Below are 42025 nucleotides of genomic sequence, written 5' to 3'. Positions count from 1 at the left end.
CGAAGCGCTTGTCCAGGTAGGCAATGATGTCCTTGGACTCATACATCCAGGTCACCTTGTCGCCTTCTTCGATGCGCAGGCATGGCACCTTCACCCGGCCACCGCCTTCGAGCAGCGCCTGGCGGTGCTGGGCATCGTTCTTGGCGTCACGCAGCGCCACCGGCACGTTGAGGCGGTGCAGGGTGCGGCGGGTTTTCACGCAGAACGGGCAGGCGTGGAACTGGTACAGGGCAAGGCCCTTGGCGTCCTGTTCAACGCGCACCTGGGCCGAGGCATCACGCTTCTTCTTGGCCGGGCGGCTGATCCAGTCGCCGAACACGATGAGCTGGCCGAGGCCGACCCGCAGGGCTTTGACGATCATGACTGACTCCTGATCTGGTTGAGGCGCACAAAACAAAAAGCCGACCCCTGGGGGTCGGCTGCGGATCATAGGCCGATCACTTGATCAGGCTGAGGAACTCGCTACGGGTGGCGGCGTTATCACGGAACTCGCCGAGCATCACCGAGGTGAGCATGGTGGAGTTCTGCTTCTCGACACCGCGCATCATCATGCACATGTGCTTGGCTTCGATGACCACGGCCACGCCAGCGGCACCGGTGACCTGTTGCACGGCTTCGGCGATCTGGCGGCTGAGGTTTTCCTGGATCTGCAGGCGACGGGCGAACATGTCGACGATGCGCGCCACTTTCGACAGGCCCAGTACCTTGCCCTTGGGCAGGTAGGCGACATGAGCCTTGCCGATGAACGGCAGCATGTGGTGTTCGCACATCGAATACAGCTCGATGTCCCGGACCAGCACCATTTCGCTGTTGTCGGAGCTGAACAGCGCGTTGTTGGTGACTTCTTCCAGGGTCTGCTCATAACCGCGGCAAAGGTACTTCATGGCCTTTGCAGCCCGCTTGGGCGTGTCGAGCAGGCCCTCGCGGGAGACGTCCTCACCCAGTTGGCTGAGGATCTCGGTGTAGTTCTGTTCCAGGGACATGGATCTACCTGTGGAAAATTTCGCAAAGGCGAAGGGTACGGCGGCGGCGGCGGCGCTGCAAGCGCGATGTCACTCGTCGCGGCCTTCGAGCATGGTTCGCTTGAGCATGACATACACCGCGCCAGTACCACCGTGGCGGGCCTGGCACGAGGCGAAGCCGAGCACCTGCGGGTGCTGGCGCAGCCAGGTGTTGACGTGGCTCTTGATCATCGGGCGCTTGCCGTCGATACGCGCGGCCTTGCCGTGGGTGACGCGCACGCAGCGTACTTCGAGCTTGGTGGCCTCGGCGATGAAGTCCCAGAGGATCTCGCGGGCTTTCTCCACACTCATGCCGTGCAGGTCGAGGCTGCCCTCGAAGGCGATCTGGCCGAGCTTGAGCTTGCGGATCTGGCCTTCCTGCACGCCGTCGCGGCGCCACATCAGCTCGTCTTCGGCGCCGACGTCGATGACGAACTGGTCGGACAGGCCGTCGACCACCAGTGGCTGGTCGCTGCGGATGGTCGCCGCCTGGCGCAGGCCGGCCAGCTGCTTGCGATCAGCCTTGGCTTTGCCGACTTCGGCGCGGTCGTGCTTGATCTGCTTGACCCCGCGCACTTCGCTGCGGAAGAGGGAAAAATCGTCGTCTTGCATGGTGCCTCCACGTGGGCGGCGTAGTTTACGCGAGTGTGGGCCTTAGTGAAGTCTTGAGTTAATGGTGCGGGCCTCATCGCCGGCAAGCCGGCTCCCACAGGATGACACTGGGTTCAGGATTGACACGGTCGCTGTGGGAGCCGGCTTGCCGGCGATGAAGCCGGTACTGACGAACGGGATATCAGTCGTGTTTTTTCATCAAATGCGGCGACAGGTTCAGCTCGCGCCCGCGGCGCAGGCGAATACGGCTGCGGCGCCAGAAGCGCACGCCGACATACAGCAGCAACAGCCCGACCACCGTCAGTGTGGCCGCGAGCGGGCGGTTGGCATTGAGTTCGGCGAGGGCGGGGTAGTTGCCCAGCAGGCCGGCGATGCCGGCCATGGCGAGCAGGATGCCCAGGGTGGCCAGCAGGACGGAGAAGGCGGCGGCCAGGCGCGCGCCCCAGTTGCGCGGCTCGCGCTGGCGTAGGCGTCTGGCATCGAAACTGCCTTTGAGCTTCATTCGAATTCCTCGGGATCTGGTGTCGCTGATCCGGGTTTCGACCTGCTGCCCGCCCTCGGGTTCCGCCCGTCCGCCGGGCGGTGCCTGGCTCAGACCAGGCTGGCGGTGGGGGCCACGCAGGCGAAGTTGTCGGCCATCACGGCCATCTCGCACTGATGGATCTGTGCGGCCGGGATGACCCCGTCCTTGAAGGCCAGGTCACGGGTCGCCGAGGCATCCTCCACCAGGGTGCAACGATAACCATAGTCCTTGGCGCGGCGTACGGTGGTGCTGACGCTGGAGTGGCTCATGAAGCCGCAGACGATCAGGTCCAGGTGGCCGAGCTCCTGCAGCGTTTCGTGCAGCTTGGTGTTCTTGAAGGCGTTGGGCATGCGCTTTTCGATGATGGTTTCACCGGCCAGCGGCTCCAGGCCGGGGATGAACTCGCCGCGCGCGCCCTGCGGGTCGAACAGGCCGCCGACAGTGCCCAGGTGGCGAACATGGATGATCGGGCGCCCGGCCTTGCGGGCAGCGTCGAGCAACCGGGCGATGTTGGCCACGGCCTCGTCCATGCCCGACAGCGCCAACGGACCGCTCAGGTACTCCTTTTGCGCGTCGATGACGATCAGGCTGGCTTGGCCCAGCTTGGCCGGCGGGTAGTCGCGGCCGCTGAGGCGGAACATCGTGGTTGGAACGGACATCAAGGGCTCCTTGGGTAGGGCTTTTGTGCCCCTATTCTCCCTTGCCTTGGCGCCAATGTGAATGGTTGACATTGCAGGCGGCATGGTTACTGGCCTGTGGCTATCCATTCGGCTATCGGAGAGAGCATTTGTGTGGTGTGGGCTGTTAGACTTTTGGCCTGTCTGAAAAGGAGTCTTCCGTGATCACATCCCGCCTGCGCACCCTGCGCGACCATATCCGCTGGGCGGTCAGCCGCTTCCATGAGCATGAGCTGTTCTTCGGCCACGGTGCCGACAATGCCTGGGACGAGGCCCGTCTGCTGGTGCTCGGCGCCGTGCACCTGCCGTGGGAGGTGGCCGACAGCTACCTGGACTGCCAACTGGAGGACGACGAGCGGGTGCGCCTGATGCACTTGCTCAAGCGCCGCATCGAGGAGCGGGTACCGACCGCCTACCTGCTGGGCGAGGCGTGGTTCTGCGGTATGTCGTTCATCGTCGATGAGCGTGTGCTGGTGCCGCGCTCACCGATTGGCGAGTTGATCGAAAAACGCTTTGAGCCGTGGCTGGCGGCGGAACCTGCGCGCATCCTCGACCTGTGCACCGGCTCCGGTTGCATCGGCATCGTCGCTGCCGAGGTGTTCCAGGAGGCTGAGGTGGTGCTGGGCGATCTGTCCTTCGACGCCCTGGAAGTGGCCAACCAGAACATCGAGCGACACGGGCTGGATACGCGGGTCTACACCGTGCAGGGTGATGGCTTCGCCGGCCTGCCGGGGCAGCGCTTCGACCTGATCCTGTCGAACCCGCCATATGTCGATTCGGAAGACTTCGCCGACATGCCGGCCGAATACCACCACGAGCCCGAACTGGGCCTGGCCTGCGGCAACGACGGCCTGGACCTGGTGCGGCGCATGCTCGCCGAGGCGGCTGACCACCTGACCGAGAAAGGTTTGCTGATTGTCGAAGTGGGCAACAGCCAGGTGCATGTCGAGGCGTTGTACCCCGAGGTGGATTTTGCCTGGCTGGAGTTCGAGCGCGGCGGGCACGGGGTGTTCATGCTGACTGCCGAGCAGTGCCGGCAGCATCAGGAACTGTTCGCTTCGCGGGTTTGATCGGCATTCGCTGATCTGGGGCTGCTGTGCAGCCCATCGCCAGCAAGCCGGCTCCCACACCGATCGCATAAACCCAAGCTATGCGTAATTCCTGTGGGAGCCGGCTTGCCGGCGATGAGGTCAGTGCAAGCTATACAAGGCAATTGCTCCCACCCCGACCGCTGGCTTGCTGGCTGTGTCAGCGGGTGGCAATCCAGATCAGCAGTCCGGCCTGGAACACCGCAAAGGCCACCAGGCAGGTGATGGTGAAGCGCAGCCCGTTGTCCTCGCGGCGATACTTGGCCACACGCTCGTCACGCTCGCGCAGCTGCGCTTCCTTTTCCATCAGGTTCTGCTCGGCCTGCTGCAGCATGCCGGCGGCGTCGAGGATGTCGACCCGCTGCACCTTCTCGGTATTCCAGCCGCCCTTGAGCTGGCCCACTGTGGTTTCCACCACGGCGCCCTTGAGGATCTGGCCTTCGCTGTACTCCACGGCCAGGCCGACGCTGGTCAGCACATGGTCGCGGCGCAGGCGCGTGTCTTCGTTCAGCGCGTCCTTGTTCGGCAGGCTCATGCCTTCGATGCGGTAGCCCGAGCAGCGCTGTTGCAGCCATTGCACCGCCTGGGCCAGCAGATAGCGGCCAAGCCCACGATTGAGTGGCTCCAGCTGCAGGCCGGCGTCGCTGCCGATGCGCACCAGGCGCTGTTCGTGATCGACGCGAATATCCAGCTGGTTCTGTTCCTTGCGCACTTTCTGCCCGGGCAGGCGGATTTCCATGCGCAGCAGGCTATGGGCCTTGTCATGCCGCTCGGCGTAACCGAACTGGACGAAGCGCAGCGGGCGGGTGCCGCTGTTGCGATCGGTCGGCAGGGCGGCCAGGCGCAGCAGCTGGAAGTGTTCGGCAGCCAGGTCCGCCCACGGCTGCGGGGCGCTTTCCGGGGCTTGTTCTTCGGTCGCCTCGGCGGCGGCGGGAGCATCGGTCATCAGGGCAATCCTCAGGTGCGCGGCGGCCGGGTGCTGGTGGACATCGCACGCGCAGTCACCGCCTTCTCATGCCGCGTTATCGGCAGCCATCGCCAAGACCTGAGCCTGCGGCGGCAGGAAAGCTCAGGCCGGCGGCAGGCCATGGATGAAGGCGATGATCCGTTCGCCCAGTTCGCGGGCCAGCGGCAGTTCGGGATTGCTGTAGCTGTCGCGTTGCTGGCGCATGTCCCGGGGGCTGATGCGCAACATGTGGTTCATGCCGTCGATCAGTGCCAGTTGCGCGTCGGGCTTGGCGGCCTTGAGCCGTTCGGCGTCGGCAACCTCTACCTGCACGTCGTTGCGCCCCTGAATGATCAGCGCCGGCACCTGGAGCCTGGCGAACGCCGTCGCCGGGTCCTGGCGCAGCAGTGAGATCAGGTACGGCTGCACACTGGGGCGGAACACCTGGCGCAGCGGGGCCGGTACATCCAGGCTGGTCTGCCCGGCCTGCAGGCGGTCGATCAGCGCCACGCCGCCGGCCAGTTGCGCCGCCGGCAGGCGCTGGGCCAACTGCTCGCGCAGCACATCGGCCACCGGGCGGCCGCTGCCGGCCAGGGTGATGACCGCGCTGGCGCCGGCCTGCTCGGCGGCCAGGCTGGCAATCAGTGCCCCCTCGCTGTGGCCGACCAGGATCAACGGGCCGAAACGCGGGTCGTGGCGCAGTTTCTGGCCCCAGGCCACGGCGTCGGCGACGTAGCGCTCGACGCTCAGATCGCGCTCGTCCGGGGTGGCCGGCTGGCTGGCGGCCACCCCGCGCTTGTCGTAGCGCACGCTGGCGATGTGTTCGCCGGCCAGTAGCAAGGCCAGGCGCTTGAGGTTGTCGATACGCCCGGAGGCCGGGTTGTTGCCGTCGCGGTCGGTGGGGCCGGAGCCGGCGATGATCAGCACCACCGGCGGCGGGGTGTCCTGCTGCGGCAACAGCAGGCTGCCGTGCAGCACGCCCTGGCCGGTGTCCAGGTCGATCGGGCGTTGCAGCACGGTAGGGGCGGCCGCGTGGGCCAGGCCGGTGCACAGCAGTAGGAGCAGGGTGATGAGGCGCAACTTCATGGACGGGGGACTGCTTGGGGAGGTGAGGGTAAGACAGAGCCGGAAGGGGAAGGTTCGTGCGGCGCGTCGAGTTGACCTGTGCCGGCCCCTTCGCGGGTAAACCCGCTCCCACAGGGCCAGCGCCGGTTTCGAACACACAGTAGCAGCTGTGGGAGCGGGTTTACCCGCGAAGAGGCCGGCATGGGCAACCCATCCTGTGGCGTTTTCCGTATACTGCTGCTTTCGTCCCACTCAGGCTGATTTCGCGGAGCGTCCATGTCCGGCAATACCTACGGCAAGCTGTTCACTGTCACCACCGCTGGCGAAAGCCATGGCCCGGCGTTGGTCGCCATTGTCGATGGGTGCCCGCCCGGCCTGGAAATCTCCCTGGCCGACCTGCAGCATGACCTTGACCGGCGCAAGCCCGGCACCAGCCGGCACACCACCCAGCGCCAGGAAGCCGATGAAGTGGAGATCCTCTCCGGCGTGTTCGAAGGCCGCACCACCGGTTGCTCGATCGGCCTGCTGATCCGCAACACCGACCAGAAGTCCAAGGACTACTCGGCGATCAAGGACCTGTTCCGCCCGGCCCACGCCGACTACACCTACCACCACAAGTATGGCGAGCGCGACTACCGCGGCGGCGGGCGCAGTTCGGCGCGCGAGACCGCCATGCGCGTGGCCGCCGGCGCCATCGCCAAGAAGTACCTGGCCACCCAGGGCATCCGCGTGCGCGGCTACATGAGCCAGCTCGGCCCGATCGAGATCCCGTTCAAGACCTGGGACTCGGTGGAAGACAACGCCTTCTTCAGCCCCGACCCGGCCAAGGTGCCGGAGCTCGAGGCCTACATGGACCAGCTGCGCCGTGACCAGGACTCGGTCGGGGCGAAGATCACCGTGGTGGCCGAGGGCGTGATGCCGGGCCTGGGCGAGCCGATCTTCGACCGCCTCGACGCCGAGCTGGCCCATGCGCTGATGAGCATCAACGCCGTCAAGGGCGTGGAGATCGGCGCCGGTTTCGCCAGTGTCGCCCAGCGCGGCACTGAACACCGCGACGAAATGACGCCGGAAGGCTTCCTCAGCAACAACGCCGGCGGCATTCTCGGTGGCATTTCCTCCGGCCAGCCGATCGTCGCCCACCTGGCGCTCAAACCGACCTCCAGCATCACCACGCCGGGTCGCTCGATCGACATCGACGGCAACCCGGTGGAAGTGATCACCAAGGGCCGTCACGATCCTTGCGTCGGTATCCGCGCCACGCCGATCGCCGAGGCGATGATGGCCATCGTGCTGATGGACCACCTGCTGCGCCACCGCGGGCAGAATGCCGATGTGAAGGTGAATACCCCGGTGCTGGGCCAGCTCTGAGTATTCAGCCGACTGTGCCGGCGCTATCGCCGGCAAGCCGGCTCCCACAGGTCATGGGTTGTCGCTGAGGCCTGCGCATAACCTGTGGGAGCTGGCTTGCCAGCGATAGGCCCGGTCAGACACCACCGAACCCGCGGTCTGCCCCATGCCCCCCATCCCCTACTGGCGCCTGTCCAGCTTTTACCTCTTCTACTTCGCCCTGCTCGGCTCCACGGCGCCGTTCCTGGCCCTGTACTTCGATCACCTGGGCTTTTCCCCGGCACGCATCGGCGAGCTGGTGGCCATCCCCATGCTGATGCGGTGCATCGCCCCCAACCTGTGGGGCTGGCTGGGTGACCGCAGCGGCCAGCGCCTGTTGATCGTGCGATTGGGGGCTTTGTCGACCCTGGCGACCTTCTCGCTGATCTTCTTCGGCAAGAGCTACGCCTGGCTGGCGTTGGTGATGGCCCTGCACGCGTTCTTCTGGCATGCGGTACTGCCGCAGTTCGAGGTGATCACCCTGGCCCACCTGCACGGCCAGACCGCGCGCTACAGCCAGGTGCGGCTATGGGGCTCGATCGGCTTCATCCTCACCGTGGTCGGCCTGGGGCGCCTGTTCGAACAGTTGAGCCTGGACATCTACCCGGTGGCCCTGGTGACCATCATGGCCGGCATCGTCGCCGCCAGCCTGTGGGTGCCCAACGCCCAGCCGCCGGAGCATGCCGAGCGGCGTGGGGCAGGGGGCTTCCTCAAGCAGGTGCTGGCCCCGGGCGTGCTGGCGTTCTACCTGTGCGTGGGGCTGATGCAACTCAGCCACGGCCCGTACTACACCTTCCTCACCCTGCACCTGGAGTCGCTGGGCTACAGCCGCGGTGCGATCGGCCTGCTGTGGGCGCTGGGGGTGGTGGCCGAGGTGCTGGTGTTCATGGCCATGAGCCGCATCTTTGCGCGTTTTTCGGTACGCCGGGTGCTGCTGGCGAGCTTCCTGCTGGCCGCCGTGCGCTGGCTGCTGCTGGGCAACCTGGCGGATATCCCGGCGCTGCTGGTGCTTGCCCAGGTGTTGCACGCCGCCACCTTCGGTTGCTTCCACGCCGCCAGCATCGCCTTCGTGCAGTCCAGCTTCGGTGCCCGCCAGCAGGGCCAGGGCCAGGCGTTGTACGCCGCCCTGTCCGGCACCGGCGGTGCGCTGGGCGCGTTGTATTCGGGCTACAGCTGGAAACTGCTGGGCCCGCACTTCACCTTTGGTATGGCCAGCGTCGCGGCACTGGCGGCAGCCGTTATCATTGCCCTCCGTTTGAAAGACAGCAGGAACGACCCCTGATGAGCATCCTCAGCGTTTTCCACCGCAGCAGCCCAGAGCTTGCGAACAAGGTACTGACCCACCACGACGACATCGTCGCCACCCTGGCCGAGCAGGGTGTACGCCTGGCGCGCTGGGAGTCCGGCGCGCGCCTGCGTCCGGGCAGCAGCCTGGCGGAGGTGCTGGACGCGTGCCGCGCACCGCTCGACCGGCTGATGAGCGAGCATGGCAGCGCAACCTTCAGCCTGCTCAGCCGCGATGGCGACGACCCCGCCGAGGTCGACTTGCGCGACGAGCATGTGCATGACGACGAGCAAGTGTTCGCGTTGATCAGCGGGCGTGCGCAGCTGAGCCTGCGCCTGGGCGATTTCGTCTATGCCGTGCTGTGTGAAAAAGATGATGTGCTGGTGGTGCCGGCTGGCACCCGGCGCTGGCTTGACCTGGGGGACACGCCGTTCTGCCTGGCGTTGCGGCTGCACGCCAGCGAGCAGGGCGTGCAGCCGCGTTTCACCGGTGATGCCGGTGCCCGGCAGTTCCCGGGGTTTGGCGAGCTCTGAAACAGCCGCTTAGCGGTAGGTTGGCAGCGCGAAGCGCTGCTGGCTCTGCAGCCTGGAGATCACTGGCAGTTCGCTGGCTTGTTCGGCCAGGTCACGGCGCAGCGCACTGATCGCCCATGACAGCTGTTCGGCACTGTGCAGTTGCGCGTAGCTCAGCACTCGGCGTGTGACCACGCCGTCGGCGGCGCGCAAGGTCAGCAGCACACCGCCGTCCGGGCGGGCCTTAGTGTCCACCTGATAAGCGGAAAACACCGAGACGAACTTTTGCTGGATGAGGTCCATATCAACTCCTGACTGATGTGTGGGCAGACATGAGTTGGGTTTTGCAGTGATCGTGCCACTCTTTTTATTGTAAAAAATCCTTTAAAAACAATTACTTAGATGTTGTTGCGAGGCGCCGGGCATTGCATTCTGCAAGGTCGTGCAATTTGCACAGTGCAATTTGCACGGTCATAGCTTCTGTCTTTGCCCCCCATAGAATCTGAACCTTTGACCCGCTGGCGGTGCCTGACCAACACTTGGGCCCATTCAATTGCCAGGAGGTTCCAGATGTCCGACCAACAGCCCGCGCCCATGACCGCCGAAGAAACCGCCGCATTCGCCGAAGAAGTCTTCGAGCGTGCCCGCCGCGGCGATGCGCCGATGCTCGGGCGCCTGCTCGACAGCGGCTTGCCGGTCGATTTACGCAACCACAAGGGCGATACCCTGCTGATGCTGGCCAGCTACCACGGCCACCATGAGGCGGTGCAGGTGCTGCTCGGCCACGGTGCCGACCCACTGATCGCCAACGACAACGGCCAGTTGCCCATCGCCGGCGCGGCATTCAAGGGCGACCTGGCGATGATTCGCCTGCTACTGGAGCAGGGCGTGCCCGTGGACGCCGCCGCAGCGGACGGTCGTACCGCACTGATGCTGGCGGCGATGTTCAATCGCCTGGAGATCATCGACTACCTGCTGGCCCAGGGCGCCGACCCGACACACCGCGATGCCGGGGGCGCCACCGCACTGATGGCGGCGCGCACCATGGGCGCGACGGACGCTGCAGCGCGCCTCGAAGCACTCGCCGGCTAACGGCCCGGGGGCGTTTGCGGCTATCCTTGGCGCCTTTTCACGCCAACCCGCAGGGCCCCCCCATGAAAGACCAGTTGCTCGAACTCATCCGCCTCATCGCTGCCGGCTGCATGCGCGATGAAGATATCGAGCGCATCGCCGACGAGGCCGCCCAGGCCTACGCCGACCCCGCCGCCTTCCTTGCCGCCAACCCGGACATCAACTACGACGATACCTTCCCGTTCCCACTGGGCGAATGGGTGGTGGTTGGCAGCCTGCCCGACACCGTGCTGTTCCAGGCCGACAGCTACCAGGACCTGTTCCAGCAGATCAGCGATTCGTTCGACAAGAGCGTGCCGTTCACCCTCAAGCCCAAGCAACTGGCACGTACCGAGCCGTTGACCGCGCTCAATCGCATCCAGGTGCAGATGGGTGCGCTGAACAAGGAAGCCGGCGGTTATGTGCTGCTGAACTTCAGCCAGTTGCTCGACGACGAGCTGCAGGTGGTGATGGTGGGGCAGAACGACCTGGCGCGGGTGCTGGAGCTGGGCGCTGCGGTGGGGATCAAGGTCGAGCCGGCGCTGGAAGCGTTGAAGGTGGCTGTGCACGTCTGAAATCTGCGCCGCTCTTTTCGCGGGTAAACCCGCTCCCACAGGTACAGTGCAATCCTGGGAAATGCACGGACCCTGTGGGAGCGGGTTTACCCGCGAAATGGCCCTGAAGGCTGTTGTCAGTTTCAACCCAACGCGGTATCGAGAAACATCATCACCGCAAACCCGCCCATCAACCCCAGTGTCGCCGCGGTCTGGTGGCCGTTGCGGTGGGTTTCCGGAATGACCTCGTGGGACACCACGAAGATCATCGCCCCCGCCGCCAGGCCCATGCTGATCGGGTAGGCCAGGGCGAAGCCGGTGGAGATGCCCAGGCCGATCACCGCACCCAACGGCTCCATCAGGCCGGAACCGATCGCCACCAGCGCCGCCTTGAAGTTGGACAGCCCCGTGGCGCGCAGGGCCAGGGCGACAGCCAGACCTTCCGGAATGTCCTGGATGGCGATGGCGCTGGTCAGTGGCAGGCCGATGCTCATGTCGCCGTTGGCGAAACTCACACCGATGGCCATGCCTTCAGGCAGGTTGTGCAGGGTGATGGCCAGCACGAACAGCCACACCCGGCTCACCCGCTCGGCTTGCGGGCCACAGGGGCCCGTGCTTTCGTGCTCGTGCGGGGTGAAACGGTCGAGGCCTAGCATCAGCAGCACGCCCAGGCCCATGCCCAGCACCACGGTGAAGGCTGCGGCCGGGCCGTTGCCGGTGATCTCGCGGGCAGCGTCGAGGCCGGGAAGAATCAGGGAGAAGGAACTGGCGGCGAGCATCATGCCGGCGGCAAAGCCGAGCATCACGTCCTGGCTGCGCGCGCTGACGTCGCGCAGCACCACCGCCAGCACCGCGCCCAGCGCGGTGGCCGCAAAGCCGGACAGGCCGCCGAGAGTGGCCAGGGGCAGGTGGTCGGCATGATCGCCGTTGAGCGCATTCCAGATGCTCGCCAGCAGCAGGGCGATGATGGCCAGCAGGCTCAAGCCCAGGCCGGCGCTGAGCCAGGGTGTGGTGCGGGCCTGTTGCCGCCAGGCGCTGAAAGGCGAGAAGGGGACGGCGTTGTGGGTGTGGGCTGGGGGCATGCGGACCTCGAAGCGATGAATGCTGACAGTCTATCCACTGACTGGCCCGTGGGACCAAGGATTCCCCTCTATCGAGGCCATAGCCAGCTATGCTCTGGCTCACATTCACCACACGGGAGCGGCAGCATGGGCTCTACTTTCAACGGACTGGTCGGCCTGGTCATTCTCGCCCTGGACATCTGGGCGGTGCTCAACGTACTCAAAAGCAGCGCCGAAGTCGGCATCAAGGTGCTGTGGATCCTGCTGATCGTGCTGCTGCCGGTGCTGGGGCTGATCATCTGGGCCATTGCCGGCCCGCGGGGCAACCTGCGGATCTGATCGCCTGCTCCGGCGAAAAACTGGCATCAGCCGTTACAATTTGCCGACGACAAGGCCTATCCTGCCATAGCTTGTGACAAGCGCTATCGACAAAATTTTCACACTCGATTTTCGAGAATCCGCGCCGCACAATGCCGCTCTGGTCCGGCGCCATGATCGATGGCAAGGCCTGGCTGTCGGCGATTTCGCCCTTTTCGCAAACCCGCAATCCTAGGACCTCTCCATTCATGGCTATCACGGACGCCCTGAAGCAAGGGGGCGCGCGAGGCTCGTTCTCGCCGACCCTGAAATCCCACCTGGCCTACACGCTGCTCAGCGGCCTGGTGATCATGCTGATGCTCAGCCTCGTGCGCCTGGCGCTGCTGGTCTACAACAGCGACATGATCGGCGACACCCCTTACTCGACCGTGGCCGAAGGCTTCCTCAATGGCCTGCGCTTCGACCTGCGGGTGGTGGTGTACATCAGCATTCCGCTGCTGCTGGCCCTGCTCAGCCCTTGGCTGATGGCCCGGCGTGGCCTGTTCCGCCTGTGGCTGACCATCGCGTCGAGCGTGGTGATGTTCCTCGGCCTGATGGAGATGGATTTCTACCGCGAGTTCCACCAGCGCCTGAACGGCCTGGTGTTCCAGTACATCAAGGAAGACCCCAAGACCGTCATGAGCATGCTCTGGTACGGTTTCCCGGTGGTGCGCTACATCCTGGCCTGGCTGGTCGGCACCTGGCTCTTGAGCCTGCTGTTCAAGGGCATCGACCGCCTGACCCGTGGCGGTAGCGCCAGCCTGCAAGGCGCAGGCACGCGTACCGTGGCGCCTTGGTATGGTCGCCTGGTGGTGTTCGTGGTGATCCTGCTGATCGCCGTGGTTGCCGCCCGTGGCACCCTGCGCCAGGGCCCGCCCATGCGTTGGGGCGATGCTTTCACCACTGACTCGAACTTCGTCAACCAGCTTGGCCTGAACGGCACCCTGACCCTGATCGATGCCGCCAAGAGCCGCTTCGGTGAAGACCGCGCCAACATCTGGAAAGCGACCCTGGACCAGAACCTGGCCACGCAGAGCGTGCGCGACCAGCTGCTGACCCCCCATGACACCCTGGTCGATGCCGACGAAGCGGCGATCCGTCGCGACTTCGTGCCGCCCCAGGAACGCACCCTGCCGATCAAGAACGTGGTGGTCATCCTGATGGAGAGCTTCGCCGGGCATTCGGTGGGCGCCCTGGGCAGCGAGACCAACATCACCCCGTATTTCGACAAGCTGGCCAAAGAGGGGCTGCTGTTCGACCGCTTCTTCTCCAACGGCACCCATACCCACCAGGGCATGTTCGCCACCATGGCCTGCTTCCCCAACCTGCCGGGCTTCGAATACCTGATGCAGACCCCGGAAGGCGGCCACAAGCTGTCCGGCCTGCCAGCGCTGCTCAGCGCCCGCGATTACGACGACGTCTACGTCTACAACGGCGACTTCGCCTGGGACAACCAGTCCGGTTTCTTCGGCAACCAGGGCATGACCACCTTCATCGGCCGCAACGACTTCGTCAATCCGGTGTTCTCCGACCCGACCTGGGGCGTTTCCGACCAGGACATGTTCGACCGCGGCAACGAAGAGCTGGCCAAGCATGACGGCAAGAAGCCGATCTATGCCCTGCTGCAGACGCTGTCCAACCACACCCCGTACGCGCTGCCCAAGGACCTGCCGGTCGAGAAGGTCACCGGTCAAGGCCGCCTGGACGAACACCTGACCGCCATGCGCTACTCCGACTGGGCGCTGGGCCAGTTCTTCGAGAAGGCGCGCAAGGAGCCGTACTTCAAGGAGACCCTGTTCGTCATCGTTGGCGACCACGGCTTCGGCAACCACCAGCAGGTCACCGAGCTGGACCTAGGCCGCTTCAACGTGCCGCTGCTGCTGATTGCCCCAGGCATCCAGGACAAGTTCGGCGCGGTCAATCACACCGTGGGCACCCAGGTCGACATCGTGCCGACCATCATGGGCCGCCTCGGTGGCCAGGCCCGCCACCAGTGCTGGGGCCGTGACCTGCTCAACCTGCCGGAAGGCGACCAGGGCGTGGGTATCATCAAGCCGTCGGGCAGCGAACAGATCGTCGGCCTGGTGCAGGGTGACCGCATCCTTATCGAGTCCAAGGACATGAGCCCGCGCATGTACCGTTACCAGCTGGGCCGTGAGTTCAAGGCCGACCTGATCGAAAGCCCGGACGAGTCGCAGTTGCAGAAAAAACTGGAAGCGTACATCCAGACCGCGACCAAGAGCCTGCTGGACAACACCGCTGGTGTGGTCCATGGCACGCCGAAGTAAGTAAGTCGCTGCATCGAAAAAGCCCGCCCTGACCCGGCGGGCTTTTTTTATCAGGTTTCATGCTTGGGGCTGAACAATTGCCCCCTTGTCAGGGTCAAGCTAGTACGCAGTTTCACTCACCGTAGTGGTAGCGAGGGCTGATCGATGAAAGAGTGGGAAGTGCGCTTTGCTGACCAGAAGGGCGAACCGCAATCGCTGTTGCTCAACGCCGAGCAGCGCCCCAGTGAGGAAGATGCCGCACGGGCGATTCGCTCCCGTCTGTTTCCGCTCATGGATGAACTGGACCTCAACGATTTTCAGGACCGCAGCTTTTCCCCGACTGCACGTTGGCTCAAGGAGCAGAACGGCGTCACCATCACCGCTATTGACGAAGCCCCCTGAATAACGGGTTTCTGGCGAGGTGCCGGCTCAGGCACTACGCTGCTTGAAGACGTGGGCCTATTCTGCGGGTCCGCGTCGTCTTCATTCTCGTTTTGCATCAGCTCTAAACGCCAGGCAGGTCTCAAGTGCCAGGTGAGTGCGTTGTGCACGGAAAGTCTATCCATTGCATTGCAGGAGGACGTTTCATGAGCAGCCTGAACGACGATATCAGCAGCAGTGTTCTTAGCCAGATGAAAGCTGGCGGTTTCGACTTCACCCGCATCCACCCCATCGAGTTCTATGCCGTTTTCCCCGACGAGGCCTGCGCGCGCCGGGCGGCGGGGCAGTTCCGTGGGGAGTCGCTCAGTGCCCAGGTGAGCGAGCGTGACGATGGCGCCTGGCATCTGGAACTGAGCAAGGTCATGTATGCCACCTACGGCGGGATTGGCGCTTTCGAGGCATCGTTCGAACGCGTCGTTTCGCCTTATGGCGGCGAGGTCGAAGGCTGGGGCGTCAAGCAGGAGCGGCCGATCGCCTGAGGCCGCTCCTACAATCAGCGCAAGATCGGCTTCACTTTTTGCGCGCCGCCATATGTTTCAGATACGCCAGCAACGCATCGAGCTCCTGCTCGTTCAGCACCTGCGTGGAAAACCCCGGCATCCTTGCCTGCGGCCACTGCCGCAGGCTCTGCGGGTCGCGGATGTACTGGCGCAGGAACGCCGGCTGGAAATACTCGGTGGGGTTGTGCGGCAGGTTCAGGTCCGGGCCGAATTGCGCGTCGCCTGCGCCATTGAGGCGGTGACAGGCCAGGCAGTTCTGCTGGAACAGCGCGAAGCCCTGGCGCACCGGGTCGTGCTCAGGCAGCGCGGGGGCGGGCAGCAGGGCAGGGAAGCGCACCTCCACCGCAGCCAGGCGGCGGATCGTGGTGATCTGGAACGGCCATTGTTCGGGGCGGATACCGCTGGCCTGCGGGTTGGTCCAAACCAGGTAGAACGGCCCGGCGCTCGGCTTGCCGGCGGCGAGCGGCGGCCAGCCATGGGCGGGGTCTTCGATGGCCAGCCAGGCCTGGGCCGGGCCGCTTTGCAGCAGCGCAGCCGCCGGCATCTCGGCGGCGAAACCATCCAGGGCCACGGCTTGCAGGTGATCGGCTGCGCTCACCCCTTCGAGCAGCGCCGCCAGCGGCACTGCCCGGTAATGCACCGTGCGTTTGTAGGCCACATCCTGTTCGATAGTGATGTCGCGGGCTTGTGGGTGGTGGAGCAGTTGCTCGCTCTGCCATTGCTGGTGCTTTTCACCCAGCTCCAGGTTCAACTGCGCTGCCGAAAGCGGCGGTGTGAGCAACAGGCAGAGCAGGGCGAGGTACAGGCGCATGGGGGTCTCCAACCATCAAGGTTGGCAGATTACCCGTGCACTGCCCGCAAAGGCCACAGCCGTCGTCAGCCAAACAGCCGGGTGAGGTTCGGCAGAATGAGTAGCAGTGTGGTGGCGAACAGAATGAGCCCGGCTTGGCGTACTTTCGATTGTCTGAACATGGCGGACCGCCTTCTTGTTGTTATTCCTGAATAACCCTTGGCTTCCCTGTCACGCGTCGGGTCGATCGCAGTGGCGTGGCAAGACGCCGTCGCTGCTTGCCTCGTGTTTTGTCGATATACAACCAACAGTAGGGCGCGCGTCAGGGATGTTTCAGAACCCTTTGTTCTATTGGATTTTGCATTGATATCCGAGGGTTTTAAGGCCACTGGCCACCTCGCTGGCACGCTCTGGCTAGACGAGTGCGCGCAGGGGGTTACCGAGGGTTACAGGGCCTACCGTTCGTCCGGACATCCTACTTGCTTGTGCTGATATTTCGCGTCAGTCTTTACAGCAAATCCCACCCACATGTCGTTCAGGACTACCGCTATGTCGTTACGCATCTGCATCCTTGAAACCGATGTCTTGCGACCGGAGCTGCGCACGCAGTACCAGGGCTACGGAAGGATGTTCGAGCAGCTGTTTTCGCGTCAGCCGATCGCTGCCGAGTTTGACGTGTTCAACGTCATGAACGGCGACTACCCCCCGGACGGCGTAGCCTTCGATGCTTACCTGGTCACAGGCAGCAAAGCCGACTCGTTCGGCGACGACCCCTGGATCCAGACCCTCAAGGCCTACCTGCTCAAGCTGTATGAGCGTGGCGAGAAGCTGCTGGGCGTGTGCTTCGGCCATCAACTGCTGGCATTGACCCTCGGTGGCAAGGCCGAGCGCGCCGACAAGGGCTGGGGTGTGGGTATTCATCGCTACAGCCTGGCGGCCCATGCCCCGTGGATGGACCCGCAAGTGTCCGAGCTGACCTTGCTGATCAGCCACCAGGACCAGGTCACCCAACTGCCCAAGGATGCAACGGTGATCGCCTCCAGCGATTTCTGCCCGAACGCCGCCTATCACATTCGCGACCAGGTGCTGTGCTTCCAGGGCCACCCGGAGTTCGTCCACGACTATTCCCGCGCATTGCTCGATGCGCGCCAGGACTACCTGGGTGATGAGGTCTATCAGAAAGCCGTGGCCAGCCTGGCCAGCGAGCACCAGGGTGACTTGGTGGGCGAGTGGATGCTGCGCTTCATCCAGCAACCGGCCAAGTCGAAGCCTGACGCTGCGTGATCGATTGCGGGGCAAGTCGCAGCGGCGGTGCGCCGCTGCGACTTGCCCCGCGACGCGTTCTACAGCCAGCCCGAACGCTTGAAGCTGTAGAACAACCCCGCACACCCCAGCCCGATCACACTGAGCACGGCAAAATAGCCGTAATGCCAGCCCAGCTCCGGCATGTTCTGGAAGTTCATCCCATAAATCCCGGCAATCGCCGTGGGGAACGCCAGGATTGCCGCCCAAGCCGCGAACTTGCGCTGGGTGATGCTCTGGCGCGATGACTCCAGCAGCATGCCGATCTCGATGGTCTGGCTGGCGATGTCGCGGATGCCGGCCAAATCCTCCATCTGCCGCGTGACGTGGATCTGTACGTCGCGAAAGTACGGGCGCATGTTCTTGTCGATGAACGGAAAGTTCAGGCGCTGCAGCTCCTCGCTCACCTCGACCATCGGCGCCACGTAGCGGCGCAGGCGCAGGATGTCGCGGCGCAGGCTGTGCAGGCGCTGGATATCCTCTTCCTTGAGCGAGTTGCTGAGCACACTTTGTTCCAGCTCTTCGATTTCGCCGTGGATGGCTTCGCTGACGGGCTGGTAGTTCTCGGTGACGAAGTCGAGCAAGGCGTACAGCACGAAATCTTCACCGTGTTCGAGCAGCAGCGGGCGCGCCTCGCAACGCTGGCGCACCAGGGCATAGGATTTCGAATGGCCGTTGCGGCAGGTGATGATGTAGCCGTTGCCGGCAAAGATGTGGGTCTCGATGAATTCCAGCCGGCCTTCGTGGCGCACCGGGGAGTAGGTGACGATGAACAGCGCGTCGCCAAAGGTTTCGAGTTTCGGCCGGCTGTGTTTTTCCAGGGCGTCTTCGATCGCCAGCTCATGCAGGCCGAACTGACGCTGCAGGTTGGCCAACTCCTCGGCATTGGGCTCTTCAAGGCCGATCCAGACGAAATGCCCGGGCTTGCGTGCCCACTCGGCGCCTTCATCGAGGTTGATGTTGGTGACTTTCCTGCCGGCGCTGTACACCGCAGACGCGACGACTCGACCCATGGTTGTCCGCTTATTCGGTTGAACACGACGGACAGCTTGGGCTGTGTGGGCGCTTGGGGCAACCCGTAGACATGAAGATTTGCGCAGGCCTATCGGCGGCAAGCCGCGGCGCCCACAGGGTGGCGCACGCGGTCGAGGTGGGAGCCGGCTTGCCGGCGATGGGCCCGAGAGCCAGGCTCAGTTACCTGGAAGCTCGTTTTCCATATGGTCGATGCAATGCTGCATCTGCGCCTGGCACTGCTCGATCAAGGCGGGCAGGTCCTGCTGGGTCAGGCCTGCGGTGGCAATCGGCGCCAGCGAGCGAATGATCACCGTGCGCCGGCGCCAGCTGTTCAGGCCCATGCGCCGCGTGTAACGGCTGACGCACACCGGCACGATCGGCACGCCGGCTTCGAGGGCCATGTGGAACGCGCCTTTCTTGAACGGCAACAGCTGTTCGCCCGGGTTGCGCGTGCCCTCGGGGAAGACCCAGATCGAGGTGTCGTGGTGCAAGGTGCGGGTAGTCGCCTGCAGGGCCTGGCGTGCCTGGAAGCTGTTTTTACGGTCTATCAGCACGTTGCCGCCCAGCCAGAACAGCTGGCCGAACAGCGGTACCCAGCCCAGGCTTTTCTTGCCGATGGCCACGGTGCGCCGCGGCACCACCTGGCCAATGATGAACAGGTCGTAGTTGGACTGATGGTTGGCAATGATCACGCAGCCCGGGGGCTGGTCCCACAACGGGCCGACCTCGGCCTTGACCTTGATGCCCATGAACCAGGCGGCGGGCACGCTGTAGAGGCGGGCGAACAGGCGGCTGTTGTCGGGGTTGAACGGGCGCAGCAGGCCGATGACCAGGCCAAGCACTCCCACGAGCAGGAAATGCAGCCCCAGCAGGAGCATGCGAAGCAGATAAAGCATGGTACGACTCACACAGAACGATCGCGGCGCAGTGTACGGACGTGCACTGTTGGCGGCAAATGCTGTGGGAGGCTGGATGTCTTGTCTGTAGGAACGGCCCGACAAGGCCGATCCCACAGGCGTTCTGGGCAGCCAATCAGCCCAGGTGGTTCTGGTCCGCCAGGATGGCCTCGTCCAGCAGTTCCAGCAGACCTTTGCGCACCTTCAGCTTGGTGTTCTTGTGCGCCAGCATGTTCAGCTTCTTCATTTCGCGGGCGACCGCGGTGGCAGTTTCCAGCAGTTGCTCGGCCGGCACCACCTTGTCGAGGAAGCCAGCGTCCACCGCGCCCTGCGGGTCGAACACCTCGGCATTGTTCACCGAGCGCTGGAAGGCTGCACGGCTCAGGCGGTCACGGGCCAGTTCGATACCGGCATGGTGCATGGTCATGCCGATCTGCACTTCGTTCAGGCAGATCTTGTAGGGGCCTTCGACACCGATGCGGTAGTCGCCCGACAGCAGCAGGAAGGCGCCCTTGGCCACGGCGTTGCCAGGGCAGGCGACGATCACCGGGAAGGGGTGCGAGAGCAGGCGGCGGGCGAGGGTGGAGCCGGCGGTGACCAGCCCGACGGCTTCTTTGGGGCCGGCGGTCATCACCTTGAGGTCGTAACCGCCGGAGAGAATGCCCGGCTGGCCGGTGATGATCACGATTGCACGTTCCTCGACGGCGCGGTCGAGCGCGGCGTTGAACGCCTTGATGACCTCCGGCGAGATCGCGTTGACCTTGCCGTTGTTCAAGGTCAGGGTGGCGATGCCGTCTTCGGCGTGGTAGGTAATCAGCTCGCTCATGGCAGAGTCCTTAGGGGGGCGTGGCGACGACGTTACCCAGCGTCGCCTGCCAGGTAAAGCACCAAGGCTGACCGGTTGGTCAGCGCCAGGCCGCTACCCCTCGCACCATCGGGCCGGCGCATCTGCGGCAGGTAAAAGCGCAGGCCACAATGGCAGCTTTGCCTTGATAACCGAGAGAATTCGGCTAATTGGCTTAAGCGCATGAAAATTCTGAAAAAAATGCTTGCCAAAGAAAGACTCTTCTACTAAATTAGCGCGCCTCGACAGGCTAAACAGCTTGAAGAGAAACGGTGAAGTGTCCGAGTGGTCGAAGGAGCACGCCTGGAAAGTGTGTATACGAGAAATCGTATCAAGGGTTCAAATCCCTTCTTCACCGCCACATTCTACGAGAAGCCCCCGAATCGAAAGGTTCGGGGGCTTTTTGTTTTGGCTGATCCGTCAGCCCCATGAAACCCTGTGGGAGCAACTGTCTTATGTTGTCAGTGCTGGCCTCATCGCTGGCAAGCCAGCTCCCACAGGTACGATGCTTGCCTCGAGGTTAGCGCGGTCCATGTGGGAGCGGGTTCACCCGCGAACACCGGCGGCGCCGGTGCCATGCTGCGCGGGTAGATTGCAGCGGCGAACCGCCGCTTGCACAGGGGGCGCTTCGAGTCAGAAGCTCACCGAAGCCGACAGCCGCGCCGTACGCGGTGAGCCCTGGAACAAGTAGTTGTCGCCCAGGTAGTCGCCCACGTCGCGCCAGTAGCGCTTGTCGAACACGTTGTCCACGGTCAGGCGCAGCACTGTGTCGTAGCCGCCGATGCGGGTGCTGTAACGGCTGCCGAGGTCGAACACGGTGTAGCCGCCGGCTTCGACGTTGCCGGCCTGGCTGGCGTATTTGCTGGCGCTGTAGCGTGCGCCGCCAAGCAGCGCCAGGCCCGGCACGGGCAGGGCGTAGTCGGCGTGCAGCGCGGCGCGCAGGCGTGGCACGTTGATCGCCTGGTGGCCTTCGTAGGCGTCGGTGCCGCTGTCCTGCACCCGGGCGCGGATCGCCGCGGCACTGGCCTGAAGCTGCAGTTTCGAGGTCACCCAGCCGCTGGCGCCCAGTTCCAGGCCGGTGTTCTTCTGCTGGCCCTGCTGCACATAGGTGAAGCTACCGTCGTCCTGCGGCTGCGCATATTGGTAGGCCTGGCGGATCTGGAACAGCGCGGCGCTGAAGCTCATGCCTTGCCAGTCGCGCTTGATACCCACTTCCAGCTGGCGCGACAGGGTGGGGGCGAGGATCTCGGCGGCGTTGCTGGCGAACCAGGGCGCGGTGCCGCCACTGGAAAGGCCTTTGGAGTAGCTGGCGTACAGCGTGGTATCCGCCTGCGGCTTGTAGATCAGCGCGGCGTTGGGCAGCAACTGGTACTGCTGGGTATGCCGGCCGGCAACGCCGTCCTGATCCCAGGTCTTCTCGTCCAGGCGCACTTCGCGAGCGCCGATCACGGTCTGCCAGTTTTCGTTGAAGGTGATGCGGTCGCTGACGAACAGGCCGTACTGGCGGCTGTCCAGGCGGCGTTCGCTGTCGCCGAGCGAATCCGTTGCCGCTGGCACGCCGGGGGCGTCGAAATTGATATTGCCCGTGCCGACGGGGATGTTGTAGGACGGTCGCTGATCTACCGTGCGCCGCTGGGCGCTGGCACCAACCGTCAGTTCGTGGTCTACGCCGAACGCATCGAAGCGGCCATCGAGCATGGCCTGGGCCTCGTCGGTGCGCCGGGTGTCGTCGGGGCTGCGAAAATCATAGATGTCGTAGTCGCCGTTGCCGGCAAAGAACGCGCCTTCACTGGAGCCCCAGGCAAACGCGCTGTAGTCATCGATCACCACCTTGCTGCGCGACGCACTCAAGGTGCCGTTCCAGTCATCGTTGAAGCGGTACTTGAAGCGCCCGCCCAGGTTCAGCGAGTCGTTCTGCACCGGCTTGGCCCACTGCTGCCAGGCCAGGTGATCCTTGGGGTCGACATTGTGTGGCAGTTGGCTGCCGCCCAACAGTTGGTAGCCCGGCACCGAGTACTGCTCGCGGTGCTGGTATTCAGCGTCCAGTTCCAGCACGGCGTCGGGGTTGATCTGCCAGTCGGCGGCCAGCGAGGCGAAGTCGCGTTTGCCGTCGGCATGGTCGACATAGCTGCGGATGTCCTCATGGGCCAGGTTGACGCGCAGGCCGAACTGGCGCTCGGCGCCGAACCAGCCGCCCAGGTCGGTGGCCAGGTAGCGTTCGCCCTGTTCGTTGCTGGAAACGCTGAGCGTGCGCACGTCTTCGGTGCGCTTGGTCACGTAGTTGACCAGCCCGCCAGGCTCCGACACGCCGCTTTGCAACCCCGACAGCCCCTTGAGCAGTTCGACCTGCTGCTTGTTCTCCAGTGCCACGTTCTGCTCACCGGCGATGGTCTGGCCGTTGATCCGGTAACTGCTGGCGGCATTGAGCTCGAAACCGCGCACGTTGAAGTTCTCGTAGTAACCGACCGGCGCATAGCTTTCACCCACCGAGGCGTCGCTCTGCAGCACTTCGCTCAATTTGCGCACCTGGCGGTCGTCGAGCAACTGGCGGCTGAACACGCTGACCGCCGCCGGGGTATCGAGCAGTGGCGCATTGTGCAGTCCGCCGACCTGCGCCTCGCGGGCCTGGTAGCCATCACTGCCGTACACCTCGGTGACCTTTACCGGCGCCAGGGTCACGCTGTCTGCTGCCAGGGCATGGGCGCCGTGTAGGGCAAGGCCAAGGCCGAGCAGGCCAAGGGGCAGGCGGGGGCGAAGCGGGGTCATGCGGGGCTCCTTGAAAATACCGACGCCGCCGTTATCGGTCGGCTGCGGTCGGCAGGGCAGGTGTCGGGCAGGGGTAGCCCGCCGGCGTTGCGCCGGTCAGGCGGATGCAAAAGGGCGCCATGTTAACAGGCGCGCACGGGCAAGTGCCTGCAAACGCAGGCACTCAGGGAGAAAACGTATGGGCCGCGGGTGAATTCAGGCGGCGACTGGCCGTTGCTGCCGGCGCCAGTTGTCGTCGATCTTCGACCAGGTCTTGCCATCGGTGATGGCCAGCAGCTTGCGCCCATCCTTGAAGGTGGCGATGAAGGTCACTTCGTCCTCCTTGCCACCCAGCAGCAGGCCGGCGAGCAGGCCGACCGGCCCGGCCACCAGCGCCCCGGCCATGCCCCAACCCAGGGCGCCGCCGAGGCTGCGGGTCGATTCCAGGTTGGCCAGTTTCAGCTCCTGGATGCGTGTGAGAGAAATGCGCTCGCCAGGCGAGGGGCTGCGCGGGGTCTTGAGTGTGAGCGCTCCGTTGCGATACTCGCCTTCACCTTGCAAGAAATCGCCGGATTGCACCGTGAGTCTTGTCATCGTGTCGTCCTGTCGGGAAAGGGCTTTTGACCAACGCCTAATGAGCGCCGTGGGCGCGGGCAAGTCAACGGCCAGGCGACGGAGGGTCGTGCGGCCGGTTGTCGCGCAGTAAAGCGCCTAAACGAAATGATGCTTCGAATGAACATCAAGTGGTCGCGTTTTCATAAGTAAACTTCGAGCGGATGAATAAAAACCACTGAGTCATTAATTGGGCTCATGGTTTTATCCAGGTTTGCCGGGGTAATAACAGTTTGCGCAAATAACGACATCGCAGTGCCGGTGTTCACAAACGAAAAAAGTCTGTCAGAAAATGCTGGACAGAAAGTTTCACTTTGTGTCAGTTTTTTTGCGCCTCATAAGGGCGAGTGACAGGATGAACTCGCCAAGTGGGAGATTCCTGTCTGACATCAACTGCTTGTTCGTAAACAAGGAAGTAACCTGCATGTCGAAAGTCCAAGTTAATGCCAGTGTTTCGGCCACTTCTGCGTTACAACCGCACGGGCCGAGTACCTCCGCCGGTTTGATCGACCGTTTCGCCCATCAGTACGATCGCGGCGGCGCCAACATCAACGGCAAAGCGTCCTACACCGTCGACCAGGCGGCCGATTTCATCCTGCGCGATGGCGCGGCCTGGAAAGACCTGAACAAGGACGGCACCATCAGCCTCACCTACACCTTCCTCAACCGCGCACCGTCGGACTTCTACAGCCGCGAACTGGGCAGCTTCAGCCAGTTCAGCAGCCTGCAGAAGGACCAGGCCAAGCTCGCCATGCAGTCCTGGGCGGACGTGGCCAAGGTGACCTTCACCGAGGCGGCGTCGGGCGGCGACGGTCACATGACCTTCGGCAACTACAGCGCAAACGACGGCGGCGCGGCCTTCGCCTACCTGCCGTTCGACCAGCCCGGCTCGCACAAGGGTGAATCCTGGTACCTGATCAACAGCGGCTACCAGGTCAACACCACCCCCGGCACCGGCAACTACGGGCGCCAGACCCTCACCCACGAAATCGGCCACGTGCTCGGGCTGTCCCACCCCGGCGACTACAACGCCGGCAATGGCAACCCGACCTACCGCGACGCCAGCTACGCCCAGGACACCCGCGGCTACAGCGTCATGAGCTACTGGAGCGAGAGCAACACCTCGCAGAACTTCGTCAAGGGCGGCGGGCAGTACTACGCCTCGGCGCCACTGCTGGACGATATCGCGGCGATCCAGAAACTCTACGGCGCCAACTACGCGACCCGCTCGGGCGACACGGTGTATGGCTTCAACGCCACGGCCGATCGCGACTTCTACTCGGCCACCTCGGCGTCGTCGAAGGTGGTGTTCGCGGTGTGGGACGGCGGCGGCAACGACACCCTCGACTTCTCCGGTTTCACCCAGAACCAGAAGATCAACCTCAACGAGGCGTCGTTCTCCGACGTGGGCGGCATGGTCGGCAACGTGTCCATCGCCAAGGGCGTCACCGTGGAGAATGCCTTCGGCGGTTCGGGCAACGACCTGCTGATCGGCAATGCCGTGGCCAACCTGCTCAAGGGCGGGGCCGGCAACGACATCATCTACGGCGGTGGCGGTGCCGATACCCTGTGGGGCGGCGCCGGCGCGGACACCTTTGTGTTCGGCGCGGTCAGTGATTCGGCCAAGGCGGCACCGGACCGGATCATGGACTTCACCAGCGGGCAGGACAAGATCGACCTGTCGGGCATGGCCGCCTTCGCCGTGGACAAGCTGCCGCTGCAGTTCGTCAACGCCTTCACCGGCCATGCCGGCGAGGCGATCCTCAGCTACGACCAGGCCACCAACCTGGGTAGCCTGACCATCGATTTCATCGGAAACGGCCTCGGCGATTTCCTGGTAACCACCGTTGGCCAGGCCGCTGTCAGCGACATCGTGGTCTGATGCACGAGGGGGCGGCGTGTGTGCGCCGCCCCTTTTTGAGCTGAGGTTGACGCATGCCTTTATGCAAACCAATGATCGCCGTGTGGGCGATCTCCCTGATGGTGATGACCGAGGTCAGTATGGCCAGCAGCCTGTTACTCCCCAACCCCGCGCAACTGGCCGGGCGTTGGCAGCTTTACCCTGAAAGCCAGCAAGCGCAGGCCTGTGAATTGCGCCTTGACGCCAACGAAGGCGCGCTGGGCGGCGATCTGGATTGTGTTGCGCAGCTGATCGGCCTGCGCCCCGGCAGTTGGCTGGTAACCCCGGACACCCTGGCTCTGGTGGGCGGGGACGGCAGCAGCGTGGTGCACTTCAGCCGCGAGGGCGCCCTGCGCTATGGCTGGACTGCTCCAGACGGCACGCCGCTGATACTCGAACGCCAGCACCCATAACCCCCGCCCGGCACTTTGCAGTGCCGGGCCAATAAGGGCGAAACATGAAACAACCGAGCCAAAAGCCCGGGGCACCCTTATGGGCGGCGCTCGGCAACTACAAGTCGACCTTGATCAGCGTTGGCTGTTTTACCGCATTGATCAATGTATTGATGCTGGTACCTTCCATTTATATGTTGCAAGTGTACGACCGTGTACTGAGTTCGCAGAACACCACAACGTTGTGGATGCTGACCTTGATGGTCGTCGGCTTCTTCATATATATCGGTGCACTCGAGGCGGTGCGCAGTTTCATTGTTATCCGCGTGGGTAACCAGTTGGAGAAAAGTTTCAACCTGAGTGTGTATCGCGCGGCCTTCGAGCGTAACTTGCGCCAGCGTGACGGCGCTGCCGGGCAAGCGTTGAACGACCTCACCCAACTGCGCCAGTTCGTCACCGGGCCTGCGTTGTTCGCCTTCTTCGATGCCCCCTGGTTCCCCCTCTACCTGGCGGTGATCTACCTGTTCAATGTATGGCTCGGGGTGATGGCCACGGTCGGCGCACTGTTGTTGGTCGGCCTGGCCGTGCTCAACGAGCGCTTGACCCATGCCACTCTGGCTGAGGCCAGCAACGTCCAGCAGCAATCGACCATGCTCGCCGCAAGCCAGCTGCAGAGCGCCGAAAGCATCCAGGCCATGGGCATGCTCGGCGCCCTGCGCCAGCGCTGGTTCGCCCTGCACGGGCGCTTCCTCGACCTGCAGAACCGCGCCAGCGACACCTCGGCGGTGATCACCGCCAGCAGCAAGGGCCTGCGCCTGTGTCTGCAATCGCTGGTACTGGGCTTGGGCGCACTGCTGGTGATCGAGGGCCAGATGACACCCGGCATGATGATCGCCGGTTCCATCCTGATGGGCCGGGTGCTCAGCCCGATCGATCAGTTGATCGCGGTGTGGAAGCAGTGGAGCGGCGCCCAGCTGGCCTACCAGCGTCTGGGCAGCTTGTTGCACGATCATCCCGAGCCGCCGGCGCCCATGCCGTTGCCGGCACCCAGCGGTGCCCTGGCGGTGGAGCAGCTCAGCGCCGGCCCGCCCGGGCGCAACCTGGCCACGCTGGCGCAGGTGAGCTTCAGCCTGGCGCCGGGTGAACTGCTGGGCGTGCTGGGGGCCTCGGGCTCGGGCAAGTCGACCCTGGCCAAGGTGCTGGTCGGCGTGTGGCCGAGCCTGGCCGGGCATGTGCGCCTGGATGGCGCCGAGCTCAAGCAATGGGACCGTGAAGCCCTTGGCCCGCACATTGGCTACCTGCCGCAGAACATCGAACTGCTGCGCGGCAGCATTGCCGAGAACATCGCCCGCTTCGGCGAGCTGGATGGCCAGAAAGTGGTCGAAGCCGCGCGCCTGGCCGGGGTGCATGAGCTGATCCTGCGCCTGCCCCAGGGCTACGACACCCGCCTGGGCGAGGCGGGCGCCGACCTGTCCGGCGGGCAGAGGCAGCGCATTGCCCTGGCCCGCGCGCTGTACGGCAACCCCTGCCTGATCGTGCTCGACGAGCCCAACTCCAACCTCGACAGCCCCGGCGAAGCCGCCCTGGCCAGCGCCTTGATGCAGCTCAAGGCCCAGGGCCGCACCGTGGTGCTGGTGACGCACCGCAGCGCAGCACTGGCCCAGGCCGACAAACTGCTGGTGCTCAACGAAGGGCGCATGCAGGGCTTCGGCCCGGCCCGCGACATTCTCCACGCCCTTGGCCAGGGCCAGGCGCAACGCCCATTGCAGGCCGGAGGTGGCGCATGAGCCGGCATGAACGCGATGCGCGTTTCCATGTGCGCCTGGGTTGGCTGCTGACCCTGGTCGGCTTTGGCGGGTTCATGGCCTGGGCAAGTCTGGCGCCGCTCGATCAGGGCGTGCCGGTGCAAGGCACGGTGGTGGTGTCGGGCAAGCGCAAGGCGGTGCAGTCCATGGCTGCCGGCGTGGTCAGCCGGATCCTGGTCAGCGAAGGCCAGCAGGTGCGCCAGGGCGAGCCGCTGTTTCGCCTTGATCGCACCCAGGTGCAGGCCGATGTCGACGCGCTGCAGGCCCAGTACCGCATGAGCCGCGCCAGCCTGGCGCGCTGGCAGAGCGAGCGCGACAACCTTGGCCAGTTGCAGTTTCCCGCCGAGCTCAGCGCCGATGCCGACCCCAGGCTGGAACTGATCCTCGAAGGCCAGCGCCAGTTGTTCGACAGCCGGCGCCAGGCCCTGGCCCGCGAGCAGGGCGCCCTGGCCGCCAGCATCGATGGCTCCCAGGCCCAGCTGGCCGGCATGCGCCGTGCACGCGGCGACCTGCAGGCCCAGGCCGATTCGTTGCGCGAGCAGCTGGACAGCCTGCGCCCGCTGGCCGGCGAGGGTTACATCCCGCGCAACCGGGTGCTGGAGTACCAGCGCCAGCTGTCGCAGGTGCAGCGTGATCTGGCGCAGAACGCTGGCGAAAGCGCACGGCTTGAACAGGTGATCGTCGAGGCGCGGTTCAACCTGCAGCAGCGCCGCGAGGAGTACCAGAAAGAAGTGCGCAGCCAGCTGGCCGAGGCCCAGGTGAAAGCGGCGACGCTGGAGCAGCAGCTCAATTCCGCGCGTTTCGACCTGCAGCACAGCGAGATCCTCGCCCCGGCCGACGGCATCGCGGTAAACCTGGGCGTGCACACCGAGGGCGCGGTGGTGCGTACCGGTGACACTTTGCTGGAAATCGTCCCCCAGGGCACCGCGCTGGAGGTGGAAGGGCGCCTGCCGGTCAACCTGGTGGACAAGGTGGCGCCACAGCTGCCGGTGGACATCCTGTTCACCGCGTTCAACCAGAACCGCACGCCCAGGGTGACCGGCGAAGTGGCGCTGGTGTCGGCCGACCAGCTGATCGACGAACGCACCGGCCAGCCGTATTACGTACTGCGCAGCAGCGTCAGCGACGCGGCGCTGGCACGCCTGCAAGGGCTGTCGATCCGCCCAGGCATGCCCGCCGAACTGTTCGTACGTACCGGCGAACGCTCACTGCTCAACTACCTGTTCAAGCCCCTGCTCGACCGTGCAGGCAGCGCCTTGACCGAACAATAAGGACTGCGTGTGAACAAGCTGCAATTGATCGGGCTGCTGGCGGCCTGCGCCTGGCTGCCGACGGCCGCGCAGGCGGCCATGGGGCCGTTCCAGGTTTACGAGCAGGCGCTGCGCCGCGACCCGACCTACCTGGCCGCCTTCAAGGAACACGAAGCCGGCCAGGCCTACCGTGACATCGGCCGCGCCGGGCTGCTGCCGAGCCTGTCGTACAACTACAACCGCGGGCGCAACGATTCCGAGGTGTCCTACCTTGGCGATTCGCGGCGCCAGACCGAGGACCGCACCTACGACAGCATGGGCTCGAGCTTCACCCTGCAGCAGCCCTTGTTCGATTACCAAGCCTATTCGAGCTACCGCAAGGGCGTGGCCCAGGCGCTGTTCGCCGACGAAAACTTCCGCGATCAGAGCCAGCAACTGCTGGTGCGGGTGATGACCAGCTACACCAAGGCACTGTTTGCCCAGGACCAGATCGCCATCAGCGTGGCCAGCAAACAGGCCTACCGCCAGCAGTTCCAGCAGAACCAACGGCTGTTCGAGGCCGGCGAAGGCACCCGCACCGACATCCTCGAAGCCCAGGCCCGGTTCGAGTTGGCCGATGCCGAGGAGATCCAGGCGCGCAACGAGCAGGATGCCGCGCTGCGCGAGCTGGGCGCGTTGATCGGCGAGCCTGCGGTGCGGGTCGAGGATCTGGCGCCGCTTTCGGCCGGCTTCGTCCTGCCGCCGGTCGAGCCCAGCGGCTATGACGCCTGGCAGGAGCGGGCCGTGGCCAACAATCCACAACTGGCATCGTCGCGTCAGGCGGTGGAAGTGGCGCGTCAGGAAGTGGAACGCAACCGCGCCGGGCACCTGCCCAGGGTCACTGCGTACGCCACCTCGCGGCGCCAGGAGTCGGACAGCGGCAACACCTACAACCAGCGTTACGACACCAACACCGTCGGCATCGAGGTCAGCGTGCCGATCTTCGCCGGTGGCGCTGTCTCGGCCTCGACCCGCCAGGCCAGCCGGCAGCTGGAGCAGGCCGAGTACGCCATGGACGGCACTACCCGCAGCGCCCTGATCGAGTTGCGCAGGCAGTACAACGCCTGCCAGTCCGGGGCCAGCCGCCTGCGTGCCTACGAGCGTGCGCAGGTGGCGGCGGAGGCGTTGGTGGTGTCGACGCGCAAGAGCGTGCAGGGCGGCGAGCGGGTCAACCTGGATGTGCTCAATGCCGAGCAACAGCTGGCCACCACCCGCCGCGACCTGGCCCAGGCGCGGTATGACTACCTGCTGGCCTGGGTCAAGCTGCACTACCAGGCGGGGGTATTGAGCGAGACGCAACTGGCGCGGGTGGATGAGGCATTCATCGCCAGCAAGTCGTGACCCTTGCGGGGGCGGCGGTTCGCCGCTGCGATTTACCCGCGAAGATGACACCTCATTGCCTGGCACGGGCTATGCCCGTGTTCGCGGGTGAACCCGCTCCCACAGGGATCGCGTGACCCTGTGGGAGCGGGTTTACCCGCGAAAGAGACACTGCGGTGCCCGTGTCAGTCGGCGATGAAAGCCATTGGCGGCCTTGAAGGTCAGGCCACCTCAGGCTGCAACTTCACCCGTTTGCGCTCCGCCAACCCCCACACCGCCAGCGCCACTGCACCGATCACCACCCCGGCGACGACGATCCCGTTCCAGCCATGCCGCTGGAACAACTGCGTCCCCAGCAACGAGCCCAGCGCGCCGCCGATGAAATAGCAAGTGATGTAGCCGGCATTGAGCCGTGTACGCGCTTCAGGGCGCAGCACGATCACCGCATTCTGGTTGCTCACGTGTACCAGCTGCACTGCCAGATCCAACAGCAGCACGCCCAGCAGCAGCGCCGCCAGCGAGCTTTGCGCAAAGGCCAGCGGCAGCCACGACAGCAGCAGCGCCACCAGCCCCACCGTGGTGCCCAGCGAACCCTTGCCGCGGTCGGCCAGGCGCCCGGCCCAGTTGGCTGCCAGCGCCCCGGCTGCACCGGCCAGGCCGAACAGGCCGATTACTGCGTCGGAATAGTGGTACGGCGGGCTGCTCAGCAGGAACGCCAGCGGCGTCCAGAACAGCGCGAACAGGCTGAACGCCAGCAAGCCCAGCAGCGAGCGCAGGCGCAGTACCGGCTCTTCGATGAACAGGCGGAACACCGAACCGATCAGCGCCGGGTACTTGAGCCCCGCATGGCTGTGGTGCCGGGGCAGGCTGCGGTAGAGGGCGAGGGCGGTGATCGCCATCAGCACTGCGGCCAGTACATAAATGCTGCGCCAGCCGCCCAGTTCGGCCATGAAGCCGGCGGCGGTGCGCGCCAGCAGAATGCCCAGCAGCAGGCCGCTCATCAGCGTGCCCACGGCGCGGCCACGCTGGTCCGGGGCGCTGAGGGCGGCGGCCATCGGCACGAGGATCTGCGCCACCACCGAGAACAGCCCGGTCAGCGCGGTGCCGAGGATCAGCCAGGGCAGGCTGGGGGCGCAGGCGCTGATGACCAGGCCGGCGGTGGCGATCAGCACCATGGTCACGATCAGCCGGCGCTGTTCGAACAGGTCACCCAGCGGTGCCAGCAACAACAGGCCGGCGCCGTAGCTGAGCTGCGCGGCGATGACGATGGTGCCGGCGCCGGGGGTGCTCAGGCCGAACTGCTCGGCGATGCTGTGCAACAGCGGTTGGGCGTAGTAGTTGCTGGCCACGGCCAGCCCGGTGGCGGTGGCCATCAGCAGGATCAGGGCGCGGCTGAGAGTGGGGGCGTTCATGGTTGTCTCGTGGCAGGCAAGGTGGAATGGCGACCAGTATCAGGAAGTGTCTGGCATGACGCCAATGTATAGTTTTCAGCTTGTCCATCTAAAAAGCAGATAGATCGATGAATCTCAAGCAGCTCGAATACGCCCTGGCGGTGGCCGATACCGGCAGTTTCACCCGCGCTGCCGAGCGCTGCCATGTGGTGCAGTCGGCGCTCAGCCACCAGGTGGCGCGGCTGGAGGCGCAGCTGGGGGTTAGCCTGTTCGAGCGCAGCTCGCGGCGGGTACGCCTGACCCATGCCGGCGAAGCCTTCGTGCTCAGTGCCCGGCCGGCGCTGGAGGCCACCAGGCGCATTGCCGATGACGTGGCCGCCGCCTGTGGCCAGGTGCGCGGGCGCCTGTCGATCGGCGAAATCAGTTCGCTCACCGCGCTCGACCTGGTCGACCTGCTGGCGGTGTTCCATCGCCGCCACCCGGACGTCGACGTGCGCTGGCTGACCGCCAAGAGCGAGCTGCTGATGGCCGACGTGTGCGAGCGGCGCCTGGACGTGGGGTTTGTTGGTTTGTGGCAGGGCGAAGTGCTGCAGGGCGTGCAGCATCGCCTGCTGGCGCGAGAGGAACTGGTGGCGGTGCTGCCGCCCACCCATGCCCTGGCGGGCCGGGCGCAGCTGGCCCTGGCGGACCTGGCCGCCGAGGTGCTGGTGGACTTCCCCGAAGGCACTGGCGCGCGCCGGCAGACCGACGAAGCCTTCCAGGCAGCGGGGTTGGTGCATCGGGTGCAGTTCGAGATCGGCCATATTCGCCTGGTGGAAAAGTTTGTCCAGCGCGGCATGGCCGTGGGGCTGGTGCCGGAGCGGATCGCCCGGGGTTTTGCCGGGGTGGCGGTGGTGCCGTTGCTGGATGCGCCGGTACGGCATTTGTATGCAGTGTGGTCGCCTAGCCCAACCCCGGCGGCGCGGGCGTTTCTGGAAGTGATGGAACAGAGCCTGGGTACAGATGGTTGAGTCTGTGGCTGCTTGTGCTGGCCTCATCGCCGGCAAGCCGGCTCCCACAATGTATTGCCTGATTCCTGTGGGAGCTGGCTTGCCAGCGATTAGGCCTGCCAGGAGACACTTGTCTCAGGCCGCGAACCCACCATCGGCGGTCAAGCTGGCGCCGGTGATATAGCCCGCCTCCGGCCCGGCCAGATAGGCCACGAAGCTGGCGATCTCCTCCACATGCCCGTACCGCCCGATGGCCATCAGCGGGATCAGGCTGTCGGCGAACTCGCCGCTGGCCGGGTTCATGTCGGTGTCCACCGGCCCTGGCTGCACGTTGTTCACGGTGATGCCCTGCGGCCCCAGGTCACGGGCCAGGCCTTTGGTCAGGCCGACCAGCGCCGACTTGCTCATGGCATACGGCGCGCCGCCGGCAAACGGCATGCGCTCGGCATTGGTGCTGCCGATGTTGATGACCCGCCCACCCTGGCCCATGTGTTTCGCGGCGGCCTGGGTGGCGACGAACACGCTGCGCACATTGACCGCCAGGATGCGGTCGAAATCGGCCAGGTCGAACTCGGCCACCGGCGCCACCGCCAGCACGCCGGCATTGTTGACCAGGATATCGAGCCCACCGAAGGCCTTGACCGTGTCGGCCACGGCCTGCTGCACGGCTGCGGCCTCGGCGCTGTCGGCGCGCAGGGCCAGGGCCTGGCCGCCGGCGTTATTGATCTCGCCGGCCAGGGCTTCGGCGGTGGCGGCGGAGCTGACATAGGTGAAGGCTACCTTGGCGCCGTCGCGGGCCAGGCGGCGGACGATGGCCGCACCGATACCACGGGAACCGCCCTGGACCAGGGCCACTTTGCCGCTCAGGGGAAGTGCTTGGGACATGCTGATCTCCAGTATTCAAGCAAGGCAGGTTGCCTTGGATGGGCGCAGTATCGACCGATGATTACCCACTGATAAGATGGTAATCACGATCATCTGAGTAAACCGTTGGTTGAGAATCCAAGCCATGGAATCGTTCAGTCACCTTGAATGCTTTGTTCGCAGCGCTGAAGTGGGCAGCTTTGCCGAAGCCGCCCGGCGCCTGTCGCTGACCCCGGCGGCGGTCGGCAAGAACGTCGCCCAACTGGAAGCGCGCCTGGGCGTGCGGTTGTTCCAGCGTAGTACCCGCAAGCTGACCCTGACCGAGGCGGGGCAACGATTTCTGGGGGAAGTCAGCGACAGCTTGCGCACCATCCAGTACGCCATGGCCAACCTGGCCAGTGCCGAGGGCCAGCCGGCGGGTGTGCTGCGGGTGAGCATGGGCACGGTGTTCGGGCGGCTGTATGTGCTGCCGTTGCTGGGGGAGTTCTTGCGGCGTTACCCGGCGATCACCCCGGACTGGCATTTCGACAACCGCCAGGTCGACCTGATCGGGCAGGGCTTCGATGCCGCCATCGGCGGTGGTTTCGAGCTGCCGCTGGGGGTGGTGGCGCGCAAACTGACCCCTGCGCACCGGGTGCTGGTGGCGGCGCCGGCGTACCTGCTGCGGCACCCGCCGATCGAGCATCCCAGTGCGTTGGCACAGCATGAAGGCATCCTGATCCGTTCGCCGCAGACCGGCCGCGTGCGTGCCTGGCCGCTGACCAGCCGCTGGCAGGAGCAGTGCCCGCTGCAATTGCCGCAGAGCATGACCATGAGCGACTCAGATGCCGCCTGCGCCGTGGCCGGGCAGGGGCTGGGGATTGCCCTGGTGAGTTTGCCGTTTGCCTTGCCGTACCTGACCGAGGGCAAGCTGCAGCGCGTGCTGCCGGACTGGTACGTGGACGATGGCAACATCAGCCTGTATTACGCCGAACACAAGCTGTTGCCAGGCAAGACCCGGGCGTTCATCGATTTTGTGGTGGAGCAGTTTGCCGAACAGGGCTTGGCGGGGCGGTTCAACGCGTTGCAATGACCATCGCGGCACTTTGTGGGAGCCGGCTTGCCGGCGATGCAGGCGCCGCAGTCTCGGGCACCGGCTTCGCCGGTGATCACCGGCAAGCCGGCTCCCACAGGTTCGGCGCAGCTTGCAAGAGCGTGTGGAGGCAGGCTTGCACCATTGATTACACGACAGCGACGATGTACTGCACCTGCATCACCCCATTCACCACCAGGCTCACCTCGTCATCCAGCTTCTTGCCCAGCAGCTGCTGCCCCAGCGGCGCACGCGGAGTGATCACCGTCACCAGTGCATCACCTTCGCCAATCTTCAGCCCGGCCCCTTCTGGCCCGAGGAACAGCAGGCGCTGGCGGCCGTCTTCATCTTCCAGCGTTACCAGGCAGCCGATCTGGATGCCCCGCGCCGGGTCATAGTCGCGCAGCACCAGTTGTTGATAGGTCAGCAGCGCCTGGCGGATCTCGGCGGTGCGCCGGGCCTGGCCAGTGGCCAGATAGGACGCCTCCAGCCCCAGGGTGTCGTACTTGTTCTCGGCGATGTTCTCTTCGGCGGTGGCCGTTTCGTAGGCAGTCTGGGCCGCCTGGCGCAGCACTTCCATGTCGTGCTCGAGGGTGGCGATGATGCGCTGCAGCAGGCTGGTCTTGTTCATCTCAGTAGCAGAACTCCAGCACGTTGGCCTGGCTCTTGTCGGTCGGCGCGGTGCGGTTCTGCTGCAGCCAGAACTGGCACTTGGGGTTGTTCAGGTTGCGCGGGCTGCCCTGGGCGGTTTCGGCCGCCTGTTGCAATTGCTGCTGGTGCAGGATGTCCTTGTAGCGTTCGAACATCTGCGCCTGGGCATCCTCCGGTTGCGCGGGCGCGGTGGCGGGCGCCGGCTGGACGATGGCCGGGGCGACCGCCTGGGCCACCGGCTGCACCTGTTCCGGCCACAGGCGTAGCGCCAGCCACAGGCTCAGGGCGATGGCGACGGCCCCCAGCCACAGGCCGAAGGCGACGCACAGGATCAGTTGCACAGGTTTGAGGGTGATCTTCAGTTCGCGGGAGCGGGGCATGGCGGCCTCCTGGCAGGGCGGATCGATGGCGGCATTGTCGCATGGCGTGGCAGGTTTTTTTAGCGCGGCGCTTTTGTCGGCGAGCATTTGTGCGCAGAATCCGCGGTCTTTTTTGCAGGTAACGGGACGTGGCGATGAAAACCACCTGGGACATCTTCTGCACGGTTGTCGACAACTATGGCGACATCGGCGTGACCTGGCGCCTAGCCCGCCAGTTGGTGGCCGAGCATGGGCTGGGCGTGCGCCTGTGGGTGGATGACCTGCAGTCCTTCGCCCGCCTGTGCCCGGCGCTGGACTGCAATGCCGACCAGCAATGGCAGGAGGGCGTCGAGGTGCGCCGCTGGGCCGTCGAATGGCAGGGCGCAGCGCCTGCACAGGTGGTGATCGGGGCCTTTGCCTGCCAATTGCCGCCGGCGTTCGTCGAGGCCATGGCCCGGCAGCCCAAGCCGCCCTTGTGGCTGAACCTGGACTACCTCAGTGCCGAGGACTGGGTCGAGGGTTGCCATGGGCTGCCCTCGCCGCAGGCCAACGGGCTGCGCAAGATCTTCTTCTTCCCGGGCTTCACTGAAAAAACCGGTGGCCTGCTGCGCGAACGCACATTGTTGCCGCGCCGCGAGGCGTTCGAGCGCGCAAGCTTCCTCGCCGAGTTAGGCGTTGTGCCCGCGGACGGCGCGCGGCTGATTTCGCTGTTCGCCTACGAGAACCCGCAGTTGTGCAACTGGCTCGATGCGCTGGCGGCCGATGCGCAGCCGGTTCACCTGCTGGTGCCGCAAGGGCGCATCCTGGGTGACCTGGGCCGCTGGCTGGGCGAGCCCGAGCTGCCCGTGGGGGCCTTGCATCGGCGCGGCGCCTTGACCGTGCAGGTGCTGCCGTTCGTCAGCCAGGACGATTACGACAGGCTGCTGTGGAGCTGCGACTTCAACGCCGTGCGCGGCGAGGATTCGTTCGTGCGCGCGCAATGGGCCGGCGCGCCGATGCTGTGGCACATCTATATCCAGGAAGAGAACGCCCACTGGGAAAAACTCGAAGCCTTCCTGGCCATTTACCGTCGCGGGCTGTCGGACGCCGCTGGCCTGGCGCTGACCGCGATGTGGCGCGCCTGGAACATGGATCAGCCGATGGGGCAGGCCTGGCAAAGTCTGCAGCCGCACTGGGCAGAACTGTGCATGCATGCCCGCCAGTGGCGCGCCGAGCAGGCCGCTCAGCCGGACCTCGCCACGAGGCTGGTACAGTTTTACCGAAATTCGCTATGATACGCGGCCTCGATTTTTATAAATCCATCCAGATTCGGATACTTCGTAATGAAAACTGGTAAAGAGCTGAAACCCGGTACCGTACTGCGGATCGATAACGACCCGTGGCTGGTTCAGAAAGCTGAGTTCACCAAGTCGGGCCGTAACAGCGCGATCATGAAGACCAAGCTGAAGAACCTGCTGACCGGCTACAAGACCGAAACCGTATACGGTGCGGACGACAAGCTGGACGACGTGATCCTGGATCGCAAAGAAGCGACCCTGTCGTTCATCAGCGGTGACTCGTACACCTTCATGGACACTTCCGACTACACCATGTACGAACTGAACGCCGAAGACATCGACGCCGTTCTGCCGTACATCGAAGAAGGCATGGAAGACATCTGCGAAGCCGTGTTCTTCGAAGGCCGCCTGGTATCGGTAGAACTGCCGACCACCATCAGCCGTCAGGTTGTCTACACCGAGAACGCCGCACGTGGCGACACCTCGGGCAAGGTCATGAAGCCTGCCAAGCTGAAGAACGGCACCGAGATCTCTGTTGCCGACTTCATCCAGATCGACGAGTGGATCGACATCGACACTCGCGACAACAGCTTCAAGGGCCGTTCCAAGAAGTAATCCTTCTTGCGATGAGCACGAAAAACCCGGCCTCGGCCGGGTTTTTTTGTGCCTGAAAAACATCGCGGTATGGCGCGTTCCCTTGCAGGAGCGGCCTGGGTGTCAGACCGTCACATGCAACCGCACATCCACATTGCCGCGGGTAGCGTTGGAGTAAGGGCAGACCTTGTGCGCCTTCTCCACCAGCCCTTCGGCATCGGCCTGGGCCAGGCCCGGCAGGTTGATGTGCAGGTCGATGTCCAGGCCGAAGCCACCGGGAATCTGCCCGATACCCACCTTGGCGGTGATCGAGGCATCGGCCGGCAGGGCCTTTTTCTCCTGGCCGGCGACGAACTTCAGGGCGCCGATGAAGCAGGCCGAGTAGCCGGCGGCAAACATCTGCTCGGGGTTGGTGCCGTCACCGCCAGCGCCGCCCAGCTCTTTAGGGGTGCTCAGCTTGACTTCCAGCTTGCCGTCGCTGGAGCGGGATTTACCGTCGCGGCCGCCAGTGGAAGTGGCTTCTGCGATGTACAGCGGAGTGACCTTTTGCATCTTGAGCCTCGTTCATATGCTGTGCGCCCGTTGATGGAAGGGGCGCTGGGTGGGTACGGGATAAAACTTAGCGCGCAATTAGTTTGCGCGCAAGTTAAATGTTTGGCCACTCGTCCGAACGGCCATCACCCAGCATAGCCGTCAGAGGTTTTTTTGCAGGTTCGCGCGCAGTTCGATCAGTTCTGCCTGCAGCTTGGCCAGTTGTTCGACCGTGCGGCCGCTGGCCTTGAGGATGCAGTGCGGCACGTCCCGGGCTTGCTGTTGCAGGGCGCGGCCCTTGTCGGTCAGTTGCACCAGCACCACCCGTTCGTCTTCGCGGCTGCGGGTACGCTTGAGCAGCCCCTCGCTTTCCAGGCGCTTGAGCAGCGGGGTGAGCGAGCCGGGGTCGGTGAGCAGGTGCTGGCTGATCTCGCCCACGGTCAGGCCGTCCTGCTCCCACAGCACCAGCATGGCCAGGTACTGCGGGTAGGTCAGCCCCAGCGCCTGTAGCAGGGGCTTGTAGACCTTGGTCATCAGCAGCGACGTCGAATGCAGGGCAAAGCAGACCTGGTTGTCCAGCAGCAGCTCGTCGCAGGGGGCTTGGGTGTTGGCGTTCATGCAGGTCCTTGAAATCGGTGTAGGGGAAAATCTAGCACGCTGAAGGTTGGCGCGCTCATTGCCAGCGCAGCTCGCTGCGCAAGGCCAGGTCCCAGGGGGGCACCGGGCTGAAGCGGCTCTTGAGGAATTCGAGCAGCAAGCGGCTGCGAGAGTTCGTTTCATGTTCCAGGCGCAGCGCATAGATGCCACTGCTCTCCGGCGCGGGCAGGCCGTTGTCGCAGAACAGCGGCAGCAGTTCGCCGCGCAGCAGGTAGTCGCTGATCAGCCAGGTGGGCAGGTGGGCGATGCCCAGGCCGGCCAGTGCGCCGAACAGCAAGGTTTCGGCATTGTTGGCGGTCATGCGCATGCGCGTGGGCCGGTACAGGCGCGCCTGGCCATCGACCGTGAAGCGCCAGGCGAACGGCGGCGCCAGGCCGTCCCAGTCGAGGCCGTCATGCCCGGGCAGCTCGCTGGGGCAGGCGGGCATGCCACGGCTGGCCAGGTAGCCGGGGCTTGCGCAGGCGATACGCACCATGTAGGCCAGGGGCGTGGCCACCAGGCGGGTGTCGGCCAGGGGGCCGGCGCGCAGTACCAGGTCGACTTCGCCCAGGTGGCTGCCGTGCAGGTCGACGAAGCTGTCGATCAGGCGCAACTGCACGTCCAGCCCGGGGTAGGCCACCAGGAAGTCGGCAATGGCCGGTGCCAGGTGGCGGCGACCGAAGGCCGCCGGGGCATCGATGCGAATCAAGCCCTCGGGGGCGTTGCTCAGCGATACCGCCTCGGCCCGTGCCAGGCGCAACTCTTCGATGATGCGCCGGGCCCGTTCGGCGAAGGCGTTACCGGCGGGCGTGGGGCGCACGGCGTGGGTGCTGCGGGCGAACAGGCGGCTGCCGACGGCGCTTTCCAGGTTATCGATGCGCCGCGCCACGGCCGAGGGGGTCAGTGGGTGGCGGCGGGCGGCGGCAGAAAAACTGCCGGTTTCCAGTACATCGAGGAACAGGCTCAGTTGTTCGGTGAGGATATCGGGGCTCATGGCGGGTCTGCTTATGCGTAAGGCGCACAGCCATTGTGCGCTGCTGTGCGTTTCCCCGCCAGCCGCGACTGGGTAGCATGCAGCCATTGTTCAGGAGCAGGCGGATGAGGCGCTGATGATCGAGTGGTTGATGTATATCGTGTTGGGCGCCGCGCTAGGCACCATGGGTGGGTTGTTCGGCATCGGTGGCGGGCTGATCGCCATCCCTGCGCTGGGCGTGCTGTTCGGCCTTGACCAGCAACTGGCCCAGGGCACCGCGCTGGTGATGGTGGTGCCGAACGTGCTGCTGGCGCTGTGGCGCTACCACCAGCGCAACCGCATCGAGCTGCGCCATGCCGTGCCTTTGTCGCTGTGCAGCTTCCTCTTCGCCTGGCTGGGCTCGATCTGGGCGGTGGGCATCGATGCCCAGTCGATGCGCCTGGGCTTCGTCGGCTTCCTGGTGGCGCTGGCGGTGTGGAACGTGGCGCGGATGTTCCTGCGGGTGAGGCCGCCGAGCAGTGAATTGCGTTACCCCTGGCCTTGGCTGGGTGTGCTGGGCAGCTTCGCCGGGACCATGGGCGGGTTGTTCGGTGTGGGTGGGGCCGTGGTGGCCACGCCGATATTGACCAGCGTGTTCGGCACCACCCAGGTGGTGGCCCAGGGCTTGTCGCTGGCGCTGGCGGCGCCGAGTACCACGGTGACCTTGCTGACCTATGGGGTGCATCAGAGCGTCGACTGGAGCGTCGGTATCCCGTTGGCGGTGGGCGGTCTGCTCAGCATCAGTTGGGGGGTGAAACTGGCCCATGCGTTGCCGGAGAAGGTGCTGCGCGCGTTGTTCTGTGTGTTCCTGGTGGTGTGTGCGGTGATGCTCGGGTTTGAGCTCTAGTCTGATCGCGGGGCAAGCCCGCTCCCACAGGGTGGGGGCGGGCTTGCCCCGCGATGGTTTCTACGTGCTACTTGAACCCTTCGACGATGAACTCGGCCATGCAATCGGTGATCGGCGACTGCTGTTGCGCGTTGCGCAGCAGCATCACATTGGCCATGTGCAGCTGCGGCAGGCCATCGTCCTCGCCAAGGATGCGCAGCTCGCCGCCGACCAGGCTGTGCAGTTGCGCGGTCACCGCCAGCCCGGCGCTGACGATGGCGAAGATCGCCGCCAGGCTGGGGCTGGTGTAGGCGATGCGGTATTCGATGCCCTGTTGCTCCAGGGCATTGCAGGTCCAGGCGCGGCAGAAACAGTCGGTGTTGAACAGCGCCAGCGGCATCGGCCGCTGTTCCTGCGGGCAGTAGCCTCGGGCCGCCGCCCACACCAGCCGTTCCTGGCGCAGCAGCTGGCCGATTTCATTGCCGGGTTCACGGGTGACGATGGTCAGGTCCAGGTCCTGGCGCAGCATCAGCTGTTTCGACGAGTCGCAGTGCACCTCGACATGGATCAGCGGGTAGGCCTGGGCGAAGCGGGTAAGGATGCCGGGCAGGTAGCGCATGGCATAGTCGTCCGGGGTGCCGATGCGCACCACCCCGACCATGTGCGGCATGCGCAATGTATTGAACACTTCGCCATGCAGCTTGAGGATGCGCCGGGCGTAACCCAGCAGCACCTCACCCTCGGCGGTCAGGCGCACCTGGCGGCCATCGCGTTCGAACAGCTGGCGCTGCAGGATGTCTTCCTCCAGGCGCTTCATCTGCATGCTGACCGCCGACTGGGTGTGGTTGACCACTTCACCTGCGCGGGTGAAGCCGCCTTGCTCGGCAATGGCGACGAAGGTACGCAGCACGTCGGCATCGAGACTCTGATACTGGGACATTGCATCAATCTCCGAGATGCATGGCATCAGAAACATTCGTTGGATTGATCTTAGGCCTGGGCAGAGACTGAGGCCATCCACACGGAGGGCGTCAAGATGAAAGGTCATTTCAATGTTGCTCACCAGCCGGTATCGGCCCTGAACCATCTGCTGCACGGTGCCGGCGGGCTGTTCCTGCGCTGGTACGAGTTGCACCGCCAGCGCGACGAACTGGCGCGTCTGAGCGATGCGACGCTGCACGACCTGGGGCTGTCGCGGGCGGATATCCAGCAGGAGGCCGACCGGCACTTTTGGGAAGACCCGCTGCGCAAATAAGGGGGTGAAGGCCTCGCCGGCCTCTTCGCGGCTAAAGCCGCTCCCACAGGAACACCGCTGCTTGCGGGCTAGCGGTGAACCTGTGGGGCCGACCGGCACTTTTGGGAAGATCCGCTGCGCAAGTCAGGGGGTGAAGGCTTCGCCGGCCTTTTCGCGGCTAAAGCCGCTCCCACAGGAACACCGCTGCTTGCGGGCTAGCGGTGAACCTGTGGGAGCCGACCGGCACTTTTTGGAAGATCCGCTGCGCAAGTCAGGGGGTGAAGGCCTCGCCGGC

At 64.8% G+C, this 42025-nt stretch carries 45 protein-coding genes and 1 tRNA gene; 23 read left to right on the top strand and 23 right to left on the bottom strand.

What is annotated here, in order from left to right:
• The 5 genes from ACQ4N9_RS20800 to ACQ4N9_RS20780 all read right to left on the bottom strand — a co-directional run.
• Positions 1-361: glutaredoxin family protein (locus tag ACQ4N9_RS20800; protein WP_430933614.1), on the bottom strand; the 361-nt coding region annotated here is incomplete at its 3' end.
• A 76-nt stretch (positions 362-437) separates the two neighbouring features.
• Positions 438-983 (bottom strand): GTP cyclohydrolase I FolE, encoded by a 546-nt coding sequence (folE, locus tag ACQ4N9_RS20795; protein ID WP_110992553.1) that lies wholly within the window; start codon positions 981-983, stop codon positions 438-440.
• Positions 984-1052: 69 nt separating this feature from the next.
• Positions 1053-1613: a Smr/MutS family protein gene (locus tag ACQ4N9_RS20790; protein ID WP_110992554.1), complete on the bottom strand. Its 561-nt coding sequence runs from the start codon at positions 1611-1613 to the stop codon at positions 1053-1055.
• A 181-nt stretch (positions 1614-1794) separates the two neighbouring features.
• A complete protein-coding gene (locus tag ACQ4N9_RS20785) occupies positions 1795-2115 on the bottom strand; it encodes a hypothetical protein (protein ID WP_110992555.1) in 321 nt (106 codons plus the stop codon).
• An 89-nt stretch (positions 2116-2204) separates the two neighbouring features.
• Positions 2205-2795, bottom strand: a complete 591-nt coding sequence (locus ACQ4N9_RS20780; protein ID WP_110992556.1) for a cysteine hydrolase family protein — start codon at positions 2793-2795, stop codon at positions 2205-2207.
• Between the two features lie 179 nt (positions 2796-2974).
• Between ACQ4N9_RS20780 and prmB the strand changes: the two genes are divergently transcribed.
• The gene (prmB, locus tag ACQ4N9_RS20775; RefSeq protein WP_125463152.1) at positions 2975-3883 is read left to right on the top strand and encodes a 50S ribosomal protein L3 N(5)-glutamine methyltransferase; all 909 of its coding nucleotides are present in this window, start codon (positions 2975-2977) and stop codon (positions 3881-3883) included.
• Between the two features lie 178 nt (positions 3884-4061).
• Here the strand turns inward: prmB and ACQ4N9_RS20770 are convergent, their stop codons facing one another.
• Together ACQ4N9_RS20770 and ACQ4N9_RS20765 are read right to left on the bottom strand one after the other, a co-directional pair.
• Positions 4062-4847, bottom strand: coding sequence for a hypothetical protein (locus tag ACQ4N9_RS20770; RefSeq protein WP_390967722.1), 786 nt, complete (start codon positions 4845-4847; stop codon positions 4062-4064).
• A 123-nt stretch (positions 4848-4970) separates the two neighbouring features.
• A complete protein-coding gene (locus ACQ4N9_RS20765) occupies positions 4971-5933 on the bottom strand; it encodes an alpha/beta hydrolase (protein ID WP_390967723.1) in 963 nt (320 codons plus the stop codon).
• A gap of 255 nt (positions 5934-6188) precedes the next feature.
• Between ACQ4N9_RS20765 and aroC the strand changes: the two genes are divergently transcribed.
• The 3 genes from aroC to ACQ4N9_RS20750 all read left to right on the top strand — a co-directional run bounded on the left by aroC (position 6189) and on the right by ACQ4N9_RS20750 (position 9116).
• Positions 6189-7280 carry a chorismate synthase gene (aroC, locus tag ACQ4N9_RS20760; protein ID WP_232885006.1) on the top strand — a complete coding sequence of 364 codons (1092 nt, stop codon included), beginning with the start codon at positions 6189-6191 and terminating at the stop codon, positions 7278-7280.
• 145 nt (positions 7281-7425) lie between these two features.
• Positions 7426-8580: an MFS transporter gene (locus tag ACQ4N9_RS20755; protein ID WP_347149129.1), complete on the top strand. Its 1155-nt coding sequence runs from the start codon at positions 7426-7428 to the stop codon at positions 8578-8580.
• Positions 8580-9116, top strand: coding sequence for an oxidase (locus ACQ4N9_RS20750; protein ID WP_390967724.1), 537 nt, complete (start codon positions 8580-8582; stop codon positions 9114-9116). The genes ACQ4N9_RS20755 and ACQ4N9_RS20750 overlap by 1 nt, the downstream gene beginning before the upstream one ends.
• A gap of 9 nt (positions 9117-9125) precedes the next feature.
• On the opposite strand, the gene ACQ4N9_RS20745 is transcribed toward ACQ4N9_RS20750, so the two are convergent.
• Positions 9126-9398: a DUF3509 domain-containing protein gene (locus ACQ4N9_RS20745; RefSeq protein WP_125463159.1), complete on the bottom strand. Its 273-nt coding sequence runs from the start codon at positions 9396-9398 to the stop codon at positions 9126-9128.
• A gap of 267 nt (positions 9399-9665) precedes the next feature.
• Here ACQ4N9_RS20745 and ACQ4N9_RS20740 point away from each other — a divergent pair, with 267 nt between their 5' ends.
• Positions 9666-10187 (top strand): ankyrin repeat domain-containing protein, encoded by a 522-nt coding sequence (locus tag ACQ4N9_RS20740; RefSeq protein ID WP_390967725.1) that lies wholly within the window; start codon positions 9666-9668, stop codon positions 10185-10187.
• A gap of 62 nt (positions 10188-10249) precedes the next feature.
• The gene (locus ACQ4N9_RS20735) at positions 10250-10780 is read left to right on the top strand and encodes a hypothetical protein (protein WP_110992565.1); all 531 of its coding nucleotides are present in this window, start codon (positions 10250-10252) and stop codon (positions 10778-10780) included.
• Between the two features lie 122 nt (positions 10781-10902).
• Here the strand turns inward: ACQ4N9_RS20735 and ACQ4N9_RS20730 are convergent, their stop codons facing one another.
• Positions 10903-11841 carry a ZIP family metal transporter gene (locus ACQ4N9_RS20730; protein WP_390967726.1) on the bottom strand — a complete coding sequence of 313 codons (939 nt, stop codon included), beginning with the start codon at positions 11839-11841 and terminating at the stop codon, positions 10903-10905.
• Positions 11842-11967: 126 nt separating this feature from the next.
• Here ACQ4N9_RS20730 and ACQ4N9_RS20725 point away from each other — a divergent pair, with 126 nt between their 5' ends.
• The 4 genes from ACQ4N9_RS20725 (at position 11968) to ACQ4N9_RS20710 (ending at position 15364) form a co-directional block, all read left to right on the top strand.
• On the top strand, positions 11968-12159 hold the full coding sequence (locus ACQ4N9_RS20725) for a PLDc N-terminal domain-containing protein (protein WP_125463163.1): 192 nt from the start codon (positions 11968-11970) through the stop codon (positions 12157-12159).
• 227 nt (positions 12160-12386) lie between these two features.
• A complete protein-coding gene (locus ACQ4N9_RS20720) occupies positions 12387-14465 on the top strand; it encodes an LTA synthase family protein (protein WP_390967727.1) in 2079 nt (692 codons plus the stop codon).
• Positions 14466-14609: 144 nt separating this feature from the next.
• Positions 14610-14846: a hypothetical protein gene (locus tag ACQ4N9_RS20715; protein WP_125463165.1), complete on the top strand. Its 237-nt coding sequence runs from the start codon at positions 14610-14612 to the stop codon at positions 14844-14846.
• 185 nt (positions 14847-15031) lie between these two features.
• Entirely contained in the window at positions 15032-15364 is a 333-nt protein-coding gene (locus tag ACQ4N9_RS20710; RefSeq protein ID WP_110992570.1) for a ribonuclease E inhibitor RraB, read from the top strand.
• A gap of 31 nt (positions 15365-15395) precedes the next feature.
• Here the strand turns inward: ACQ4N9_RS20710 and ACQ4N9_RS20705 are convergent, their stop codons facing one another.
• Entirely contained in the window at positions 15396-16196 is an 801-nt protein-coding gene (locus tag ACQ4N9_RS20705; protein ID WP_390967728.1) for a cytochrome c, read from the bottom strand.
• A gap of 528 nt (positions 16197-16724) precedes the next feature.
• Between ACQ4N9_RS20705 and ACQ4N9_RS20700 the strand changes: the two genes are divergently transcribed.
• On the top strand, positions 16725-17459 hold the full coding sequence (locus ACQ4N9_RS20700) for an amidotransferase (RefSeq protein ID WP_347149137.1): 735 nt from the start codon (positions 16725-16727) through the stop codon (positions 17457-17459).
• Positions 17460-17518: 59 nt separating this feature from the next.
• Here ACQ4N9_RS20700 and ACQ4N9_RS20695 read toward each other — a convergent pair whose 3' ends face one another.
• The 3 genes from ACQ4N9_RS20695 to ACQ4N9_RS20685 form a co-directional block, all read right to left on the bottom strand.
• Positions 17519-18490 (bottom strand): magnesium and cobalt transport protein CorA, encoded by a 972-nt coding sequence (locus ACQ4N9_RS20695; protein WP_125463169.1) that lies wholly within the window; start codon positions 18488-18490, stop codon positions 17519-17521.
• A gap of 177 nt (positions 18491-18667) precedes the next feature.
• On the bottom strand, positions 18668-19387 hold the full coding sequence (locus tag ACQ4N9_RS20690) for a lysophospholipid acyltransferase family protein (protein WP_390967729.1): 720 nt from the start codon (positions 19385-19387) through the stop codon (positions 18668-18670).
• A 136-nt stretch (positions 19388-19523) separates the two neighbouring features.
• Complete coding sequence (locus ACQ4N9_RS20685) at positions 19524-20213, bottom strand: crotonase/enoyl-CoA hydratase family protein (protein WP_323830886.1); 690 nt, start codon at positions 20211-20213, stop codon at positions 19524-19526.
• Positions 20214-20502: 289 nt separating this feature from the next.
• Between ACQ4N9_RS20685 and ACQ4N9_RS20680 the strand changes: the two genes are divergently transcribed.
• A tRNA-Ser gene (locus ACQ4N9_RS20680) sits at positions 20503-20592 on the top strand.
• 272 nt (positions 20593-20864) lie between these two features.
• Here ACQ4N9_RS20680 and ACQ4N9_RS20675 read toward each other — a convergent pair.
• On the bottom strand, positions 20865-22997 hold the full coding sequence (locus ACQ4N9_RS20675; RefSeq protein ID WP_390967730.1) for a TonB-dependent siderophore receptor: 2133 nt from the start codon (positions 22995-22997) through the stop codon (positions 20865-20867).
• Between the two features lie 195 nt (positions 22998-23192).
• Positions 23193-23570: a hypothetical protein gene (locus tag ACQ4N9_RS20670; protein ID WP_347149142.1), complete on the bottom strand. Its 378-nt coding sequence runs from the start codon at positions 23568-23570 to the stop codon at positions 23193-23195.
• 442 nt (positions 23571-24012) lie between these two features.
• Here ACQ4N9_RS20670 and ACQ4N9_RS20665 point away from each other — a divergent pair, with 442 nt between their 5' ends.
• The 5 genes from ACQ4N9_RS20665 to ACQ4N9_RS20645 are packed head-to-tail and all read left to right on the top strand — an operon-like array spanning position 24013 to position 30315.
• Positions 24013-25470, top strand: coding sequence for a serralysin family metalloprotease (locus ACQ4N9_RS20665; RefSeq protein WP_430933604.1), 1458 nt, complete (start codon positions 24013-24015; stop codon positions 25468-25470).
• A 53-nt stretch (positions 25471-25523) separates the two neighbouring features.
• Positions 25524-25901 carry an AprI/Inh family metalloprotease inhibitor gene (locus tag ACQ4N9_RS20660; RefSeq protein WP_390967732.1) on the top strand — a complete coding sequence of 126 codons (378 nt, stop codon included), beginning with the start codon at positions 25524-25526 and terminating at the stop codon, positions 25899-25901.
• A 44-nt stretch (positions 25902-25945) separates the two neighbouring features.
• The gene (locus tag ACQ4N9_RS20655) at positions 25946-27667 is read left to right on the top strand and encodes a type I secretion system permease/ATPase (RefSeq protein WP_390967733.1); all 1722 of its coding nucleotides are present in this window, start codon (positions 25946-25948) and stop codon (positions 27665-27667) included.
• Complete coding sequence (locus tag ACQ4N9_RS20650; RefSeq protein ID WP_390967734.1) at positions 27664-28956, top strand: HlyD family type I secretion periplasmic adaptor subunit; 1293 nt, start codon at positions 27664-27666, stop codon at positions 28954-28956. Before ACQ4N9_RS20655 ends, ACQ4N9_RS20650 begins: the two co-directional genes overlap by 4 nt.
• Before the next feature lie 9 nt (positions 28957-28965).
• Positions 28966-30315, top strand: coding sequence for a TolC family outer membrane protein (locus tag ACQ4N9_RS20645; RefSeq protein WP_390967735.1), 1350 nt, complete (start codon positions 28966-28968; stop codon positions 30313-30315).
• Positions 30316-30515: 200 nt separating this feature from the next.
• On the opposite strand, the gene ACQ4N9_RS20640 is transcribed toward ACQ4N9_RS20645, so the two are convergent.
• The gene (locus tag ACQ4N9_RS20640) at positions 30516-31706 is read right to left on the bottom strand and encodes an MFS transporter (RefSeq protein ID WP_390967736.1); all 1191 of its coding nucleotides are present in this window, start codon (positions 31704-31706) and stop codon (positions 30516-30518) included.
• Between the two features lie 107 nt (positions 31707-31813).
• On the opposite strand from ACQ4N9_RS20640, the gene ACQ4N9_RS20635 reads away from it, so the two are divergent.
• Complete coding sequence (locus ACQ4N9_RS20635; RefSeq protein ID WP_390967737.1) at positions 31814-32695, top strand: LysR family transcriptional regulator; 882 nt, start codon at positions 31814-31816, stop codon at positions 32693-32695.
• A 114-nt stretch (positions 32696-32809) separates the two neighbouring features.
• Here ACQ4N9_RS20635 and ACQ4N9_RS20630 read toward each other — a convergent pair whose 3' ends face one another.
• On the bottom strand, positions 32810-33565 hold the full coding sequence (locus ACQ4N9_RS20630) for a 3-oxoacyl-ACP reductase family protein (RefSeq protein ID WP_390967782.1): 756 nt from the start codon (positions 33563-33565) through the stop codon (positions 32810-32812).
• 118 nt (positions 33566-33683) lie between these two features.
• On the opposite strand from ACQ4N9_RS20630, the gene ACQ4N9_RS20625 reads away from it, so the two are divergent.
• The gene (locus ACQ4N9_RS20625; protein ID WP_125463181.1) at positions 33684-34610 is read left to right on the top strand and encodes a LysR family transcriptional regulator; all 927 of its coding nucleotides are present in this window, start codon (positions 33684-33686) and stop codon (positions 34608-34610) included.
• Positions 34611-34758: 148 nt separating this feature from the next.
• On the opposite strand, the gene ACQ4N9_RS20620 is transcribed toward ACQ4N9_RS20625, so the two are convergent.
• Together ACQ4N9_RS20620 and ACQ4N9_RS20615 are read right to left on the bottom strand one after the other, a co-directional pair.
• A complete protein-coding gene (locus ACQ4N9_RS20620; RefSeq protein ID WP_125857862.1) occupies positions 34759-35241 on the bottom strand; it encodes a GreA/GreB family elongation factor in 483 nt (160 codons plus the stop codon).
• Between the two features lies 1 nt (position 35242).
• The gene (locus tag ACQ4N9_RS20615) at positions 35243-35641 is read right to left on the bottom strand and encodes a hypothetical protein (RefSeq protein ID WP_347149152.1); all 399 of its coding nucleotides are present in this window, start codon (positions 35639-35641) and stop codon (positions 35243-35245) included.
• Positions 35642-35775: 134 nt separating this feature from the next.
• Between ACQ4N9_RS20615 and earP the strand changes: the two genes are divergently transcribed.
• Together earP and efp are read left to right on the top strand one after the other, a co-directional pair.
• Positions 35776-36894 carry an elongation factor P maturation arginine rhamnosyltransferase EarP gene (gene earP, locus ACQ4N9_RS20610; RefSeq protein WP_390967738.1) on the top strand — a complete coding sequence of 373 codons (1119 nt, stop codon included), beginning with the start codon at positions 35776-35778 and terminating at the stop codon, positions 36892-36894.
• Between the two features lie 48 nt (positions 36895-36942).
• The gene (efp, locus tag ACQ4N9_RS20605; protein WP_125463185.1) at positions 36943-37512 is read left to right on the top strand and encodes an elongation factor P; all 570 of its coding nucleotides are present in this window, start codon (positions 36943-36945) and stop codon (positions 37510-37512) included.
• A gap of 102 nt (positions 37513-37614) precedes the next feature.
• Here the strand turns inward: efp and ACQ4N9_RS20600 are convergent, their stop codons facing one another.
• The 3 genes from ACQ4N9_RS20600 to ACQ4N9_RS20590 all read right to left on the bottom strand — a co-directional run bounded on the left by ACQ4N9_RS20600 (position 37615) and on the right by ACQ4N9_RS20590 (position 39652).
• The gene (locus tag ACQ4N9_RS20600; RefSeq protein WP_023632623.1) at positions 37615-38043 is read right to left on the bottom strand and encodes an organic hydroperoxide resistance protein; all 429 of its coding nucleotides are present in this window, start codon (positions 38041-38043) and stop codon (positions 37615-37617) included.
• A gap of 141 nt (positions 38044-38184) precedes the next feature.
• Complete coding sequence (locus ACQ4N9_RS20595; RefSeq protein WP_110996499.1) at positions 38185-38640, bottom strand: MarR family winged helix-turn-helix transcriptional regulator; 456 nt, start codon at positions 38638-38640, stop codon at positions 38185-38187.
• 55 nt (positions 38641-38695) lie between these two features.
• Positions 38696-39652: a LysR family transcriptional regulator gene (locus tag ACQ4N9_RS20590; protein ID WP_390967739.1), complete on the bottom strand. Its 957-nt coding sequence runs from the start codon at positions 39650-39652 to the stop codon at positions 38696-38698.
• 115 nt (positions 39653-39767) lie between these two features.
• Between ACQ4N9_RS20590 and ACQ4N9_RS20585 the strand changes: the two genes are divergently transcribed.
• Positions 39768-40517: a sulfite exporter TauE/SafE family protein gene (locus tag ACQ4N9_RS20585; RefSeq protein WP_125857865.1), complete on the top strand. Its 750-nt coding sequence runs from the start codon at positions 39768-39770 to the stop codon at positions 40515-40517.
• 67 nt (positions 40518-40584) lie between these two features.
• Here the strand turns inward: ACQ4N9_RS20585 and ACQ4N9_RS20580 are convergent, their stop codons facing one another.
• Complete coding sequence (locus tag ACQ4N9_RS20580) at positions 40585-41436, bottom strand: LysR substrate-binding domain-containing protein (RefSeq protein WP_390967740.1); 852 nt, start codon at positions 41434-41436, stop codon at positions 40585-40587.
• Between the two features lie 96 nt (positions 41437-41532).
• Between ACQ4N9_RS20580 and ACQ4N9_RS20575 the strand changes: the two genes are divergently transcribed.
• The gene (locus ACQ4N9_RS20575; protein WP_258645564.1) at positions 41533-41751 is read left to right on the top strand and encodes a DUF1127 domain-containing protein; all 219 of its coding nucleotides are present in this window, start codon (positions 41533-41535) and stop codon (positions 41749-41751) included.
• Positions 41752-42025 lie beyond the last annotated feature (274 nt).

Source organism: Pseudomonas sp. ES1, from assembly GCF_050586605.1.
GTDB lineage: Bacteria > Pseudomonadota > Gammaproteobacteria > Pseudomonadales > Pseudomonadaceae > Aquipseudomonas > Aquipseudomonas sichuanensis.
Note: the sequence above shows the minus strand (reverse complement) of the source record. Positions and strands in the feature narration are given on the sequence as shown.

Bases quoted from the DNA above. Each gene is read 5' to 3' on its own strand.
- ACQ4N9_RS20665 (WP_430933604.1), top strand. From the start codon at position 24,013: ATGTCGAAAGTCCAAGTTAATGCCAGTGTTTCGGCCACTTCTGCGTTA.
- ACQ4N9_RS20580 (WP_390967740.1), bottom strand. From the start codon at position 41,436: ATGTCCCAGTATCAGAGTCTCGATGCCGACGTGCTGCGTACCTTCGTC.
- ACQ4N9_RS20700 (WP_347149137.1), top strand. From the start codon at position 16,725: ATGTCGTTACGCATCTGCATCCTTGAAACCGATGTCTTGCGACCGGAG.
- ACQ4N9_RS20575 (WP_258645564.1), top strand. From the start codon at position 41,533: ATGAAAGGTCATTTCAATGTTGCTCACCAGCCGGTATCGGCCCTGAAC.
- earP (WP_390967738.1), top strand. From the start codon at position 35,776: ATGAAAACCACCTGGGACATCTTCTGCACGGTTGTCGACAACTATGGC.
- ACQ4N9_RS20650 (WP_390967734.1), top strand. From the start codon at position 27,664: ATGAGCCGGCATGAACGCGATGCGCGTTTCCATGTGCGCCTGGGTTGG.
- efp (WP_125463185.1), top strand. From the start codon at position 36,943: ATGAAAACTGGTAAAGAGCTGAAACCCGGTACCGTACTGCGGATCGAT.
- ACQ4N9_RS20690 (WP_390967729.1), bottom strand. From the start codon at position 19,387: ATGCTTTATCTGCTTCGCATGCTCCTGCTGGGGCTGCATTTCCTGCTC.
- ACQ4N9_RS20750 (WP_390967724.1), top strand. From the start codon at position 8,580: ATGAGCATCCTCAGCGTTTTCCACCGCAGCAGCCCAGAGCTTGCGAAC.
- ACQ4N9_RS20585 (WP_125857865.1), top strand. From the start codon at position 39,768: ATGATCGAGTGGTTGATGTATATCGTGTTGGGCGCCGCGCTAGGCACC.
- ACQ4N9_RS20715 (WP_125463165.1), top strand. From the start codon at position 14,610: ATGAAAGAGTGGGAAGTGCGCTTTGCTGACCAGAAGGGCGAACCGCAA.
- ACQ4N9_RS20620 (WP_125857862.1), bottom strand. From the start codon at position 35,241: ATGAACAAGACCAGCCTGCTGCAGCGCATCATCGCCACCCTCGAGCAC.
- ACQ4N9_RS20635 (WP_390967737.1), top strand. From the start codon at position 31,814: ATGAATCTCAAGCAGCTCGAATACGCCCTGGCGGTGGCCGATACCGGC.
- ACQ4N9_RS20780 (WP_110992556.1), bottom strand. From the start codon at position 2,795: ATGTCCGTTCCAACCACGATGTTCCGCCTCAGCGGCCGCGACTACCCG.
- ACQ4N9_RS20720 (WP_390967727.1), top strand. From the start codon at position 12,387: ATGGCTATCACGGACGCCCTGAAGCAAGGGGGCGCGCGAGGCTCGTTC.
- ACQ4N9_RS20625 (WP_125463181.1), top strand. From the start codon at position 33,684: ATGGAATCGTTCAGTCACCTTGAATGCTTTGTTCGCAGCGCTGAAGTG.
- aroC (WP_232885006.1), top strand. From the start codon at position 6,189: ATGTCCGGCAATACCTACGGCAAGCTGTTCACTGTCACCACCGCTGGC.
- folE (WP_110992553.1), bottom strand. From the start codon at position 983: ATGTCCCTGGAACAGAACTACACCGAGATCCTCAGCCAACTGGGTGAG.
- ACQ4N9_RS20765 (WP_390967723.1), bottom strand. From the start codon at position 5,933: ATGAAGTTGCGCCTCATCACCCTGCTCCTACTGCTGTGCACCGGCCTG.
- ACQ4N9_RS20640 (WP_390967736.1), bottom strand. From the start codon at position 31,706: ATGAACGCCCCCACTCTCAGCCGCGCCCTGATCCTGCTGATGGCCACC.
- ACQ4N9_RS20655 (WP_390967733.1), top strand. From the start codon at position 25,946: ATGAAACAACCGAGCCAAAAGCCCGGGGCACCCTTATGGGCGGCGCTC.
- ACQ4N9_RS20590 (WP_390967739.1), bottom strand. From the start codon at position 39,652: ATGAGCCCCGATATCCTCACCGAACAACTGAGCCTGTTCCTCGATGTA.
- ACQ4N9_RS20695 (WP_125463169.1), bottom strand. From the start codon at position 18,490: ATGGGTCGAGTCGTCGCGTCTGCGGTGTACAGCGCCGGCAGGAAAGTC.
- ACQ4N9_RS20735 (WP_110992565.1), top strand. From the start codon at position 10,250: ATGAAAGACCAGTTGCTCGAACTCATCCGCCTCATCGCTGCCGGCTGC.
- ACQ4N9_RS20705 (WP_390967728.1), bottom strand. From the start codon at position 16,196: ATGCGCCTGTACCTCGCCCTGCTCTGCCTGTTGCTCACACCGCCGCTT.
- ACQ4N9_RS20595 (WP_110996499.1), bottom strand. From the start codon at position 38,640: ATGAACGCCAACACCCAAGCCCCCTGCGACGAGCTGCTGCTGGACAAC.
- ACQ4N9_RS20745 (WP_125463159.1), bottom strand. From the start codon at position 9,398: ATGGACCTCATCCAGCAAAAGTTCGTCTCGGTGTTTTCCGCTTATCAG.
- ACQ4N9_RS20710 (WP_110992570.1), top strand. From the start codon at position 15,032: ATGAGCAGCCTGAACGACGATATCAGCAGCAGTGTTCTTAGCCAGATG.
- ACQ4N9_RS20730 (WP_390967726.1), bottom strand. From the start codon at position 11,841: ATGCCCCCAGCCCACACCCACAACGCCGTCCCCTTCTCGCCTTTCAGC.
- ACQ4N9_RS20740 (WP_390967725.1), top strand. From the start codon at position 9,666: ATGTCCGACCAACAGCCCGCGCCCATGACCGCCGAAGAAACCGCCGCA.
- ACQ4N9_RS20600 (WP_023632623.1), bottom strand. From the start codon at position 38,043: ATGCAAAAGGTCACTCCGCTGTACATCGCAGAAGCCACTTCCACTGGC.
- ACQ4N9_RS20615 (WP_347149152.1), bottom strand. From the start codon at position 35,641: ATGCCCCGCTCCCGCGAACTGAAGATCACCCTCAAACCTGTGCAACTG.
- ACQ4N9_RS20675 (WP_390967730.1), bottom strand. From the start codon at position 22,997: ATGACCCCGCTTCGCCCCCGCCTGCCCCTTGGCCTGCTCGGCCTTGGC.
- ACQ4N9_RS20770 (WP_390967722.1), bottom strand. From the start codon at position 4,847: ATGACCGATGCTCCCGCCGCCGCCGAGGCGACCGAAGAACAAGCCCCG.
- ACQ4N9_RS20725 (WP_125463163.1), top strand. From the start codon at position 11,968: ATGGGCTCTACTTTCAACGGACTGGTCGGCCTGGTCATTCTCGCCCTG.
- ACQ4N9_RS20660 (WP_390967732.1), top strand. From the start codon at position 25,524: ATGCCTTTATGCAAACCAATGATCGCCGTGTGGGCGATCTCCCTGATG.
- ACQ4N9_RS20670 (WP_347149142.1), bottom strand. From the start codon at position 23,570: ATGACAAGACTCACGGTGCAATCCGGCGATTTCTTGCAAGGTGAAGGC.
- ACQ4N9_RS20790 (WP_110992554.1), bottom strand. From the start codon at position 1,613: ATGCAAGACGACGATTTTTCCCTCTTCCGCAGCGAAGTGCGCGGGGTC.
- ACQ4N9_RS20755 (WP_347149129.1), top strand. From the start codon at position 7,426: ATGCCCCCCATCCCCTACTGGCGCCTGTCCAGCTTTTACCTCTTCTAC.
- ACQ4N9_RS20785 (WP_110992555.1), bottom strand. From the start codon at position 2,115: ATGAAGCTCAAAGGCAGTTTCGATGCCAGACGCCTACGCCAGCGCGAG.
- ACQ4N9_RS20685 (WP_323830886.1), bottom strand. From the start codon at position 20,213: ATGAGCGAGCTGATTACCTACCACGCCGAAGACGGCATCGCCACCCTG.